This is a genomic window from Bradyrhizobium sp. 187 (assembly GCF_023101005.1).
GTDB lineage: Bacteria > Pseudomonadota > Alphaproteobacteria > Rhizobiales > Xanthobacteraceae > Bradyrhizobium > Bradyrhizobium canariense_D.
Genome location: NZ_CP064693.1, coordinates 7664521 through 7719176 on the forward strand (window position 1 = coordinate 7664521; position 54656 = coordinate 7719176).

The window sequence follows — 54656 nt, forward strand, 5'->3', positions numbered from 1 at the left end:
CATCGCACCCATCACGAACGGCGAGGCGTTCCAGCGCGTCACGCTGGCTTTCTGCACGGCTGCGGCGACCTCGCTGCCGAACAGCTTCGTGATCCATTCTCTGGCGAAGGCCGTCATCGCCTTCTCGCCTTGCTGGGTGAGATCACGGCCGAACGAGCCGCCGACATCGATCGAGCACAGCGAGGAGCCGCCGATATTGGCGAACATCAGCGCCGTGCGCGTCGAGTTGCTCTGCTCGATCAGGATGTCGTCGCGCGACAGGCCGAGCGGATTGCCCGGTAGCTGCAGCACGATGTGATCGTAGCTCCCGAGCGTGAGCTTTGATGCGGCATCGAGCGTGCGCTTCGGAATGTCAGGCCCGAACTTGATCGCGCCCGAGGTCAGGACATTAGTCGAGACCGTAATGATGGCCGCGCGGGCGGCGATCCTGCCGGCCTGTGTCTCCACGCTGACGTCGCGATTGCTCCAGACGATCCGGCTCGCCGGTGTCGACAGTGCGACCGGCGCCTGCTCACCCAGTTTGGTGATCAGGGTCCCCAGGCCCTGGCGGCAGGCGATCGCGGCGTTGCGATCCTGTGCACGCGCCTTGTCGATCACAGACAGCTCCTTCAGGTCCTTGCCGGCGAAGCTCGCACCCAACATGAACTCGGCCGCCCCGGCCCAGTCGCCGAGATCCTTCGGCAGCACCGAGGCGCAGGCGGTATCGAGCTTGCCGCGCGCGGCCTCGTCGATGGCGCGGTTGGCCCGGACCAACGCCGCCAGGAACTCCTCGGTCTCGCCGGCCCGTGCGTTGCGGCGGCCGATGCGCATCTTCTGGCCTGAGGGCGCCGGCAGAACGTCGAGCCCGGCACTGCGCGCCAGCCGGATCATCGGATTGGTGTCGGGATTGTGCATCCAGCGCGCGCCGCGATCGAACGGCGTGTCGAAGGTGGTCGTATCCGTGATGCAGCGGCCGCCGATCTGCGACGCAGCCTCCACCACCACGACCTTGCGATTGGCCGCCATGATACGCCGCGCCGCGGCAATTCCCGCCGCGCCCGCGCCGATCACGACAATGTCAGCCTCGCGCGGCAGGGTCGCGGCGGTTGCGCGCAGGACCGGCATCGCGGCAAGGCCCGCCGACGCCGATAGGAAGCTGCGGCGCGTGATTGTCATGTCATGGTTTCCGGAGACTTGCGGCAAACGGGAACAGCTAGCGAACCTTGCCGTATCTGATGTTGCGCGGCAACCATCATGGTGAATCAATCGTGCTTGATGTCACAAATCGATGAACCGAATTGCAACACGTTCCGACCATGGTAGAGAAGAGAAAAAGACGGCCGGAAAAGGCCGTGGGGGAGTTTTGAAATGGGGACGGTCCTGGACTCAGTCGGCAAGCTGATTGCCGCGTACCTCTCGAAGGAGGTGCCGGGCTATGAGCCGTTCACGCCGAGCGACCCGGAGCATCTGCGCGGCGTCATCGAGCCCGGCGACGTGCTGCTGGTCGAGGGCAACAACCGCATCTCTGGCATCATCAAATATCTGACGCAGTCGACCTGGTCCCACGGCGCACTCTATGTCGGCCCGATCGAGGGTGCGGAAGAGCCCGACGGCGAGCCGCACGTGCTGATCGAGGCCAATATCGGCGAAGGCGTCACCTCCGCGCCGCTGTCGAAATATTTTCCCTATCACACCCGCGTCTGCCGCCCGGTCGGGCTGTCCTATGAGGACCGCACCACGGTCTGCCGCTATGCAATCAACCGCATCGGCTTCGGCTACGACACCAAGAACATCGTCGACCTGATGCGCTTTCTGTTTCCGCTGCCGATCCCGCAGCGCTGGCGGCGGCGCATGATCTCGATCGGCTCGGGCGATCCCACCAAGATCATCTGCTCGGCCCTGATCGCGCAAGCGTTCGACGCCGTGCGTTACCCGATCCTGCCCAAGATCACCAAGGCCGGCAGCCGTGCTGCCCGCCGCGAGATCCTGCACATCCGCGATTCCTCGCTCTACATGCCCCGCGACTTCGACATCTCGCCCTATTTCGAAGTCGTCAAACCCACCATCGTGCACGGCTTCGACTACACCGCCTTGCACTGGGCCGACAAGCAGAAGCCGCTCGAGGAGGTAGCCGGCACCTTCGGTGTGTTTCCAGAAACGTTCCGTGCGCCGCCGCTCGTTCCTGAAACGATTGACGAAGAGGCGCCGATTCCGGCTGAAGAAGTGAGCGCGCACCCAGCGGAGACGGTCGATCGCGTCACCGTCTCGGAGCGCTTCCGGCGGCTGAAGAAGCTGGCCATGGACCGCCCAAGGCGGCGCGGTCGGGCGCGCGAACGGGCGGCGTAGCCGTCGCTCCACTATCGTCATTGCGAGCGCAGCGAAGCAATCCAGGTCTCTGCCTGAGCAGTCTGGATTGCTTCGTCGCTACGCTCCTCACAATGACGGCGATCTACCGCTCCGCCCGCCCAATCACCGCCATCAGCTCCGCGATCTTCTCGCGCTGGTCCGCCTTGTCGCCGCTCGCGATCGCATGCTCGACGCAATGGGCGACGTGATCTTTCAGAACCTCTTCCTCGACCCGGCGCAGCGCGGCGCGCACCGCCGAGATCTGCGTGACGATGTCGATGCAATAGCGGTCTTCCTCGACCATTTTCGAGAGGCCGCGAACCTGCCCCTCGATCCGGCCGAGACGTTTTCCGACGGATGCCTTGATGTCCTTGCGCATGCGGACTATATACCCCCCTGGGGTATCACTTGCAAGGCCGGAGCGTGGCAATGAACGACGCCGAACACGAGCACCATCGCAAGCCGGAAACACATTCCGGCTGCGGCTGTTCCAGTAAGGCTGTCCCGGTCGAGAAGCCCGCGGCTGCCTCATGCTGCGGCGCGCACGGCTATCACGCGCATGACCACCGCGCCGCGGCAAAAGTCCGCGATCCCGTCTGCGGCATGACGGTCGATCCCGCGACGTCCAAGCACCGCTTCGATCATCACGGCGCGACCTTCCATTTCTGCTCGGCCGGCTGCCGCAGCAAATTCGCCGCCGACCCCGCAAAATATCTCGCCAAGGACAAGACACCCGAGCCCGAGATGCCCGCAGGCACGATCTACACCTGCCCGATGCATCCGCAGATCCGCCAGGCCGGACCCGGCACCTGCCCGATCTGCGGCATGGCGCTGGAGCCGGAAGTGGCGAGCCTGGAGACCGGTCCCAATCCCGAGCTTGCCGACATGACGCGGCGGTTCTGGATCGGCGGCGCGCTGGCGCTGCCGGCCGTCGTGCTGGAGATGGGCGGCCATCTCGCGGGCCCGCACAATTGGATCGATGCGACGCTGTCGAATCGGATCCAGCTCGTCTTTGCAACGCCAGTGGTGCTGTGGGCCGGCTGGCCGTTCTTCGTCCGCGGCTGGCAGTCGCTGCTGACGCGCAACCTCAACATGTTCACGCTGATCGCGATGGGCACGGGCGTCGCCTATGTCTACAGCCTGATCGGCACCATCACGCCGCAGATTTTCCCGGCCACCTTCCGCGGCCATGAAGGCGCGGTCGCGGTTTATTTCGAGGCCGCGGCGGTCATCACCGTGCTGGTGCTGCTCGGGCAGGTGCTGGAGCTGCGCGCACGCGACGCGACCTCAGGTGCGATCAAGGCGCTGCTGCAGCTCGCTCCGAAGACCGCGCGCCGCGTCGATGCCGACGGTAGCGAGCATGAGGTCGAAATCGACGCCCTTCATGCCGGTGACAGCCTGCGCGTGCGGCCGGGCGAAAAAGTGCCGGTCGACGGCGTCATTCTGGAAGGCCGCTCCTCGCTCGACGAGTCGCTGGTAACAGGCGAATCCATGCCGGTCACCAAGGAGACGGGCGCGAAGGTGATCGCCGGCACGCTCAACCAGTCCGGCAGCTTCATCATGCGCGCCGAGAAGGTCGGGCGTGAGACGCTGCTGTCGCAGATCGTGCAGATGGTCGCGGACGCGCAGCGCTCGCGCGCGCCGATCCAGCGTCTCGCCGACCAGGTCGCGGGCTGGTTCGTGCCGGCGGTGATCGCCGTTGCCGTCATCGCGTTCGCAGCCTGGGCCTGGTTCGGACCGGAGCCGCGGCTGGCCTTCGGCCTCGTCGCCGCCGTCAGCGTGCTGATCATCGCCTGCCCCTGCGCGCTTGGCCTGGCGACTCCGATGTCGATCATGGTCGGCGTCGGCCGCGGCGCGCAGGCAGGCGTGCTGATCAAGAACGCCGAGGCGTTGGAACGGATGGAGAAGATCGACACGCTGGTGGTCGACAAGACCGGCACGCTGACCGAGGGCAAGCCGAAGGTGGTCGCGATCGTGCCGGCGGCCGGCTTTGCGGAAGATGACATCCTCCGCTTGGCCGCCAGCGTGGAGCGCGCCAGCGAGCATCCTCTGGCCGACGCGATCATGCGCGCGGCGAAGGAGAAGCAGCTCGCGCTGGGCCAGGTCGAGCAATTCGATTCGCCGACAGGCAAGGGCGCCACCGGCAAGGTCGACGCCAAAACCATCGTGCTCGGCAATGCCAAATATCTGATGTCGATCGGCATCGACACCAAAACGCTCGATGGCGAGGCCGAACGGCTGCGCGGCGATGGCGCGACCGTGATCAACATGGCCGTCGACGGCCGGCTCGCCGGCCTGTTCGCGATCGCCGATCCGGTCAAGGCTTCCACGCCGGAGGCGCTGAAGGCACTCGCGGCCGAAGGCATCAAGGTCATCATGCTGACCGGCGACAACCGCACGACGGCGGAGGCTGTCGCGCGCAGGCTCGGCATCGCCGATGTCGAGGCCGAGGTGCTGCCGGATCAGAAGAGCGCGGTGGTGACAAAGCTGCAGAAGGCCGGCCGCAGCGTCGCGATGGCTGGCGACGGCGTCAACGACGCGCCAGCGCTGGCCGCAGCCGAAGTCGGCATCGCCATGGGCACCGGCACGGACGTGGCGATGGAGAGCGCCGGCGTCACCTTGCTGAAGGGCGATCTGACCGGCATCGTGCGTGCGCGAAAATTGTCGCAGGCGACGATGAGCAACATCCGGCAAAACCTGTTCTTTGCCTTCATCTACAACGCCGCAGGCATTCCGATCGCGGCCGGAATCCTTTATCCAACGTTCGGCGTGCTGCTGTCGCCGATCATCGCCGCGGCCGCGATGGCGCTGTCCTCGGTCAGCGTCGTTGGAAACGCGCTGCGGCTACGGGCAACGCGGCTGTGAGCGAGCGCCTTCTCTCTCGCACCGTTCACGAAACGCGGTAAGATGCGCGTAGCCTGGACGAAGCGGAGCCGACGAAGGCACGCCAGCACGCGCACCGGCATGAGTAGATTTGCCGCGCAGGCGGTGCGTTCCCCTCTCCCCTTGTGAGAAAGGGTGGCTCGCCGCGAAGCGGCGAGACGGGTGAGGGGTATGTCTCCGCGACTACTTTCCTTCGAGCTTGCGGAGAGAGACCCCTCATCCGGCGCTTCGCGCCACCTTCTCCCGCAAGGGGGAGAAGGGAAGGGCGTTCCGCTTGCGGATTTAAGCCGCCTTCGCCGCGCTCCCACCCGGCAATCCCGCCCGAGCGAGGCCGCCGTAGAGCTGCTCGTTCGGCATCTCCTCGCGCAGGATCCTGCGCACCGTGATCAGCTTCTCCAAATCGATGCCGGTCGCAAAGCCCTTGCTCTCGCACAGGAACACGAGATCCTCGAACACGACATTGCCGGTCGCACCGGGGGCGAAGGGGCAGCCACCGAGGCCGCCGAGCGAGCCGTCGAGGATCCGCGCGCCTTCGTCGAGCGCCGCGGCCGCGTTCGCGATGCCCATGCCGCGGGTATCGTGTAGATGGATGCAGATCGGCTTCGACCCTGCGAGCTTCACCGCGGCGCGCGTCAGCTCCGCCACCTGCTTCGGCCCGGCATAGCCCACGGTGTCGGCGATGCCGACGAAATCGACACCGGCTTCGAGGCATTTGTCGACCAGCCGCAGCACTTCTGCAGGGTCGACCGCCCCGGTGATCGAGCAGCCCAGCGCCATCGAGATCGCCGCGTTGACGAGCGGCTTGTGGCTGGTGGCATCGCGCATCTCGCACAGGCGTTTCAGATTGGCGATGGCGGACTCGCGCGAGCGGTGCGCATTGGCCTGGCTGTGCTCTTCCGTCGCAGAGACCACGGAGGCGATTTCGCCGACGCCGGATTCCAGCGCCTCGTTCACGCCGCGTTCGTTGAGCGCAAGCGCGATGCCATGCGCGCCGGACAATGAAGCGACGGTCGCGACGACATCACGAACATCGACGAATTGCGGAAAAGTCTTCGCCGGCAGGAACGAGCCGACCTCGAAATGCCGCACGCCAGCGGCATATTCCTCGCGCACCCAGCGTTGCTTGGCGTCGGTGGACGGAATTTTCTTCACGAGCTGGAGCCCGTCGCGCAGGCCGACTTCGCGCAGGCTGACGCGTTCTGCGGGGTAAATCTCCTGAATCCGGCTCATCCGCGCCTCCCTGTTGTTTTTGACGTGACATCTTCATTTTCATTGTCGATCTCGGCGCGAACGGCCGCAGTGTCGGCGCCGAGCGGCGCGACCCTCAGGCCTTCGCCGATATGGCTGCCGTTCCATTCGATCGGCAGCGCCGGCACCCGGAACGGCTTGCCGTCGGCGGTGACATTGTTGACGAGCCCGCCCGGCCGCAGCACATGCGGATCGGTGAAGAGATCCTCGGGCCGGTTGATCGGCGAAAAGCAGATGTTGAGCGCATCGAGCCTCTCGGACAGTCTTGCCACGTCCCACTGCCTGATGATCCCGGCCGCGCGCGGAATGATCCGGCCACGCGCCAGGATGCGATCGGTCGTGGTGCGCAAGGCGGGATCATCGAGGAATTCAGTCAGGCCGAACTCGCGGCAAAAGCTCTGCCAATGGCCTTCGGTGACGACGCCGATGAAGATGCGCTCGCCGCCGGCGGTCTCGAAGATGTCATAGATTGGCCAGGCATGCTCGCGCTCCGGCATCGAGCGCGGCTTGTTCCCGGTCATCTCGTATTCGACCATGTGCTGGGCAACCAGAAACAGGCAGTTCTCGAACAGGCCGATGCGGATGTCGGCGCCGTCGCGTTTTCCTCCGCGCTTCTGATAGAGCGCCGCGAGGATCGCGATCACACCGAACATGCCGCCCATGATGTCGTTGGCGGACGAGCCGACGCGCTGGGGCTTTTCGCTGGTGCCGGTCATGGCGGCAAGGCCCGCCATCATCTGCACCACCTCGTCGAGCGCGGGGCGGTGCTCGTAGGGACCGGAGAGGAATCCCTTGTGGCCGGCAATGATCAGACCCGGATGCCGGCGGCGCAATTCGTCCGCGCCAAGCCCCTGCTTACCGAGCTGGCCGTCGCGAAAATTCTCAAGGAACACGTCGGCGGTCGCCAGCAGCCGGTGCATGGTGTCGCGATCCTCAGTCTTCTCGAAATCCAGCACCACGCTGCGCTTGCCGCGGTTGAACAATGGGAAAAAGGCGGTCCCCATGCCCCCCAAGCTCCGGGTCTTGTCGCCCGCAGGCGGCTCGACCTTGATCACGTCGGCTCCGAGCTGCGCCAGGATCATGCCGCAGGTCGGGCCCATGACCATGTGGGTCATCTCGACCACGCGCACGCCTGCAAGCGGCAATCCGTCCGCCGATTCTTCCATCGCCATATGCGCCTGTTCCTTTGCCGCGCTGGTTCCGCTTGTTGTCAAGCGGGTTGGTGGAGCAACGGTCTTGCCGAATTCATCGTGGCTTCGTTGATGCCAGCGGTCAATCCGGCCATAAGCGGTGCCGCCGATCTCCCTTGCCGAAGTGGCCCGGGGTGTCTACCTCTCGCGGGTGATTTCGTGAGAGGAACTCCCATGCTGGATGCCGCCGTCAAGGCGCTGTCACAAATGATCTCGCCGCCGATGCGCTCGATCCTGTGGCGGTCGATCGGCGTCGCACTGGTGCTGATCATCGTGCTGGCGATCGGCTTGCAGCGGCTGCTGAGCTGGTTTGCGACCTATGGCGAGGCGTGGCTGGAAGGCCTGCTCGGTCCGGGTTGGCACTCATCGCTCGAGGTGTTGTCCTGGATCATTTCGATCGCCGCGGGCCTCGGCGTCGTGTTCGGGGCTGTGTTCCTGATGCCCGCGATCACCTCCCTGGTTGCGAGCGTGTTCGTCGACGACGTCGCCGACATCGTCGAGCGCGAGCACTATCCGGCGGAGCGGCCGGGGATCGCGCTGCCGTTCAGCCAGGCGATCTACGAGGGCGTCAAGACCGCGCTGCTGACGATCCTGGTCTATCTGGTCGCATTACCGCTGGTGCTTTTCGCCGGCGCCGGTTTCCTGGTCTTCTTCCTCGCCACGGCCTGGCTGCTCGGCCGCGAATATTTCGAGCTCGCGGCGATGCGGTTTCGCTCGCCGGAGGAAGCCAAGGCGATGCGGCGCGACAACGCCGCCACCATCTTCACCGCGGGCCTGTTCATCGCAGCCTTCGTCTCGATCCCGATCGTCAATCTGGCGACGCCGATCTTCGCCATGGCCTTCATGGTTCACATGCACAAGCGGCTGTCAGGTCCGCGGCCCGAGCTGATCGAGCCGGCGCGGCAGATGCGGTAGGTCAAGCGGACTTGGCGGCGCGCTCGTACGACGCCCCCTCGTAGAGGCGCTCTGCGTCCCGCTTGTCTTGATTTTGCTCTCCGCCGCCGTAAGGTACGCAGCATGATTTTCATGTCCACATTCTTCCCGCTGATCTGAGCGACCAAGTCGTTCCGGCGTATCGCGCCAATCAGATCAAGACGGCTGCGCTGACGCGGTGGCCGAACGGAGAAATGTGCAATGCCCAAAACCGAGCGCATCGGCGTGACCTCTCATCGGGTCCTAAACTTCATCGACGACGGTTTCATCAAGATCGAGAACGCCTTCAGCACGCACCTTGCGGAACAATGCAGGGACGAATTGTGGGCGGATATTGGTCTATCGCCACACGAGCCCGAAAGCTGGACCCAGCCGGTCATTCGGGTGGGATCCAAGACCTCGCCACCATTCATTGAAGCCGACAACACGCCGATCCTGCACGAAGCCTATGACCAACTCGCGGGTGACCGCCGCTGGATCGCGCCCAATGCGCTCGGAACTTTTCCGGTCCGCTTTCCCTCACCGGAATCCCCTGGTGATGATGGCTGGCATGTGGACATGAGTTTCGGCTTCGATAATCCGGATTTCATGCAGTGGCGCGTCAATGTGAAGAGCAGCGGACGCGCATTGCTAATGCTCTTCCTGTTCTCGGGCGTAGGCCCTGAGGATGCGCCAACGAAGATACGGAAAGGTTCGCACGCCACCATCGCCCGGGAGCTGCTGCCCTATGGCGATGCAGGCGCAACGCTGGAGCAGATCTCTGCCAACGGTTACGCTTCTACGGAAGATTGCGACGTTGAACTGGCAATCGGTGCGGCAGGGACCGTTTATCTCTGCCATCCATTCCTGGTTCACGCCGCGCAACCTCACCGGGGGAAGCGCCCGCGTTTCATGGCACAGCCGCCGCTGCTGCCAACAGGCGAGTTCGACCCGGCGTTGCCACCCTCGCCGGTTCAGATCGCCATCCGTCGGGCTTGTGGTCTGACGTTATAGTCAGAGCCAACCCGGACCGTCGCTCGGCGCGTGGGTCGTCTGGATCCTGAACCTACGTCAGGGGCACTCCGCATCTGCGCAACAGCATCCTGGCGAAGCCGAACGGCGCCGGCGTGAACGGGCCGGGCGGGGCACGGGTGACTAGGGCGACGACGCCGAGCGCCGCCATCGCGACCCAGAAGCACAGCCAGAAGCCGTCGATATAGGCGAGCACATTGGCCTCGCGCTGGACGAGGCCGGCGAGCGTACCGACCGCGCGTGCCTGTGCCGAGCCGGCACCATGGGCCGCAAAATGGTCGGCGAGCTGTTTCAGCATGCGGACCACGTCGACGTCGCCGACACCGAGATTCTGGCCGAGATAGAAGGAATGGATCTGCTCGCGGACGCGCAGCCACGTCCCCATCAACGCGACGCCGATCTCGGCGCCACCGAGCCGCATGATCTGGATATAGGCGGCAAACGAGGTCGCACGGCTCGGATCGGAGTTGGACAGCAGCGTGATGATCAGCGGCAGCAAGGTCAGCGACTGCCCGATCGCCTGGAGCAGCACGATGCCCGCGAAATCCTCGCGCGCCCAATCATGGCTGAGCTGCGTGCCCCAGAGATTGGCGGCGGCGAAACAGGCAAATCCCACGACCACCACCGTGCGCGTATCGAAATGCCGCAGCAGCCAGATCGAGAGCGGCACCAGCACGAACATTGGCAAGGCGCCATAGGTGAGCAGCAGCAAGCCACTCTGCTCCGGCCTGAGCAGGGCGATGGTGGCGAGGAAATTCGGCACCAGCGACGCGTTGGAGAGGCTGGTCAGCGTGTAGAGCAGGATCAGGACCAGCCCCAGGCCGATATTGCGCGAGAACAAGACGTTCACATGCGCCCAGGGCTGCCGCACCAGGGACTCGTTGACGAGGAAGCCCGCGACCAGCACCGCGCCGGCAATGATCAACGCCATCACAGTCCCCGACCCCAGCCAGTCCAGACGGTTGCCCTGGTCGAGCCCGGCATAGATCATCGAGACGCCGGCGCCGAGCAGCAGCATGCCGCCCCAATCGGCGTCGCGCAGCAAAGCGCGATTCACCGGCTCGTTCGGCGTGCCCCAATAGACCATCAGGCCCATCAGCGGCGCGATCAGGACGCTCTGCCAGTACAGCCATTGCCAGCCGAGATGGTCGACATAGAAGCCGACCAGCGAGCTCGATGTATCGAGCGCGAAGCCGACGCGGATCGAATAGATCGAGATCGCCGGAAGCCACCAGCGGATCGGTAAATTGCGGAACACGATCATCAGCGTCGCCGGCACGAAGGTGCCGAGCAGGAGGCCATGCACGACGCTGAGCGCGAGCAATGTCGGATAGTCGTGCACGAACGGGATGATCAGCGAGACCGCGGCATAGACGAGGCTGGGGATACCCAGCACGCGACGCAGGCCGAATACGGTGGCAAGCCAGGCCACCGCGGGCGCGATGAAGATCTGCGAGCCGATGCCCGCCGTGGAGAGCCATGCGCCTTCGTCGAACGAGAGCGAGAACGCGCCGCGCAGGTCCGGCAGGCCAATCGTGGTCAGCCGGCTGTCAAAATTGGCGAGGAACGAGCCGAGCAGCACCGCCGCCACCGCAAACAGCGGCTGCGGGGCGACGCCGCCGCGCGAGAGCGGTCCGCGACTGGAATCGTCATTTTCCGCCATTGCCGGCCTTGGTGTCGATGCTGGTGACGACCGACATGCCCGGCACCAGCCGCGCCAGCAGCGGCTGGTTGTCGTCGAACTGGATGCGCACGGGAATGCGCTGCACGACTTTGGTGAAGTTGCCGGTTGCGTTGTCCGGTGGCAGCAGCGCGACCTGCGCGCCGGTCGCGGGCGCAATGCGCTCGACCCGGCCGCGCAGCTTCTCGCGCGGGAAACTGTCGACGGTGATCTCGACCGGCTGACCCGGTGCGACGTGGGTAAGCTGGGTCTCCTTGTAATTCGCGATCACATAGACCTTCGGCAACGGCACGACGTTGATGAGGTTGGTGCCGATGTTGACGTAGTCGCCGGGCTGGACCTGTCGCTCGCCGACGACGCCATCGAACGGCGCGGATATCTTGGTGTAGCCGAGCTTTAGCTTCGCGCTCGCCAGCGTCGCCTTGGTCGCTTCGAGATCGGCCGCGCGCTGCTTCCTGGTGCCTTGCAGGACTTCGAGCTGATGCTGCTGGGCCGCGATCACGGCGCGGCTCGCGCGCACGTCGGCCTGCGCCTTGGCATAGCCTGCGACCGCCTGTTCGAAGCGCTGCCGCGTACCGGATTCGGTCTGCGACAGCGACTGCTGACGCTCCTGCTCCTGCCGCGCCTCGACCTCCACGGCTTCGGCCGAGAGCCGCGCGGCTTGCGCCTGCGCAATCGTCGCATATTGCAGCTCGATCTGGTTCGCCAGATTGTCGAGCACGGCCTGCGCAGCGGCGACCGCCGCTTCGGCCTGCGCGACTTGCGTCTCATAGTCGGCAGGATCGATCTGGATCAGGAGATCGCCGGCCTTGACGCGCTGGAAGTCGGTGACCCCGACGGTCAGCACTTCGCCGGAGACGCGACTGGCGAGCCGCGTCAGCTCGGCGCGCACATAGGCGTCGTTGGTGGTCTGGACCACCGAATTGCCGACCCATTCGTCGAAGCGCTGCGTTGCAAGCGCGACGAAGCCGAGCGCGACGATCACCGCGAACAGCGGAATCGCGAGCCGGCTCCAGAGCGAACTCGCCGGTGGCTGCGTTGGCTTCGGTGGCGGCGGCGGTGTAGCAGGAGGTGGCGATGGCGAGATTTGTTCCTGCTGACTCACGCTAGACTCCAAACCACTTTCCCGAACGCTATTTTCAGACCGTCTTTTCCGGCCACCGGCAGAGATCGTTGATCAGGCAAACCTCGCAGCGCGGCTTGCGCGCGAGGCAAGTATAGCGGCCATGCAGGATCAGCCAATGATGGGCATGCAGCATGAACTCGGCCGGGATCACCTTTTCGAGACCGAGCTCGACCTCCAGCGGCGTCTTGCCGGGCGCAAGTCCGGTCCGGTTGCCGACGCGGAAGACATGCGTATCGACCGCCATGGTGTGCTCGCCGAAGGCCATGTTGAGCACGACATTGGCGGTCTTGCGCCCGGCGCCGGGCAACGACTCGATCCCGACGCGCGTGCGCGGCACCTCGCCGCCGAACTCGCTGAGCAGCTTCGCCGACAGCGCGATGACGTTTCTGGCCTTGGTGCGATAGAGCCCGATGGTCTTGATGTACTCGCGCAGGCGTTCCTCGCCGAGGTCAAGCATCTTCTGGGGCGTGTCGGCGACCGCAAACAGCGCGCGCGTCGCCTTGTTGACGCCGGCGTCAGTCGCCTGTGCCGACAGCACCACGGCAACCAGCAGCGTGAACGGATTGACGTGCTCGAGCTCCCCCTTTGGCTCCGGGTTAGCCTTGCGGAAACGGCTGAAGGCCTCGCGGACTTCGGGCGGCGTCCAGGGTTTCATGGCTTTGAGAGATTTCTTGCCGGGGGCCTTGGGCTTCGCGGCGGCCACCTTCGCCTTTTTCTTCGGCACGGACGTTTTGCGGGGGGCCGGCGTGCGGGTGATTTTCGCCATGATCGGGATATACTGAGGGACGATGAGCACAGGCAATGAAATTGAGCGCGAACGATCTGCAAGCGAGGCTGAGCCTCAGATCTTTTCCGCGCGCCTGACGCCGCACCGCTCGCTGAACCGCACCGGCTTCCTCGCCGTGATGCTGTTCCTGAGCGCCGTCAGCTTCGTCACCGGCCTCGTCTTCCTGATGATGGGCGCCTGGCCGGTGTTCGGCTTTTTCGGCCTCGACGTGCTGGTGATCTGGTGGGCTTTCAAGGCCAATTTCCGTGCGGCGCGGGCCAGCGAGGAGATCGTGGTCACGCCATCTGAATTGCGCGTGCGGCGCGTCAGCCAGCATGGCCAGGTCGTCGAATGGACCTTCAATCCGCTCTGGGTTCGACTCGACATGGAAATCGACGAGGATTTTGGCATCGAGCACCTCTATCTGATCTCGCGAGGTCACCAGATCCAGATCGCCCGCTTCCTGGGGCCGGACGAAAAGGCAAGTTTCTACAAGGGTTTGGTTGAGGCCTTAAATGCCGCCAGGCGCGGTCCGACCTACAATCCGGTGACCTGATTTGCGGATCGGAAATCGGGTGGTTTCGTACCCCGCCCCCTCCTACATTTCCAGGCATGATGACACTCGCGATACATGACCAGCGCCTGGCCGGGCCGGGCTCCCAGAACGCCGCGATGCGCGACTATGATTCCGTGCGCCGGGCGATCGCCTTCATCTCCGAAAAATGGCGCACGCAGCCGACCATCGAGGCGATGGCGGATGCGGCCGGCGTCACCCCGGACGAGCTGCACCATCTGTTCCGCCGCTGGGCCTCGATCACGCCGAAGGCTTTTATGCAGGCGCTCACGCTCGATCACGCCAAGGGCTTGCTCAGGGATTCGGCGAGTATCCTCGACGCCGCGCTTGACTCCGGTTTGTCGGGTCCGGGCCGGCTGCACGATCTCTTCGTCACCCATGAGGCGATGTCGCCGGGCGAATGGAAGAACGGCGGCGCCGGCCTCACCTTGCGCTACGGCTTCCATCACTCACCGTTCGGCACCGCGATCGTGATCGCGACCGATCGCGGATTGTCGGGACTCGCTTTCGCCGATCCCGGTGAGGAACAGGTGGCGCTTGCCGATATGACGCGGCGATGGCGGAACGCAACTTACGTCGAGGATCACGAAGGTACCGCACCATTGGCGCAGCGCATCTTCGACACAAAACTCTGGCGGCCGGACCAGCCGCTGCGCGTGGTGATGATCGGTACCGATTTCGAGGTGCGGGTGTGGGAGACCTTGCTGAAGATCCCGATGGGCCGCGCGGTGTCCTATTCGGACATCGCCTGCAACATCAACAGCCCGAAAGCGTCACGCGCCGTCGGCGCCGCCGTCGGCAAGAACCCGGTGTCCTTCGTCGTGCCCTGCCACCGCGCGCTCGGCAAGAGCGGCACGCTCACCGGCTACCACTGGGGCATCACTCGCAAGCAGGCGATGCTGGGCTGGGAAGCCGGGCAGCTGGGGCTGCAGTAAGAGTTGCCACGCGTAAACTGCCCCACTTAGTCGTCCTGGCGAAAGCCAGGACGACACCGAGTGCTTGGCGGGACTCAGTCGCGCGCGAACGTCTTTATCCCGCCAGATCCAGCTTCGATGCCACCGTCGAATCCGCATTGAGCCGGTAGATGATCGGCACGCCGGTGGCGAGCTCGCGCTTCAAAATGCCTTCGGGCGAGAGCTTTTCCAGCACCATGATCAGCGCGCGCAGCGAATTGCCGTGAGCCGCGACCAATGTGCGCTTGCCGTTGAGCACGCCGGGCAGGATCTCCTGCACGTAATACGGCAGCGCGCGCGCCAGCGTGTCCTTCAGGCTTTCGCCACCGGGCGGCGGCACGTCGTAGGAGCGGCGCCAGATCAGCACCTGGTCCTCGCCCCATTTCTTGCGGGCGTCATCCTTGTTGAGACCGGAGAGATCGCCATAGTCGCGCTCGTTCAGCGCGAGGTTCTTCGTCGTCGACAGGCCCTTCTGGTCGAGCTCGCCGAGAATGAGATCGAGCGTGTGCTGTGCGCGCGTCAAGACCGAGGTGTATGCAACGTCGAACACGAGACCCTGCGCCTTCAGCTTGCGGCCGGCTTCCGAGGCTTCCTTGACGCCGAGCTCGGTGAGATCAGGATCCTTCCAGCCCGTGAAGAGGTTCTTCAGATTCCATTCGCTCTGGCCGTGCCGCACCAGCACGAGAAGACGTTCGCTCATCGACTGCTTTTCCGTTTCGTTCGTTGTTTAAGCATGATCTTGTCGGAAAACCGCTTCACACTTTTCCGGATCATGCTTCGTTCAGATGTCGGACAGGCCGAGTACGTCGGCCATGGAGTAGTGCCCCGGCTTCTTGCCATGCGCCCAGAGCGCGGCTTTCAGCGCGCCGTGGGCGAACAGCATGCGATCCTCCGCGTGATGCGACAGCGTCAGGCGCTCGAACGCGCCGAGGAAGCTCACGCTGTGATCGCCGGCCGCGGTGCCGCCGCGCAACGACGCAAAGCCGATGTCGCCGGGCTTGCGTGCGCCGGTGATGCCGTCGCGGCCGCGGTCTGCATGCTCGTCGAGCGCGATGCCGCGGCCGCTAGCTGCGGCCTGGCCCAGCATCAGTGCCGTGCCCGAGGGCGCGTCGATCTTCATGCGGTGATGGGTCTCGACGATCTCGATGTCGAAGCTCTCGTCGAGCGCCTTGGCGACTCGCTTGACCACAGCGGCAAGCAGATTGACACCCAGGCTCATATTGCCGGACTGCACCACGACGGCGCGGTTGGTGACGCTCTTGATCACGGCGTTGTCGGAGCCCGACAGGCCGGTCGTTCCGACCACGTGCACGAGGCCGCGCTCGGCGGCGATCGCGACATTGGCGAGGGTCGCCGCGGGCACGGTGAAATCCAGAATGCCGTCGGCGTCCTTCGACATCGCCCAGAGATCGCCGGAGAGTTTGATGCCATTGGCCGGCAGACCTGCCAGCACGCCGGCATCCTTGCCGAGCAGCTCCGAGCCCGGCGCCTCCAGCGCGCCGGCCAGCACCGCGCCTTTGGTCTCGGCAATCGCCCGCGTCAGCGCCCGGCCCATCCGGCCGCCGGCTCCAGCAACGATCAAGCGCATATCGGACATGGTGCGATCCTCTCACGGCCGTTGTAGCGGGGGGATGCAGTTCCGGCAACCGAGGGGGATTAGGGGCAGGTCGCCTGCGGCCATCCTTCGAGACGCCCGCCTGTGGCGGCCCTCAGGATGAGGTCGCGTCTTGCGGCAAGATATCAGACCCTCATGGTGAGGAGCCCGCAAGGCGGGCGTTCCGGACGATGCTCTGCATCGCCGGGCGAACCATGCAGGCCGAGCATTTCGGCAAGAGTAATAAGAGGAGTTCGCGCCTCAGCCGTCTGACGGTTGCGGGCCGTCATAGCCCTCGATGACGATGAGGTCGGCGACGGAGTGCGGCTGGCGCACCTTGATGTTGGCCTGGTATTCCGGCGAGTTGTAGCAGGCGATCGCGGTCTCGTAGTCCGGGAATTCGATCACGACATTGCGGGTGCGGCTGGCGCCTTCGACGGTGGTGAACTTGCCGGCGCGGACGACGAAGCGGCCACCCCATTTCTTGAAGATCGGACCATTGGCGACGGCATAGGGCTTGTAGCCCTCGTCACTGCTCACGTCGACGCGTCCGATCCAGTAGCCTTTTGCCATTGTTCTTCTCCCTGTGTTGGTAGTTAGCCGAGCGCTTGCGCGATCTCGGCCTGGATGGCCTCGGCGATCGCCCTGGAGTCCGTGGCTTCCACCACCGGCCGCCCGACCACGAGATAATCCGCGCCGGCCGCAATCGCGCGGCCCGGCGTCATGATGCGTTTCTGGTCGCCGCTCGCGGCGCCCGCCGGCCGGATGCCGGGGGTGACGAGGCTCATCTGGTGGCCGACGATCTTGCGCAAGGCTCCGACTTCCTCGGGCGACGATACCAGCCCGTCGATGCCGAGCACCTGCGCCTGCTGCGCGCGCGCTTCGACGAGCTCGGAGACGCCGAGCCGGAAGCCTGCCGCGTGCAGATCGTCCTCGTTGTAGGACGTCAGAACAGTGACGGCGAGGATCTTCAGGTTCGAGCTGCCGCGACCCTCGACGGCACCCTTCATGGTCTGCGGATAAGCGTGCACGGTGAGGAAGGTCGCGCCGAGCCTTGTGATGCTGTCGACGCCCTGCGCCACGGTGTTGCCGATGTCGTGCAGCTTGAGATCGAGAAAGACCTTCTTGCCCTGGTCGGCGAGCTTGCCGACCAGCGGCAAGCCGCCGGCATAAGCGAGCCGATAGCCGATCTTGTAGAAGGTGACGCTGTCGCCGAGCCGGTTGACCATAGCTTCCGCGGCATCAACGCTGGGCAGATCGAGCGCGACGATCAGGCGGTCTTTCGGGGCAATCTCGGCTGGCGTCATGTCACCTCACATCATGCGTTGGGAAACGTCGATCAACTGCCGCACCAGTTCCTTCAACGCGGCGATATCGCCCTCGTGCTTCAGCCTGTCCATATCGTCATAGGCCTGGTCGGCAAAGGCGAGCGTCAGCTGGCTGGCAATCACATTGGCGTGGCAGGAGGTCAGGATCAGCCGCAACGCCTGCAGCGCGCGAGCCGCGCCAAGCCGGCTCTGCGAGGCGCCGGCGAGCGCGAAGACGCGGTTGCGGAACACCTCGCCGCGCGGCTCGTGCAGCTCATGCACGCGGCTGACCCAGTCGATCGCGTTCTTCAGCAGCGGCGGCACCGAGGCGTTGTATTCGGGCGAGACGATCAACACGCCATGATGCGCGCCGATCATGCGCTTGAGATTGATCGCGTGCTTCGGCACACCGGATTTGGCCTGCAGGTCGCCGTCATAAATCGGCAGCGGAAAATCGGCGAGCGAGATCCGGGTGACGTCGACACCGGCCTGATCGAATGCATAGGCAGCGACCGCTGCCAGCTTCGCATTTTGCGAGCCGGTGCGCAGGGAGCCGGGAATGATCAGAATTTTCGGTGCGGACATCCGCTTCCATGCGTTCGGCGAAACGAGACCGCCACGCAAACAGGAATGCCGGCGGAATTAGTCCTTGCGATACACCCAGACGCGGGCCGGCGGAAGGTTCATCCAGATCCGTTCGGAGGCCTCTGTGGACACGCCGGGCAGCGATTTCGGAATCGGCGGCACCACCGCATAGGTGAACTGGACGAAGGGCGCACCGGGCGCCAGGGCCGTGAAGGCGTCGCGGATGAGCCGCAGCCGCGTCAGCATCGGTTTTGTGACCAGCGGCAGGCCGGAGACGACCGCGGAGGCCGGCGCGCTCAGCACGTTCCACAGGGTGTCGCGCAGACGATAGGCATCGCCCTGCACCACCTTGGCCTGCGGATAGCGGTCGCGCAGCAGGGCGCAGAAGCCCGGATTGTATTCGACGAGGACGAGACGTTTCTGATCGACGCCGCGCTCGACCAGGGCCGAGGTGATGGCGCCGGTGCCGGGCCCAAGCTCGACCACCGGTGCGTCCGAATTGACGTCGACGTAATGGGCCATGGTCCGGGCCAGCAGCTTGCCCGACGGCATCACCGCACCCATGTGCAGGGGCTTTTCGATCCATGACCGGAGAAAACGCACCTCGTCATCGAGACGGGGCTTCTTCAACGCACGCGCGGACGATGGCAATGGCATGTCGGGACCGGCCGGGACCGCGGGACCGCGGCGTGTCAGAAAATGGTCATAAAGACGTATAGGCCGAAAGCGGCACGGTCAAGACGCGTCAACTCGCCCGATTACCGAAGAAATCCTTGACCTTGGTGAAGAAACCCTCGGATTCCGGCTGGGTGTTGCCGGAGGAGAGTTTGTCGAACTCGGCCAGCAATTCCTGCTGCTTTTTGGTGAGATTTTGCGGGGTCTCGACCACGACCTGAACGTACATGTCGCCCATCTGGCGCGAGCGCAGCACCGGCATGCCTTTTGATGCGATGCGGAATCGACGGCTGGACTGGGTCCCCGCAGGGACCTTCACCTTGGTCTTGCCCTTCTCGATGGTCGGCACCTCGAACTCGCCGCCAAGCGCCGCCGTCACCATCGAGATCGGCACGCGGCAATGCAGATCGGCGCCGTCGCGCTGGAAGAACTGGTGCTGGGCCAGCGACAGGAAGATGTAGAGGTCGCCGGGCGGGCCGCCGCGGACCCCGGCCTCGCCCTCGCCGGCAAGCCTGATCCTGGTGCCGTCCTCGACTCCAGGGGGAATGTTGACCGACAGCGTCCGCTCGCGGGTGACGCGCCCCTGACCCGAGCAGGACGGGCAGGCGTCCTCGATCATCTGGCCGCGGCCCTGGCAGCCCGGACAGGTTCGCTCCAGCGTGAAGAAGCCCTGCGACTGCCGTACGCGTCCGGCGCCGCCGCAGGTCGAGCAGGTCTTCGGCTTGGTACCGGCCTTGGCTCCGATGCCCGAGCAGGCTTCGCAAGTGACCGAGACCGGGATCTCGATCTGCGCGGTCTTGCCGCCAAAAGCTTCCTCGAGCGTGATTTCCATGTTGTAGCGCAGGTCGGCGCCGCGCTCGCGGCCGCCACGGCCCCCGCGCTGTCCGGCCATGCCGAACAAATCTTCGAAAATGTCGGAAAAGGAGGAGGCGAAGCCCGCGCCGAAACCGGCGCCGCCACCGCCGCCCTGCTCGAAGGCGGCATGGCCGTAACGGTCATAGGCGGCGCGCTTGTCCTTGTCTTTCAGGACCTCGTAGGCCTCGTTGATTTCCTTGAACTTGACTTCGCTGGTGTTGTCCCCGGGATTACGGTCGGGGTGAAACTTCATCGCCAGCTTGCGGAACGACGATTTCAGCGCGGAATCGTCGGCATCGCGTTCGACTTCGAGGGTTTCGTAGTAGCAGCGCTTGGTGGACGTGGACATGATGAGCTCGGTCTATCCGATCGCGATTCAAGTCGGAGCGAAGCAACGTCGCCATGCAGCGATATAAGCACCCTTCCGCCTCGCGGCAGAGGATTGCACGGCAGTGTTCAGAATAACGGCTGGGAATTGATCGATCGTAACGGCCCCGATTTTATCAGTGCCGATTTTATCAGTGCCTTGGCTTGTCGAGCCCGACACGATGGCCTCCCCCGCGAGGGAGGAGGCCGTTGGCGTGTGGAGGGTCCAAGCCGTCCGCATCATCACCCTCGCGGGGTTCAGGCGGACTTCTTGTTGGTCTTGTCGTCGTCGACTTCGGTGAATTCCGCGTCGACGACGTCGTCCTTGGCCGCATCCTTCTTGGCGTCGGCCTCGGCCTGCTGCTTGTACATGGCCTCGCCGAGCTTCATCGAAGCCTGGGCCAGCGTTTGGGTCTTGGCCTTGATCGCTTCGGCATCGTCGCCCTTCAGCGCTTCCTTGAGGTCGCTGACGGCATCCTCGATGGCGCGGCGCTCGGTCTCGGCGACCTTCGAACCGTGCTCGGCCAGTGCCTTCTCAGTCGAATGCACCAGTCCATCCGCGTCGTTTTTGGCAGTCACGGCCTCGCGGCGCTTCTTGTCCGCCTCGGCATTGGCCTCGGCGTCCTTGACCATCTTCTCGATGTCGGCTTCCGACAGACCGCCGGAGGCCTGGATGCGGATCTGCTGCTCCTTGGACGTGGCCTTGTCCTTGGCCGAGACGTTGACGATACCGTTGGCGTCGATGTCGAAGGTCACCTCGATCTGCGGCATGCCGCGCGGGGCCGGCGGAATGCCCATCAGGTCGAACTGGCCGAGCATCTTGTTGTCGGCCGCCATTTCACGCTCGCCCTGGAAGACGCGGATGGTGACCGCGTTCTGGCTGTCCTCGGCGGTCGAGAACACCTGGCTCTTCTTGGTCGGGATCGTGGTGTTGCGGTCGATGATGCGGGTGAACACGCCGCCCAGAGTCTCGATGCCCAGCGACAGCGGGGTCACGTCGAGCAGCAGCACGTCCTTGACGTCGCCCTGAAGCACGCCGGCCTGGATCGCGGCGCCGATCGCCACGACTTCGTCTGGGTTGACGCCCTTGTGCGGCTCCTTGCCGAACAGCTGCTTCACGACTTCCTGGACCTTCGGCATGCGCGACATGCCGCCGACCAGCACCACTTCGCCGATCTCGGCGGCGGTGAGGCCGGCATCCTTCAGCGCCTTGCGGCAGGGCTCGACGGTCTTCTGAACGAGGTCATCGACCAGCGCCTCGAACTTGGCGCGGGTGAGCTTCATCGTCAGATGCTTCGGGCCGGTCTGGTCCGCGGTGATGAAGGGCAGGTTGATCTCGGTCTGCGTCGTCGACGACAGCTCGATCTTGGCCTTTTCGGCGGCTTCCTTTAGGCGCTGCAACGCGAGCTTGTCGTTGCGCAGGTTGATGCCCTGCTCCTTCTGGAATTCGTCGGCGAGATAGCCGACCAGGCGCATGTCGAAGTCTTCGCCGCCGAGGAAGGTGTCGCCGTTGGTCGACTTCACCTCGAACACGCCGTCGCCGATTTCGAGAATCGAGATATCGAACGTGCCGCCGCCGAGATCGTACACGGCGATCGTGCCGGCCTTGGTCTTGTCGAGGCCGTAGGCGAGCGCGGCCGCGGTCGGCTCGTTGATGATGCGCAGCACTTCAAGGCCCGCGATCTTGCCGGCGTCCTTGGTCGCCTGGCGCTGGGCGTCGTTGAAGTAGGCGGGCACGGTGATGACGGCCTGGTCGACCTTCTGGCCGAGATGGGCTTCCGCGGTCTCCTTCATCTTCTGCAGGATGAACGCCGAGACCTGCGAGGGCGAGTAGGTCTGGCCGTCGGCCTCGACCCAGGCGTCGCCGTTGGAAGCCTTCACGATCTTGTACGGAACGAGCTTCTTGTCCTTCTCGACCATCGGGTCGTCGTAGCGGCGGCCGATCAGGCGCTTCACTGCGAAGAACGTGCGCTCGGGATTGGTGACGGCCTGGCGCTTGGCCGGCTGGCCGACGAGGCGCTCACCGTCGTCCGTCACGGCGACGATCGAAGGCGTCGTGCGCATGCCTTCGGAATTCTCGATGACTTTGGCGTTCTTGCCATCCATTACGGCGACGCACGAATTCGTGGTGCCGAGGTCGATCCCGATGACCTTTCCCATGGTCCTGTATCCTTGTTTTTGCGGCAGGCTGGCTGGGCCCAGAAGGCACCCGAACCGAAACCCCCTAAGATCAAACATTCGCGATATTGCGATGGTTGGGGGTCATATAGGAGGGGGGGAGGTGCCTGCAAGGACCGAACGCAAGTTTCGGCCGTGAAAACATTGGGTTTTGGAAGAACATATCCGGGCTGCACCGCCCTTGCGGGTGAGGAATTATTAACAGGTCCGCGATTGGCCGGCATCCGCTACCGCATCCCGCCCCGCCCTGTTGCGGCCAGACCAAAACCGTTAAAAGGCGGGCAGCCGGCCGGGCTCGTCCTCGGGCTGCCTCGCGCGACAAAGCGGCCGGCTGGCCACCATCGAACGGCCTCAATGTGAACCAATCAGAGTGCCCATGAAGCTGATCCGCCCCCTCGCCGCGCTCGCCCTCCTCGTCGCCTCTACGCTTCCGGCTCTGGCCGCCGACGCCGTTTTCCCACCCGGCTTGCGCCTCGGCATGGTGCCATTGGTCGGCCTCAGCACGGCCAAGACCTTTCCCGGCTTCGAGAGCGAGGACGGCAACGTCAAGGTGCTGATCACGGAGCTGCCGCCGGCCGCCTATGGCGAGGTCGTGAGCGCCTTCAACTCCAACCCGGCCGGCACCAACGGCGTCAAGCAGGACAAGATCGAGACGCCCGCGGGCGTGGCCTATTTCACCACGGAGAGCGGCAAGGCGGGCGAGACGCCAGTGCGGCGCTATTCGATGATCGTGCCGGGCGCCGGCTTCTCCGGCTACGTCGCGGTGCAGATTCCGGAGAATGCGATCAAGATCTACACCGACGAGGCGGTGCGGCAGATGTTCGCGAGCGTCGTCACCCGGAAGCAGGTCTCGGCCGAAGAGCAAATCGCACTGATGCCGTTCAAGATCACCGATCTCGCCGACTTCAAGGACGTCCGCACGCTGGCGCCGGGCTCGAGTATCATCCTGGCCGACGGCGACGAGAGCTCCGGCTATGAATCGAAGCCGTTTATCATCCTCGGCGTGATTGGCGCCGCACCGCAAGCCGCCGACGACCGCGCCCGCTTCGCCCAAGAGGCGGCGCTCCAGATTCCCGGCGTGCGCGAGTCGCGCGTCACCATGTCCGAGCCGATCCGCATCAGCGGCCAGCAGGGTTTCGAGACCCGGATCGACGGCGTCAGCGGCAAGGACAAGACGCCGGTGACCGTGGTGCAGTGGATCCGCTTCAGCAGCGGCGGCGCCTCGCTGCGCATCATCGCCAGCGCCCCGCGCGAGCAATGGCCGGCCGCCTTCACCCGCTTCCGCGCGGTCCGCGACGGCATCCAGCCGAAGGGCTAGCAGCATCCGCAAGCGGGAGAGGTGCACCGAACCCGCGGCTCAAGCCCAACCACTCACCAAAGCCGGCTGCATTTTCGGGCTTCTGTTCGTATACGAACGGAACTAGGCTCCCCCTCCGTTGAGTTCATCCTGGAGGGAGGCGAATGATGCTGGATCGGCGACAAGTCTTGGCGGCGCTCGGGACGAGCGCGCTCGTGGCGCTCGCGCCAACCGCAATTCTGGCAGCGGCATCGATCAAGCCGGACGATGCATCCGCGCTGCTCGTGATCGACGTGCAGAATTGCTTCCTGCCCGGCGGCAGCCTCGCCGTGAAGGAAGGCGAGCAGGTGGTGCCCGTCATCAACAAGATCTCGAAAGCATTTTCGAACGTGGTGATGACGCAGGACTGGCACACGCAAGGCCATATTTCCTTCGCGTCAGTCCACGCCGGCAAGAAGCCGTTCGAGACCGTCGATCTTCCCTACGGCAAGCAGGTGCTGTGGCCCGACCATTGCGTGCAGGGCACCGACGGCGCCGCGCTGTCGAAAGACCTTGCGATCCCGCACGCCGAGCTCATCATCCGCAAGGGTTTTCACAAGGACGTCGACAGCTATTCGGCCTTCCTCGAAGCCGACGGCAAGACCTCGACCGGTCTCGCCGGCTATCTGAAGGCGCGCAAGATCAAGCGCGTCTTCGTCGCGGGGCTGGCGACGGATTTCTGCGTCGCCTGGACCGCGCTCGACGCGCGCAAGGCGGGCTTCGAGGTCTATGTGGTGGAAGACGCCTGCCGCGGCATCGACAATCAGGGTTCGCTGGCAAAAGCCTGGGCCGACATGGCAAAGGCCGGCGTGAAGCGGATTCAGTCCGCGGATATCGCGGCGAGCGCGTAGGCCCGGTCAAAAAACTGCAAGACCCTCAGCCTGAGGAGCGCGCTTCTTCGCGCGCGTCTCGAAGGATGAAGGCCGCGCTGCAGCAGCGCGGCCTGCATGGTTCGAGACGGCGCTGACGCGCCTCCTCGCCATGAGGATCGACTTAGTTGGCCGCGCCGTTCGGCTCGTTGCTGTTGGCAGCGGGCGCAGCCTTGGCGCCGCCCTTGGCGACACCGACCAAGGCGGGACGCAGCACGCGCTCGCCGATGGTGTAGCCGGCCTGCATGACCTGCACGACCGTGCCTGCGGGCACCGACGCATCGGGCACCTCGAACATCGCCTGCTGGAAGTTCGGGTCGAACTTCTGGCCCGAGGGGTCGAACTTCTTCACGCCGTGTTTTTCCAGCGCGCTGAGCAGCGAGCGCTCAGTCAGCTCGACGCCCTCGATCAGCGAGGCGAGGCCTGCATCGGCCGCCGCACGGGCTTCGGCCGGAACGGCATTGAGCGCGCGCTGCAGGTTGTCGGCGATGTCGAGCACGTCGCGGGCAAAGCCGGTGATGCCGTAGAGGCGGGCATCCGCGACCTCCTTGGTGGTCCGCTTGCGCAAATTCTCCATTTCGGCCAGCGTCCGCAGCATGCGGTCGCGCGCCTCGGCGACTTCCTTCTGCAGAAGCTCGACGGAGCCGGGCTCGGGATCGTCGGGCATGATGTAGGGTTTTGACACCACGGGCTCGCCGGCCGCAGCACTCGTGTCTTCGGGTTGCCGGTCTCGATCGGTCATCGGCTCTCTTTTCGCATTCGTCTCAGGGGGTTTCTGGCCCGGATATCGTGCTTCGGGCGGCGAAAATCAAGCGCCCGTGATCGGCCCGGCCGCCGGTCAGCCCCCCAAGAGCCGGCTGACGATGCGGGCAGCGTAGTCCACGGTGGGGATCACGCGGGCATAATTCAGCCGCGTCGGCCCGATCACGCCCAAAACGCCGACGATATGGCCGGCGGCGTCCCGATAGGGCGAGATGATGGTGGACGAACCCGACAGCGAGAACAGCTTGTTCTCACTGCCGATGAAGATCCGCACGCCTTCCGCGGTTTCGGCCCGGCCGAGCAGGTCGATCACGCCGCGCTTGGTCTCGAGATCGTCGAACAGCAGGCGAACGCGCTCGAGATCCTCCAGCGCATGCAAATCCTCGAGCAGATTGGCGTGGCCGCGGACGATGAGCTGACGATCCTCGTTCTCGCCGCCGGACCAGCTGGCGATGCCGGCCGAGATCACCTTGTGCGTCAGCTGATCGAGCTCGGTGCGCGCCTCTCCGAGCGCGGTCTCGAGCTCCAGCCGCGCCTCGGCCAGGGTCCGGCCCCGAATGCGGGCATTGAGGAAGTTGCCGGCTTCGGTCAACGCCGAGGATGGAACTCCCGGCGGCAGCGTCAACACGCGATTTTCGACCTGCCCGTCCTCGCCGACCAGGATCACCAATGCCTTTTCCGGTTCCAAGCGGACGAATTCGATATGTTTCAGCCGCGCATTGGATTTCGGCGTCAGCACGACGGCGGCGGCGCGGGTCAGGCCGGAGAGCCGCGTCAATGCCTCCTCGAGCGCAGCCTCCACCGATTGCGCGTGGCCGACGGAGGTCAACTGGCTCTGGATCGCCTGCCGTTCACTGTCATTGAGGTCGCCGACCTGCATCAGGGCATCGACGAAGAACCGCAGGCCAAGTTCCGTCGGCAATCGGCCGGCGGAGGTGTGCGGGGCGTAGATTAGGCCAAGCTGTTCCAGATCGGCCATGACGTTGCGGACCGAGGCCGGCGAAAGCGGCATGGCAATCAGGCGCGAAATATTGCGCGAGCCCACCGGCTCCCCGGTCGCGAGATAGCTTTCGACGATTTGACGAAAGATGTCGCGGGAACGCTCGTTGAGCTGGGCGAGGCCCGCGCGCGGCGCGATCAGATGGATCGGATCGTGATGGGCCACAGACGGTAACTCCTCTAAGACACAGGTAATTTGTCTATCCCGGATGCTTCTGACAAGCGTGGCGTTGGCGGATTGGAAATCGGGGGTGAAGAAGGCCTCGATCTTCCCCCTTGCCGCCCACCCTCACCCCCCCTACAAGCACCGCCAACAGCACTTTTTTGAGAGTTTTGGAGGATTTCCCATGCGGCCAAGCCGCCGTGCGCCCGACGAATTGCGCCCCGTGACGCTGGAGCGCGGCGTGGTCAAATATGCGGAAGGCTCGTGCCTGGTGAAATTCGGCGACACCCACGTGCTGGTCACCGCCACGCTGGAAGACCGCCTGCCGCCATGGCTGAAGGGCCAGGGCCGCGGCTGGGTCACCGCCGAATACGGCATGCTGCCGCGCGCGACCTCGGAACGCACCCGCCGCGAGGCCTCCGCCGGAAAGCAGAGCGGCCGCACCGTCGAAATCCAGCGCCTGATCGGCCGCTCGCTTCGCACCATCATCAATCTCGAAGCGCTCGGTGAGCGCCAGATCACGGTCGATTGCGACGTGCTCCAGGCCGACGGCGGCACCCGCACCGCCTCGATCACCGGTGCCTGGGTCGCGCTCGCCGATTGCGTCAGCTGGATGAAGGCGCGCAACATGGTCAAGGCCAATGTGTTGCGCGACAACGTCGCCGCGATCTCCTGCGGCATCTACAAGGGCACGCCCGTGCTCGACCTCGACTATGCCGAGGACTCCGAAGCCGACACCGACGCCAATTTCGTCATGACCGGCGATGGCCGCATCATCGAGGTCCAGGGCACCGCGGAACGCGAGCCATTCACGGAAGCCGAGTTCCTGGCGTTGATGGCGCTGGCGCGCAAGGGCGTCGCGCGTCTCGTGGACTTGCAGAAACTGGCGGTAGCGTAGTCAATAGCCCGATGCACCGCCGAATCACCGGAAAGCTGGTTATCGCGACCCATAATCCCGGCAAGCTCGCCGAGATGAAGGAGCTACTCGCGCCTTACGGCATCGAAGCAGTGTCGGCCGGCGAGCTCGGCCTTCCCGAGCCGGAAGAAACCGGAAACGATTTCCGCAGCAATGCCGCGATCAAGGCGATCGCGGCGGCGCAGGCAACGAAGCTGCCGTCTTTCGCCGATGATTCCGGCATCGTGGTCGACGCGCTCGACGGCGCGCCCGGCATCTACTCGGCGCGCTGGGCCGGCCCGAACAAGGATTTTGCCGCAGCGATGGCGCAGATCGAGCGTCTGTTGCAGGAGCGCGGCGCGACCACGCCGGCCAAACGCAAGGCGCACTTCGTTTCCGCGCTCTGCGTTGCATGGCCCGACGATCATCTCGAAGAGGTCGAGGGGCGCGTCGACGGCACGCTGGTGTGGCCGCCGCGCGGCACCGCCGGCTTCGGCTACGACCCGATGTTTTTGCCCGACGGCCATAGCCGCACCTTCGGCGAGATGGAGAGCATCGAGAAGCACGGCCTGCCGCCGCTCGGTCTCGGCCTGTCGCATCGTGCCCGCGCCTTCGTGAAACTGGCGGAGATCTGCCTTGAGCCGCGCTAAGGAAGCCTTCGGCGTCTACGTGCACTGGCCGTTCTGCCTGTCGAAGTGCCCCTATTGCGACTTCAACAGCCACGTTCGCCACGCCCCGATCGACGAGCCGCGGTTTGCGTCAGCATTCGCGCGCGAAATCGCTGCGACCGCCGAGCGCGCGCCCGGACGCGAAGTCACCTCGATCTTTCTCGGCGGCGGTACGCCCTCGCTCATGCAGCCTGCAACCGTCGGCGCTGTGCTCGACGCCATCGGCAAGCACTGGACCGTGGCGAAAGACGTCGAAGTCACGCTGGAGGCAAACCCGACCAGCGTCGAGGCTACGCGCTTCGCCGGCTATCGCGCCGCCGGCGTCAACCGCGTCTCGCTCGGCGTGCAGGCGCTCGACGATGCCTCGCTGAAAGCGCTCGGCCGCATGCACAGCGCGCGCGAGGCCCTCGATGCCGTCGCTATCGCGCGCCGCTCGTTCGATCGCTATTCGTTCGACCTGATCTACGCCCGTCCCGACCAGACGCCGGCGATGTGGGCCGATGAATTGCGTCTCGCGATCGGCGAGGCGGCCGAGCATCTGTCGCTCTATCAATTGACGATCGAAGAAGGCACGCCGTTCTTCGGCCTACATCAAGCCGGCAAGCTGAAGACGCCGGATGAAGCGGTCGCACGCGCGCTCTACGACGTCACGCAGGAGACCTGCGACAGGCTCGGCCTGCCCGCCTACGAGATTTCAAATCACGCGCGGCGCGGCGCCGAGTGCCGGCACAATCTGGTCTACTGGCGCGGCGAAGAATATGCCGGCATCGGCCCCGGCGCCCATGGCCGCCTCGACATCGACGGTATCAGGCACGCGACCGCCACCGAGAAGCGCCCCGAAGCCTGGCTGATGCGGGTCGAGACCAACGGCCACGGCGTCGTCACCGACGATCTCCTCAACAGCGAAGAGCGCGCCGACGAATTCCTGCTTATGGGATTGCGCCTCGCCGAGGGCATCGACCCCGAGCGTTACAAAGCGCTCTCCGGCCGCTCACTCGATCCCAAGCGCATCACGCTGCTGAGCGAAGAAGGTGCAATCACGGTGGATGCAACGGGACGGCTGCGCGTGACGAGCAGCGGTTTTCCGGTGCTGGACGCGGTGGTCGCGGATCTCGCGGCGTAAAGTCTCTCCATCGTCGTCCTGGCGAAAGCCAGGACGACGTCGAGGAAACAGCTACGCCCCAAAGCTCTTCGGCGAGCCCGCGACCGCAACGCCGCCGCCGGTCGTGACCTTCATCACCGCCAAGCCCCGCTCATTGGTGCCGTCGGCGCGAAAGCGGAACAGGCCGTCGATGCCGGCAAAGCCGGAGGGATTGGTGAGCACGTCCGACGAAAAGCGCGTCGTGCCCTGCGTACGCGCCAGCGCGGCCACCAGGGCGACCGCATCATAGGCAAGCGTGGCGGTGCGCACGGGCTCGGCGCCATATTTGGTGCGATAGCGGCCGGAGAAGGCGCGGAAGCCGGCCGGGTCCGGCGCGGCGTAGAGGCCGCCTTGCAAGTTGGAGCTGGCATAGACGCGCGGACTGTCCCACAGGCCGGTGCCGAGCAGCTGGATATTGCGCAGATTCGCACCCGCCGCGCTCATCGCATCGGCGACCGAGACGACGGCGTCGCCATCATCGGCGATGAACAGCGCATCGGCGCTGCCGAGCTGCTGCGCCACGGTCCGGGCCGGCGTGGCGCGATCGGCGCCGTATTTCTCGAACGCGACGATGCGCCCTCCGCGGCGCGGCACCGCCGCCTTCACCGCGGCCTCGACCACATTGCCATAGGCATTGTCGGGCACGAGCACGGCGACGGAGCGCTTCCCGATGCTGGCGGAATATTCGACGATGCGGTTGACGTCGGACTCCGGCAGGAAGCTCAGCAGATAGACACCGCGGCCGGCGATGCTGGAATCGGTCGAGAACGCCATCACCGGGATGCCGCGCGTGCGCGCGATCTGCGCCACCGCAGGCACCGACTGCGCGAATAGCGGCCCCAGGATGATCTCGGCGCCCTCATCGACCGCCTGCTGCGCACTGGCCTGCGCGCCCTGCGGGCTACCATTGTCGTCCTTGATCAGGAGCTGGATGTTGGGATTCTGGAACTCGGCCAGCGCCATCTCGGCGGCGTTGCGCATCGACTGCGCGGCAAGGCCGGCATTGCCAGATGCCGACAGCGGCAGGATCACGGCAACCTTCACCCCGCCGGTGCCGGCGGTCGTCGCCTGTTGCGGCGGGCCGGCCGGCTGGGCCGGAGGCGGGGAGGAACTGCTGAACGGATTGGAGAACTGGCTCAGGCTCTGCTGCACGCCGGCGCAGGCCGACAGCAGCGGCGCGCCGAGCAACAGACCGAGCGCGCTTCGCCGCGTCGCCCCTGACATCAGGGGCCCCTGAACGGGAGACTCCTCCGAAAAGGAGGATCTGGGATCACGTGGGCCCGTCATGACAGTTTCTCTTCCGACCGACCGTCGCCAGCCGGTCACGACATTCTTTCCACGACACCGGCCATGGATTCAGGCATATTGTCGGCAAATAGTTAACTCAAACAAAAGGATAATGCCCGCTTAACGCGGCTTCCTTTCAAGTTCTGGCTAGCTGTCCGCCGTCCGTCACCCAGCATCAAGGCGGCGTTTCCGCCGCGAATATGGCGCTGACGCTTCATTCCCTGGGGAATGTGATGCCGAATGGATCACATTCCAGTCCTGCCTCGCCCCTTGCCTCGCCCAGGCACGATCTTTTTCCGGGGACCGGTTCCCAGCCCCGGGGATCATACCTAAGTTCGTCTGATTATGCGCGCAAAGCCGTCCCCGACAAACACACCTGAGACGACGGAGGCCGCCTCGCGCGGTTTCTCCGTCGACGCCCATCGGCTTGTCGCGCCGAAGGCCGCGCCTGGCCTGCACCTGGTGGCGACCCCCATCGGCAATCTCGGTGACATCACGCTGCGGGCGCTGCAGACCCTCGCCGGGGTCGACGTCATCGCCTGCGAGGACACCCGCATCACGCGGCGTCTGACCGAGCGCTACGACATCTCTGCGCAGCTCAAGCAGTATCACGAGCACAACGCTGAAGCGGCCCGTCCGAAGATCCTGGAGCGGCTTTCGCAGGGCGGCTCGATCGCGCTGGTGTCGGATGCCGGCACGCCGTTGATCTCGGACCCCGGCTACAAGCTGGTGCGCGAGGTCTGCGCCGCCGGCCACGCGGTCTACGCGCTGCCCGGCCCGTCCTCGGTGCTGGCGGCGCTATCGGTCGCAGCGCTGCCGACCGACCGCTTCTTCTTCGAAGGCTTTCTGCCTTCGAAATCCGCCGCGCGAAAGTCGCGCGTGGCCGAGCTTGCGCGCATCGATGCGACGCTGGTGATGTTCGATTCCGGCAACCGCGTGCAGGACACGCTCGCCGAGCTCGCCGAGATCATGGGGACCCGGGAAGCCGCGATTTGCCGCGAGCTGACCAAACTGCACGAGCAGATTTCGCGCGCGACGCTGCGTGAGCTGGCGCGCGATGCCGACACGCTGGAGACGCGCGGCGAATTCGTGCTGGTGATCGCTCCGCCTGCGGCGGATGCCGAGATGCTGACATCGGATGCGCTCGACGACGTCCTGCGTGAGCAGCTTGCCGCGAACAGCGTCAAGGATGCGGTGGCGCATGCGGTCGCCCTCTCGGGCCGGCCGCGCCGCGAGGTCTATGCCCGCGCGCTTGAGCTTGCCAAAGATCTGCGGGGCGGCGATGGCGAAGACTGACGTCCCGTCGGAACCGAAAATCGCCTCGCCCGAGCGCGTCGCCGCGTTCCACACCGGCATCTCTGCGGAAAGCCGCGCTGCGGCTTATCTCATGGCCAAGGGCTACCGCATCCTCGCCAAACGTTACCGCACGCCGCATGGCGAGATCGACATCGTGGCGCGCCGCCGCAATTTGATCGCCTTCGTCGAGGTCAAGGCGCGCGCGACGCTGGACGACGCCGCCTTCGCCGTGACGCCGCGCCAGCAGCAGCGCATCATCGATGCCGCGCAAGGCTGGCTCGTCGCGCATCCCGAGCATGCGGAATTTGAAATGCGATTCGATGCCATGCTGATTGCGCCGAAACGACTTCCACGCCATGTGTTGGCGGCATTCGACGCCTCGACCTGAAAGGCAGACCATGAAACTGAACGTCGCCGTCCAGATGGACCCCATCGCCCGCATCAACATCAAGGGCGATTCCACCTTTGCGCTGCTCCTGGAGGCGCAGAAGCGCGGCCACGGCCTGTCCTATTACACGCCCGACAAGCTCTCGATGGTCGGCGAGGAAATCGTCGCTCCGGTTCAGCTGCTCACCGTGCGCGACGAGCCCGGCAATCATTTCACCCTGGGCGAACCCAGGCGCGAGGCGCTCAACAGCTTCGACGTGGTGTTGCTGCGCCAGGATCCGCCGTTCGACCTCGCCTACATCACCTCGACGCACCTTCTCGAACGCATCCATCCGAAGACACTCGTCGTCAATGACCCCGCATCGGTGCGCAACGCGCCGGAAAAGCTGTTCGTGATGAACTTCCCGCAGCTGATGCCGCCGACGCTGATCTCGCGCGATCTCGACGAGATCAACGCCTTTCGCGACAGGCATGGCGCCGTCGTCATGAAGCCGCTGCACGGCCATGGCGGCGCTGCGGTGTTCCGCGTGATGCCGCAGGACATGAATTTCGGCTCGCTGTTCGACATGTTCTCGGTGACATTCAAGGAAGCCTGGGTGATCCAGCAGTTCATCCCCGAGGTGAAGCACGGCGACAAGCGCATCATCCTGATCAACGGCGAGTTCGCGGGCGCGGTGAATCGTGTCCCGGCCGCCGACGACCTCCGCTCCAACATGGTGCGCGGCGGCGCTGCGCAGGAGACCGAGCTCACGCCGCGCGAGCGCGAGATCTGCGCTACCGTCGGCCCGGCGCTGCGCGAGCGCGGGCTGTTGTTCGTCGGCATCGACGTCATCAACGGCAACCTCACCGAGATCAACGTGACCTCGCCGACCGGCATCCGCGCCATCGCGCGGCTCGGCGGACCGGACGTTGCCGCAAAGCTCTGGGACGTGATCGAGCAAAAGCGCGCGAAGTAGCCGCCGGCCCGTAGCCCGGATGGAGCGCAGCGAAATCCGGGATGCCACATCATGTTCAGCGGCCCCGGATTGCGCTTCGCTCCATCCAGGCTACGTAATGCATGCGCGGCATCACCCCACACACCACTAACCACCCATTCACCATGACGCCGCGCGCATCATTCGAACGCAGTGGCCGCACTGCGTGAAACTACGGGGCCGGTGGCCGACCGGCTAACGCGACGTTCACCATCTGCCGAAAGACCACAGCGCGGCCGTCGATCACATTCGGCCTCGCAACACCGCTTATACTTTTGCTGCCTACTCATCGATGTCGGGGAGCCCGCCAGGTGCGGTTCGAGTGCCCTGCGTAAGAGTAGAAGCGTATGAACACCGCACGCATTATCGTTCTCGTCATCGCACTGGGCGCCGGCGGCGTCGCTGCGTATCTGGCGAGCGGCTATGACAACAAGCCCGCGCCCGTTCTCCCCGTCGCCGAGAAGCTGCCGACGGTCGAGGTCCTGGTCGCCAAGAACGACATCCAGCTCGGTCAAGCCGTGAAGCCCGAGGACCTGCAATGGCAGCTCTGGCCGGCGGCGACCGCGAGCAGCGCCTTCATCCGCCGCGACAACAGGCCCGAGGCGCAGATCCAGATTGCAGGCTCGATCGCACGCGTGCCGTTGATGCAGGGCGAGCCAATCCGCGAGCAGAAGCTGGTCAGGGCCGACGGCTCCGGCTTCATGGCCGCGATCCTGCCGTCGGGCATGCGCGCCGTCTCCACCGAGATTTCAGCCGAGACTGCCGCCGGCGGCTTCATCCTGCCGAATGACCGCGTCGACATCATGCTGACCCGCCGCCTGAAGAATCCTGACGGGGCCGCCGGTAACGACCTCATCCTATCCGAAGCGATCCTGACCAATATCCGCGTGCTCGCGATCGACCAGGCGCCGAAGGAAAAGGACGGCCAGAACGCCGTCGTCGGCAGGACCGTCACGCTCGAGCTTAAACCCGACCAGGTCGCCGCGCTATCGGCAGCGCGCCAGGGCGGCACGCTGACACTCGCGCTGCGCAGCATCGTCGATGCCAACTCGGTCGACAGCACGCCCGAGGACCAGGCGAGCAAGCGGTCCGGCGGGGTCAACGTGATCCGCTACGGCGTACAGGCGCGGCAACTGACGTCACAGAAGTGATGGGGACATGATGAACTACGGGGATGATCGGACGGGCATGCGCATTCGGGGGAATCGCGCGCGCTCGTTCTGGACGGGGACGATGCTGACCCTGGGGCTCCTCGCAGCCCCCGATGTCGTCAGCGCCGCAGATGCGCCGGTCGGCGACCAGGCGCCGATGCAGGCAGCCGATCTCGATGTTTCGCCGGTCGGGACGATCGCGCCGGCGAAGACGCGCTTCCTGTCGCTCGGCGTCGGCAAGTCCGCCGTCATCGACCTGCCGCGCGACGTCAAGGACGTGCTGGTCGCCGATCCCAAGATCGCCAATGCCGTGATCCGCTCGGCCCAACGCGCCTATATCATCGGCGGACAGGTCGGCCAGACCAACGTCGTGTTCTTCGCCGCAGACGGCCAGCAGGTCGCCGCCTACGATATCGCGGTGAAGCGCGATCTCAACGGCATGCGCACGGCGCTGCGCCAGTCGCTGCCGGGCGTGCAGATCGAAGGCGTCGGCGACAGCGTGATGCTGACAGGCTCGGTATCGAGCCCGGTCGAGGCCCAGCAGGCCGGCGACGTCGCCGCGAAACTGGTCGGCGGCTCCGACAAGGTGGTCAATAACATCATCGTGCGCGGCCGCGACCAGGTGATGCTCAAGGTCGTCGTCGGCGAAGTGCGCCGCGATATCGTCAAGCAGTTGGGCGTCGATCTCAGCGCCAGTCTGAACGCCGGCACCGCGGTGGTGAACTTCAACAATTCCAACCCGTTCTCGGTCAGCGGCGGACCGATCGTCAGCAACAACGGATTAGGTGTCGCCGGTCTCACCAAAGGCTTCGCGACCGTCAGCGCCACGATGCGCGCGATGGAAAGTGCCGGTGTCATGCGCACGCTCGCCGAGCCGAGCCTGACCGCGATCTCCGGCGAATCCGCCACCTTCATCGCCGGCGGCGAATTCCCCATTCCCTCGGGCTATGCCTGCGATCCCGTCACCCACGTTTGCACCACCCAGATCACCTACAAGAAGTTCGGCATCTCCCTGAACTTCACCCCGGTCGTGCTGAGCGAGGGACGGATCAGCCTGCGGGTGATGACCGAGGTGTCCGAGCTGTCGAACCAAAGCGCCATCACGGTGACCCAGGCGCTGTCGTCGAGCTCGACCAACTCGATCACCATCCCCTCGATCCAGACCCGCCGCGCCGAAACGACGCTGGAAATTCCCTCGGGCGGCTCGATGGCCATGGCCGGCCTGATCCAGCAGCAGACCAAACAGGCGATCAACGGCCTGCCCGGCGTCGACCAGGTGCCGATCATCGGCGCGCTGTTCCGCAGCCAGGACTTCGTCAACAACGAAACCGAGCTGATGGTGATCGTGACGCCCTATGTGGTGCGCGCGGTGGCTCAGAAGGAGCTGTCCCGCCCCGACGACGGCTTCGCCCCGGCGTCTGACGCCCAGACGGCGCTGCTCGGTCGCATGAACCGCCTCTATGGCGTCGCGCGCCGCGTCGATCCGATCGCGGGCACGCCCGGCGATTTCGGCTTCATCATCGACTGACGACGAACGGACAGGTTGGGGAACGGGGCAAGAGACGGGGCACGAGGGGATGAAGCGATGACGAAGACCATGGCCGATCGACGTCGCGGGTTGAGCGTCGCGCTGGCACTGACGGGGCTCTCCGTCATGCTGGGCGCCTGCAACACCACCGGCGAGATCGTCACCCAGACGGTGCCGACCGACTATCGCCAGCGTCACCCGATCGCGGTCGAGGAAGCCAAGAAGTCGATCGTGATCTTCGTCGGCAAGGCTCGCGGCGGCCTCTCGGCCGCGCAGCACGCGGACGTCGCCGGCATTGCCCGGGACTGGGTGCGCGAAGGCACCGGCTCGGTCGTGGTCGACGTCCCGGTCAACGCGGCGAATTCGCGCGCGGCGGCGGCGACCTATCACGAGATCCGTTCCGTGCTCGCATCCGTCGGCGTGCCATCGCGTGCCATCGTCCAGCATCCCTATCGGCCCGAGGATCCAGGGCTGCTGCCCACCATCCGCCTGAGCTATTCCCGGATCGCCGCGGTCGCCGGCCCCTGCGGGCTGTGGCCGGAAGATATCGGCCCCTCCATCCTCGACCCCGGCTACAACGAGAACCGGCCCTATTTCAATCTGGGCTGCGCCAGCCAGCGCAACCTCGCGGCCATGATCGACAATCCGGCCGACCTGGAGCAGCCGCGGTCCGAGACGCCGGTCTATAACGCACGGCGTGACATGGCCTTCGAGCGCTATCGCAAGGGCACGCCGATCGCGAGCAGCAATCCAGACGCCGACAAGGCCAAACTCAGCGATACAGGCAGATGACACGCGTCCACGACGAAGAAGCGGACGATCCGCAGCACCCCGAGGAACACATTGCGCCGGTTCCTCGCATCTCCGTGCAAGCCTTTTGCGAGACCGCGCAGACGCTCGCCGCGGTGACCGCGGCCGGGCAGGATCGCCGTCTCGCCAAGGCGCATCTCACGGCCAAGGACGGTGGCCTCGCGGCGGCAATCGAAGTCTATGAAACGATGCCGACGCCGAACGTCATCGTGATCGAATCCGACGGCACCCGCGACATCCTCGAGGGCCTCGACGACCTCGCCGGCGTCTGCGATCCCGGCACCCGTGTGGTCGTGATCGGCAATCCCAACGACACCGCGCCCTATCGCGAGTTGGTCCGCCGCGGCGTCAACGACTATGTGGTGGGACCGGTCGAAACGCTCGACGTCGTCCGCTCGATCTGCAGCCTGTTCTCGGCGTCCGAAACCATCATCACCGGCCGCGTCATCGCGGTGGTCGGGGCCAAGGGCGGTGTCGGTGCCTCCACCGTCGCGCACAATGTGGCCTGGACCATCGCCCGCGACCTCGCGCTCGATTCCGTCGTGATCGATCTCGACCTCGCCTTCGGCACCGCGGGTCTCGACTACAACCAGGACCCGGTGCAAGGCATCGCCAATGCGGTGCTGTCGCAGGATCGGCCGGACACGGCCCTGATAGAGCGTCTGCTCTCCAAATGCACCGAGCGTCTCAGCCTGCTTGCTGCGCCCGCCACCCTTGACCGCGTCTACGATTTCGGCGCGGAGGCCTTTGACGCGGTGTTCGACACGCTGCGCATGACCACGCCCTGCATCGTGCTCGATGTTCCCCATCAATGGTCGGGCTGGACCCGTCGCGCGCTGGTCAACGCGGACGACATCGTCATCGTGGCCGAGCCCGATCTTGCGAACCTGCGCAACACCAAGAACATGCTGAACGTCTTGAAGGCGGCGCGGCCGAACGACCGGCCGCCGCTCTACTGCATCAACCAGGTCGGCATGCCCAAGCGGGCGGAGATCGAGGTCAAGGCCTTCGCCAAGACCATGGAGAGCCAGCCGATCGCGGTGATCCCGTTCGATTCGAAGCTGTTCTCGACCGCGGCCAACAACGGCCAGATGATCGCGGAGGTCTCCAAGAGCCACCGCACCACCGAGCTGTTCCAGAACATGGCGAACCGCCTCGCCGGGCGGGGCGAAGTGAAGAAGCCGAAGCGCTCGCTGCTCGGGCCGCTGCTGAAGAAGCTGAAGGGCAGGTCGGGTCGCGGGTCAGCCCCGCATCGCAAGGCATCCTGAGCAAGGCGTTCTGAGCAAGGCGTTCGGACCAAGGCTTCCTGACACGGCATCCTGACGCGCGCGAGCGAGTTACTTCTCCGCCCGCTGCTGCTTCTTCACCAGCAACTGCCGCAGCGCCGTGACCTTGGCCGCCGCCTGATCCGGCGGCAGGTCCGCCTTCACGATGGCTTCGGCCTCGGCCTGCTTTCCTTCGAGTCCCAGCACGAGCGCGAGATTGGCGCGCACGCGGAAATCGGCGGGATTGCGCTCGTGCGCCCGGCGCATCGTTTCCTCAGCCCGCGGCAGATTGTTCTGCAGCATGTAGGACAGTCCGAGATTGGACAGCACCGACGGCTCGTCCGGCACGATCTTCAGCGCGGCGGCGTAATATTGCTGCGCCTCCTCGTTGCGACCGAGCTGATCGAGCGCGGCGCCTTGCGCCGACAGGATATGCCAGTCGGGATCCTCGGGCGAATGCGCGCGGCCGAGGACGTCGAACGCCTGCTGGAAACTGCCGCTGTCGGCGAGCGCACGGCCGTAGCCGGCGAGCAGCGCCTTGTTGCTGGAATGGGCGAGCACGGCCTGCTCCAGCACCGCGAGCGCCTGCGCGCGCTGGCCGGTCTGGCGCAACGCCTTGCCGTATTCGAGCGCGACGTTGGGATCGCCAGGCTTGGCGCGATAGCGCTCGCGCAGCGCATCCATGTCCGGCTTCACGTCCGGCTTGGCCTCGGCCCTGCCAGCCGTGTCCGACTTTCCGCCGAGCGCGCCGGTGATGTCCTCGATGCCGGTTGTCTGACAGCCGCCGAGGGCCAGGATCAGAAGCGCGGAAAACAGATATCTCGCCGGAAGAGAGGCGACGGACAAACGCTTGGACATACTCTGATCACTCGGCGACTGATCAGAGATGCTTACCGATTAACGCTAAAGTCCCGTTAAGGCGGGGCGCTTCCGAAAGCTCAGTCGGTGAATTCAGCGCCGAACTCGCAGCCGATGCGCCAGCGCAGGCGGCACTGCCGGGAATAGTCGGGCGCGAAGATGATGGTGAATTGCGGCGGCACTTCCAGAAATTCCGCCACGACTTTCACGCCGCCATCCGAAATATCCGTGATCGTGCAGTCCCGCGGCAGCGAACCCGCGCCAAAATGAATCTTGGCGAGCCGCGTGCACATCCGTCGTTCGCTTCTCCGGCGATTTGCAAGCATTTGAATTGTTCACCCGTTAGACCACGGCCCATCCCGCACCCCTAGGAGTAGCGGACATTCGTTGGAATGTGCTGAGCAGAGCAGCTTGCATTCGAGGCGTAGTGTCTTCGTCGTGTTTACGATTGGTTAGGACCTTCCGGCGCCCCTCGACCCGTTCCTGTATTGTTCTTGCAAGAATTGGCCCGCTCTGCTACCCCTAATTGTGCAAAAGGGCAGGCTGGTTCGGGCATGGTTCAGCGGGTTTCTACCGTCGCCTTTGAGGGGATCGAGGCCCGCGCGGTCGACGTGCAGGTGCAGGTCGCGCCCGGTCTGCCGGCCTTCGCCATTGCAGGGTGTGAATGCCAAGGCTATAGGGCCTCGGTGGACGGCATCACACGGAGAATGCAATGGAATTGGGGAACTTGGCTACCATCGTAGCACTGCGGACCACCGTCAAACTCGCATGGACCATAGCTCGGGCAGCACAGGCCCTAGGAGCCCTTGGGGAGCGTCTGGAGAGCGCGGTGGAGCGTCAGGCGCATCGGAGGCAAGTGGACATTGCCGACGTGCTGGAGCCCTTGATTGCCGACGCCAAGGCCTGAGACAGACACATGGACGCCCCTGTGCGCACGGAGGCCCTAACCAAGGCCTACTCTTACGTCCGGTTCTCGACACCATCGCAAGCTGCTGGGGCCAGCCTTCAGCGCCAGACCGACAAGGCGAAGAAGTATGCGCTTGATCACGGGTTGGTGCTGGACACCGAGCTGAACATGACAGACCTCGGTGTGTCGGCTTACCGGGGAAAGAACGCGCACACAGGGGCACTCGGAGGTTTTCTCAAAGCTGTTGAGGCGGGATACGTAGCACGCGGCAGCTACCTGCTGATTGAGAACATGGACCGGCTCTCACGCGCTGACATCGTCACAGCGCAGGGACTGTTCCTCCAGCTGGTTGGAAGCGGCATCAACCTTGTGACACTCACGAACGAAGAAACGTACTCAGCCGAGCGCTTCCAGAGGGAGCCCGAGGCCATCTTCTTGGTCGTACTGGAGCTGATCCGGGCGAACAAGGAAAGCGTGCGAAAGGGACAGTTGGTCGGTGACGCTAAGGCGCGGAAAAAGCAGCGGCTTGCCGAGAACGGACTGGAGGGCAAACCATACACGCGACAGACACCCGCGTGGCTCACGTGGTCCGACAAGGAAGGACGCTACAAACTGATCCCTGAGCGAGCGGACATCGTGCGAGAGATGTTTGAGCGGATGGACAAGGGTGATGGGCTTACGCGGATTGCCAGAGACCTCAATCAACGTGGTGTCGCGACATGGGCGCGCAGCGGGAACCAAAGGACCGCTGATCACTGGCGCACTAGCTACATCAGGAAGGTGCTCAGCAGCTCGGCACCCATAGGCACCTTCACACCGCACACCACGACCCACGATGAAGCTACGAGGGCACGCCGCGACGAGCCTATGGCCCCGGTGGAGAACCTGTTCCCTGCTGCGGTTGATGCAGACACTTACTGGCGTGTGAACCGCAAGCTGAGCACCAAGGCGGCCCGAGGACGCAACGCCAAACAGCCACCGAAGTCCATCGTGTCAGGCATCATCTTCTGCGCCACGTGCGGTCATTCCGTCACTCGGGTGGCCAAGGGTGACTACGTCTACCTCGTGTGCTCGCGAGCCAACATGAAGGCTGCGGGCTGTGACTACAAGGCTGTGCGGTATGACACGGTAGAAATGGCACTCCGGGAGAACGCACGCCATCTCATCAAAGAGGCGCCACGCGGAAAGAGCACTACCGCTCTTGAGAAGCAAATCGAGGAACTACAGGCCAATGCTGACCGCGTACAGCAATGGGTCTTTGATTTGATTGATCTGGCTGCACGCGACAGAAGCCCCAGCGCGAGCCAACGACGAGCGAATGCAGAGCGGGAACTTAAGGCCATACAGAAGCAGCTGCGGGACCTCAGAGCACAGAGGGACACCATGACCACCGCAAGCGTTAAGGACAGGCTCAAGGCTGTTGAGCACGTGCTGACCCAGAGCAGCGATGTGACGGAGACCAATGCAACCCTGCGGGATGCCATGCGGCGCGTGGTGCTTGATCCTGTGCAGGGACACCTTTGGATCAGGTGGCATCACTCGGAGGAGATACAGGACGTCCCGTGCGGCACGCGGCACATGGACTGGGCGGAGATGCGAGAGACGACACCACCGATGCATGCGCTGTTCCCCGAGAAGGCCGCAGCTGACACCAACGGACAATAAGAAACCGAGACTATGAAGCACCAACTCAGCAAGATTAAGCCACTGGACACCGTGAAGGCCTTGCAGGCGGCCGAGGCCGAACTGGAGAGACCTGAGAACACCGTAGGACCTGTGTACGTCCGCGCGGCACCGCAGGACATCGTGGAGCGCTTGGAGCTGTTTCAGCCACGCAGACCCGGTTGGGGAACACGAACGCTGGAGACGAGCCACGTCAACAATCTTAAGGCCCGCATCATCCGCAAGGGTGAGCTGGACCCGCCGCTAGTCGTGAAGCTGGCCGGAAGATGGACGGTTGTTGATGGCCACCACCGCCTTGCAGCCTATGCCAAGGCCAAGCACACCGCTCCGATCAAGTGCGAGTGGTTTGCGGGCACGGTGAGAGAGGCGATGGACGCCAGCCTCAGCCGGAATGAGAAGACGCATCTCAGGGTGGACCAAGGGGACAAGTGGGAAGCTGCGTGGCTACGAACGCAACTGGATTGGGACGGTGATGGCTGGACTAGCAGCAAGCAACAGGTCGTCACGCTCACGGGCTGTGGTGAGGGCACTGTCGCCAAGATGCGCCAAGCGTTCAAACGACACTACAACTACAGCCGACATGGTGAGCACCACGCCATCGGCGAGAAGCTCCACAACACGCTCGGGCCTGATCTACGCGTTCATACCTGGTGGAAGGTCAACAGGGTCCTGCTGGACCTAAGCCCCAAGGAGTTTGACGCTAACGAAGCGGCGGCCAAGCTCTCAGGGCAACTGACCCGCAAAATGACCACCAAGCTCTCTGAGGACCCCGAGGTGACCGCGCAGGCCCTGTGGCTCTATGACCGCGATACGTATCCCAAGCTCCTTGAGGCCATGCAGCAGCATCTGAGGAGCCAGCTGGACGCCGAAAGGGCCGAGGTGGACCAAGGGGGCTATGGCGGTCTTGAAGATGATGATTGATGGTTATCGGACCTGAGTGGCTCCAGAGCCATCACAGGGAGCCCGCGCCGAGCCTCGGGTGTGCATTTAGGACCCCGTAGGTATGCAGCTGCACAGGGCCTAAATGGGCTGAAATGAACCAATCAGCGAGCTAGTTCAACGAGTTAAGGGATTTTCCCCAGACAGGCAGTACTTTTCCGAGCCTATCAGTTTATGACAGAAGAGGAAGCGGCCCGGTGACGTTTGAACGCTGGCACATGAGACCCCTTACGAAGCCGTCACTGCTGACAGGGGAAGGTCTCTTGGAGCGCAGCCAAGGCCATCACGCCGGCAGAACGATGCAGGTTTTCAGGATGGCGCTGAAGGTATGTGACAACAACGCGGACGAGTTGCACACCTGTGCTCTCTGGAGGAGTGCACACGCCTAACAAGCGGCCACGGTGCTGTTCGTCCGCAACGACCGTGAGCTGCTGGAGACCAGTGATGAAGCCCCAGCACTCCCATACACCGGGAGAGGACGCCTGAAGCGAAAACCCCTGATTGCCAGACGGACGGTAGGCCCGCAGGAACTGCTCACAGGAACCTTGCAACTCGTTAGCGGCGTCCATGCAGTAAGCCGAGGGCGTCCAGCAGAGGACAGCAAGCAACACCAGCAATACGAAACGCATCTCTATCCCCAGCCCTTGGCGACTGCAAACTACACAGGGACCACCCGAGGCTCAAGAACAGCAAAGCCATGAAGGTGCCACGCCAGAGCCGTGAGCTTGGTGGCGGTTGGAGGCTTTAAGTTCGATGTTTGAAGCTGGGGAGCAAGGTCGATTTAAAATGGGACCCCGGTAGCCAGATGGGACCCAAAATGGATACGAGCCACCGCGCCTAGCCCCTCTCAGGCGGCGGCAAGTCGTTCGATCACCTCGCCAACACGCGAGAAGGGCACGGGCACCGCGCCGACTTGAAGCAGGTTCAGATCCTCGGGTGACCAGTCATCTTCGTCATCGAAAACGATGCGTTGAATGATCCGGGGGTCTCCCATCGCTTGGACATCGAGATTTGCGACGACCCGAGCGTTTACGGAAGATGCATCGTTGGAAACAGGGTCGATGATAAGGCGCCGTTCATGATCCAAGTCGATGACGTTGGCGAACCTATGCTGCTTGTTACTATTGCCTACCACGGAAGCATTGTGGTGCACCCGGTCGTCAAAGCGCTTCTCAAGGAAGTCAGACAATAACGCCTTGAAGTCCCGAGTTCGTTTGATTTTCACGTGATCATACAGCCAGCGAGCGACCTCCTGAGAAGCGTTGGCCACAAGCACAATCGCCAGAGGGGCAGCAGCGATGGGCACAGGCTTCGTGTGGATTATACCGGCCTTCAGGATCAAGCCATGGTCCTTGACCAGCCGTGCGAGCGAACGATCATAGTCCTTGACTGCTATACCGGCACTCAGAGCTTCACCAAAAGCGCCGCCCTCGTCAGAGGCAACAATGGTCTCTTCACCGCCTCGAACTGTGACTTGGACCAACCCGTTCGACGGATACATGCAATGCGTGGTCGCTACGATCCCATCGTGAACGCACTTGACCGACGCGAGCTGGGACAGCCCGTGCTGTGCGACCTCAAGGATTTTGCCATTGGCAGTCATAGCAACTCGCTCGGCTCCGGGAGGCTGATTTGATGCCCTCCTGGTAAAGAAACTATATTGGTATCAGCACAGAACCAACGCAAAATCGCGTCGAATGTTCTACCGGGCTCGCTGTAAGGCACCGCGTCGTGAAGCTCTGGAGGCTTGGTTACGCCACGGAAGAAGCGCTGGTTGACCGACCATGAGTGATAGTGAGGCCCTGTGACCAAGAGAGGCACTAAGCCCGCCGTATAGCCGTCCAGAGAGTTAGGGTGGGTCTCATCGGTGTAATCGAGGCGGCAAAGCGGGCCGGGCATAAGGATGCTGAGGCGGAACTTCAAGTCACGCTGCCGAGGGAAGCCAACCACCATCAGCTGCCCGCGTAGCTCCCCGCCGACCTCCAAGGGATACTTCATGAAGACTTCGTGGACACTGAAGCCCGGCGCCCACGTCGGGGCCTTGTCATACCCGATGATGCGCTTTGGGGCCGCCATATAGGCGGTAATAGCAGCAACAGTTTCGTCGTTGGTCGCCATACCCACATGGTTGTGGCATCAGCCAGCTTCACGCAACGGGCAAGTCGCAGGCTGCGGAACTACATAACAGAAAAAGATACGATCAGCCGCCCTTCACTGCTGCCGTCACCTCGGCAGAGGCTGGCCGTTTAAGCCCGCATTTTGAAGCGGATAGGCCGGGAGCGGCTAGAATAGGGTCCGGTGTCCGATATGGGACCCAAACATTTCGACGAAAGTCGAATACGCGGACATCGGATTTGGCATTGACGACCCACGTTGGCGATCGTCGGTCTCCCGGACAAGGCGGTGTCGGAGGCGCGCGAGCGGGTCCGCTCGGCGCTGATCGCCTCGGGGCTGGCGCTGCCGGCGCGGCGGATCACCGTCAATCTCGCGCCCGCCGATTTGCCCAAGGAGGGCAGCCATTATGACCTGCCGATCGCGCTCGGCCTGATGGGGGCGATCGGCGCGATCCCTCCGGATGCGCTGTCCGGCTTCACCGTTCTGGGCGAGCTTGGCCTCGACGGATCGATCGCGCCGGTGGCCGGTGTTCTTCCCGCCGCGATCGGCGCCAATGTGCGCGAGGAGGGGCTGATTTGTCCGGCGGCTTGCGGCTCGGAAGCGGCATGGGCGAGCCCGGACATCCAGATCATCGCCGCAAGTTCGCTGATCCAGATAGCCAACCATTTCAAGGGAACGCAGGTGCTGTCGCGGCCTGTGCCGAAGGTGCATGAAGCAGCAAGCTCGCCGCTCGACCTGCGCGACATCAAGGGCCAGGAGAGCGCCAAGCGGGCGCTGGAGATCGCGGCCGCCGGCGGCCATCACCTGCTGATGATCGGCGCGCCCGGCGCCGGCAAATCGATGCTGGCGGCACGCCTGCCCTCGATCCTGCCGCCGCTGTCACCGGGCGAGTTGCTCGAGGTCTCGATGATCGCCTCTGTTGCCGGCGAGATCGAGGGCGGCGCACTGACGGCGCGGCGGCCGTTTCGCTCGCCGCATCATTCCGCCAGCATGGCTGCGCTCACCGGCGGCGGCATGCGCGCCCGGCCCGGCGAGATCTCGCTCGCGCATCAGGGCGTGCTGTTCCTCGACGAGCTCCCCGAATTCGATCCGCGCGTGCTGGATTCGCTGCGCCAGCCGCTGGAGAACGGCGAGGTCTCGGTGTCCCGCGCCAATCACCGCGTCACCTATCCCGCACGCTTCATGCTGGTCGCGGCGATGAATCCCTGCCGCTGCGGCAATGCGTTCGAGCCCGGCTATGCCTGCAAGCGCGGCCGCATCGATCGCTGCACGGGCGACTACCAGGCCCGCATCTCGGGGCCGCTGATGGACCGCATCGATTTGCGCATCGAGGTTCCCGCGGTGACCGCGGCCGATTTGATCCTGCCGCCGCCCGCAGAGGGCTCGGCCGAAGTCGCCGCGCGCGTGGCGGCGGCGCGGGATATCCAGCTCGCCCGCTACGCGGACGCCGGCCTGCCGAAGGTTCGCACCAATGCCGAAGCGCCGGCCTCGGTGCTGGAGGAGATTGCCAAACCGGATGCGCAAGGCCAGAAGCTGCTGCGCGACGCCGCCGAGACCATGCGGCTGTCGGCGCGCGGCTATCACCGCGTGTTGCGGGTGGCGCGCACGCTGGCCGATCTCGATCATGCGGACAGGATCGGCCGGCTGCATCTCGCCGAGGCCTTGTCCTACCGCGCACTCGCGGAGGATGTGCGCCAGATCGCCTGACCGATACGCCCGCGGCATCTTCCTGACGAACAGCACGTTCCCCGAGAGTGAAGCTATGACCGACGCCAATGCCTGCACCATCAGATTTGTTCGTGCGTCCCAATACGCTGATTGGCTGAGGTCATACGAGCTGTGGGTCAACGGGACCAGCGTTGGGAAGCTTGCGCGCAACGGCGTGTTGGAGATCACGCTGCCGGCCGGCGCCTGCACGATCGAGGCGACCATTGATTGGGGCAGGAGCCAGCCGCTCGTCGTTCGCACCACTCCCGGCCAAACCGTCGAGATCGAGGTCAGGAACAGGTGGGGTGCCTGGGCGGCGCTGTGGGCGATCAGCTTCGGCAAAAACAGCTATTTGGTTCTCACTGAAGTCGAGCGAAAAACGAACAGAAGCGCCTGACCGACTGAGATCCTCATCCCCGGATACCGGCATCAACCCGGCGGTAACGAGTTTCCTTTACGCTCTGCAAACCATAAGGCCCATCAGTTCCCCGTACCGGGCCCGGCGAGTAGCGCGTCATGTTGCGTTTCAAGATCCTGGCGTCGGTTGTTCCCCTGTTGGCGGCCGCGGTGTTTGCCCGAAGCGAGATCGGATCGGTCTCGCATCCCTGCATCGCCCTCGGCGACACCTCGGTCGAGCTGACGTCGCTGTTCTGGACCGCCGGCGTGCATGTCGCCTTCACCGATGATCCCGCGCGCGCCACGGTGCGGGTTCAGATCACCGAGGATGCGGACGCGGCCGACTTCGCCGTCGTCGACGACGGCCTCGGCTCGGAATCGGAGTCCTGCCAGGCCAACCCCTCGACTCGCCTGATCTCGATTGCCGCGCAGCCCGTCGACGGCGGTCAGGTGATCTATCTCTCCACCGAGGGGCCGGCGGATTACCGTGTCTATGTGCGCTCGAAAACCTTCTCGCAGCGCGAGGCGGCGGCGCTGATCGTCGGCGCCCGCGGCGGCCACCGCCGTCTCCAGGCCGCCTCGCTTTGAGCCGCGTCGCTTTGCGCCGTTAACGCCTCGTCAACCCTGTTTGGAGGCGGTCGCAGGGCCTCAAACTGTTCGCAAGGTCGGCGGCACATCGTCGTTTACAGCGAGCGTAGCGTTTTAAGAAAACAGTCGGGTCGGTGGCCATGGGTCGGACGTTCCGGATCAAGGTGCGCATGCGCCGCTTCAGGCGACAGCACCCCCGAATCGCCTTTGCGATCCGCTCCTTCATGATCTTCTCGGCGACCTTCGGCGGCGCCTATGGGTTTGTCTCCGGCAGCCGGTCCGAGACGTCCGGCTACGATCCCAATGCATTTGCGATCGGCGTCAGCTTCCTGTTCGCGCTCGCCTGCCTCGGCCTCGCCACGCTCAGCATGCGCCTGCGCTTCGTCAACAAGCGGATGCGGGCGCTGGCTGCCCACAACGAAACGCTGATCGACCGCAATTGGGAGCTGAAGGAAGCGGAAGAACGCGCCCGCAGCCTGTTCGAACAGCAGGGCGATCTGATCGTGCTGCGCGACACAAATGGCTGCATCACCTTCGCCAACGACGCCTATTGCGCGCTTGCCGGACAGGCGCGCGGCGCGCTGGTCGGCACGCGCTTTGATTTCGCCGTGCTGGAGCAGGGCGACAGCGCCCGCGAGAGCAACGGCACGCGCATTCACGACCAGAAGATCACAACCCCGCTCGGCGCGCGCTGGATCGCCTGGCGCGAAGGCTATGTTCGCCTCGACGCCGGCCAGCCCGCCGAATTGCAGAGCGTCGGACGCGACGTCACCGACCGCACCGAGACCGAGCGCGCGCTGTCCGACGCCCGCGATCAGGCCGACGCCGCCAACCGGGCCAAATCGCGCTTCCTGGCGATGGCGTCGCACGAGATCCGCACGCCGCTGAACGGCATCATCGGTATGGGCGGGCTGCTGCTCGACACCACGCTGACGCCTGAGCAGTCGACCTACGCCAAGGCCGTGAAGACCTCCGGCGAAGCGCTGATGGCGCTGATCGAGGAGTTGCTCGACTATTCCAAGATCGAAGCCGGCAAGCTCGATCTCGAGCAGCGTCCCTTTTCGCTCTCGGCCCTGATCGAGGACATCACCGAGCTGCTCGCGCCGCGCGCGCAGGCGAAGCAGCTCGAGATCGCCGCCTATGTCGACGAGCGGCTGCCGCTCGAAGTGGTCGGCGACGCCGCGCGGCTGCGCCAGGTGCTGCTCAACCTCGCCGGCAACGCCATCAAGTTCACTGCGAGCGGCGGCGTCGCGCTGATCGTCGAGCTCGGCATCTGGCCGAACGAGATCAGTTTTCTGGTGCGCGACACCGGCATCGGCATCGCAGCCGACGCGCAACAGCGCATCTTCCGCGAATTCGAGCAGGCCGACGAACGCGTCGCCCGCACCTATGGCGGCACCGGCCTCGGTCTCGCCATCAGCGAGCGCATCGTCAAGCGCATGGGCGGCCGCATCACGCTCACGAGCGAGCCGGGCAAGGGTTCGACCTTCGAGGTCGCGATTCCGCTCGCGCCAGCGCACGCTGGCGCAGAACAGACGGCGTTCCCCGTCCCCGATCTCACCGGCAAGTCGATCCTGCTGATCGCCGACGGCATCGAGGCCTCCTTGATCGCGCGCCGGCTGGAGCGCTGGGGCGGCCAGACCTGCATGGTGACGGACGTCGCGGTGGCGGAAGCGCTGCTGCCGGAACGCTCATGGCATTCGGTCCTGATCGATCGCGCGCTCGGCGCTGCCACCGCCGACCGCCTCGGCGAAGCCGCACGCAGTCATGCGACGCAACGCCTCGTGCTGCTGACGTCCGGCTCGCGCCACGAGAAACTTTCGCCGGCCTTCACGGGCTTCCTGGTGAAGCCGCTGCGCGCGGCCTCGCTCGCCGCACGCCTCACGCTACCCCCGGAGGTCGCCTCGCCCGATCTCGCGCCGGAGCCCTCGGCCCCATCCACCGCCGCGGTACCGGCGAAAGGCCTGTCGGTTCTCGTCGCCGAGGACAACGAGATCAACGCGCTGTTGATGCGCTCGCTGCTGACGAAACTCGGCCACCGCGTCGTCATCGCGATCAATGGCGAGGCCGCGCTGGAATCCTGGCTCGGCGCGGCATCGGCCGGCACGCCCTATGATCTCGTGCTGATGGACATCCAGATGCCGCAGCTTGACGGCATCGAAACGACAAAGCGAATCCGTGCGCATGAGGCAGCTAGAGGCGGCCATCACACGCCGATCCTCGCGCTCACCGCCAATACGCTGGTGGAAGATCGCTACGCCTGCTTTGAAGCGGGCATGAACGGGTTTCTGATCAAGCCGCTCGATCGCGAGAAGCTGGAAGAGGCGCTGGCCGGACTGGCGGCGGCGCGGCAGCTCGCGGTTTGATTCGGATTTCATAGGAACCTGATCTCGGCCGGTAATCGACAATTGAAATCGACCGCGTCGCACGTCACCATCCTCTGGGGCATTTAAACAGAGGATTTCGCATGAACGTGCTTTGCCGCCTCGCTTTCGTGATCCTTCTCTGTGGTTCCACTCAAGCCGCCGCGGCCGATAGCTCGCAACTGATCGCCTCGCTCAAGCAAGGCGGCTACGTGCTGGTGTTTCGCCACACCGCTACCGACGACAGCCAAAAGGATGTCTACCCTTTCAAATTCGACGACATGAGCGCCCAGCATCAGCTCAGTGAAAAGGGCCGGGACATGGCGCGCCAGATCGGGACGGCCATCAAGGAACTCGCGATCCCGATCGGCGACGTCTACACCAGCCGGCTGAACCGCGCGATCGAGGCCGGCAGACTGATCTCCGGCCGCGAGATCAAGCCGGTCGACGCATTGACGGACAGCAGTAACGCGAGTGCGTCGGGCATGGCAAATCCGACCGGTGCAAATGCAAAGGCGGGCCAGGCCGTGCGGCAGTTCGTCGATGCGCCGCCCAAGGCCGGCACAAACACCTTCCTGGTCACCCACAAGACCAACATCGCCGATGCCTTCGGCAAGGAGGCCGGGGACGTGCAGGAAGGTGAAGCCTTCGTCTACAAGGCCGGCGGCTCGGGTCCCGCAAGCTTTGCAGGACGCATCAAGCCTGCGGATTGGATCGCGAAGGCAGGCAAGTGAGCCACCTGCCGGCGACGCACGTCAGCTTGGGTGCGGAGCAGGCCGGGAGCCCGGCATCACTGCGCGCTCCGACGGGATGAACCGTTATGCGGCATAAGCCATAAACCGCGGCGCAGACAGCTTGTCATGCGGCGCCTGGCCTCCCCTGAACATGGTGTCTACCTGGGCGGCGCGCTTGCAATGCGGACACACGAAGAGATGCGCGATGATCGGGGTCGGCTCGTCCGCGAGCAGTTCGGAGCGGAACCACTTCATCTCGATATGGCAGTCCGGGCAGGTCGGTGCTTCGAGATGCTCGGCGGCGCTTCTGAGACGATCAACCATGGGGCCCGTTTGCGTTTCCGAAAGCCATAACCAAATACCCCTCGCCGGTCTGCAACAAAAGATACTCAGCCCGAAATTTGACAAAGGGCGCCGTCCATCAAGGCTGCTACAGCCGCCTGAGCGCCACGCTCGCCACCGTGTGATCGGCGCCCTTCTTCAGGATCAGGGTCGCGCGGGGACGAGTCGGCAGGATGTTGTCCTCGAGATTTGCGAGGTTGGTGCGTTCCCAGATCGCGATCGCGGTGGCGGTGGCTTCCTCGTCCGACAACAGCGCGTAGCGATTGAAGTAGGATTTTGGATTGGTGAACGCGGTGTCGCGCAGCGACAGGAAGCGCCTGATGTACCACTGCCGCAGCGCCGCCTCGTCCGCGTCGATATAGACCGAGAAATCGAAGAAGTCGGACACCACGGGCACGGCCTTGCCGTCACGCGGCAGCTTGCCGGTCTGCAGCACGTTGACGCCCTCGACGATCAGGATGTCGGGCTGGTCGATCTCGGCCCACTGGTTCGGCACGATGTCGTAGGTCAAATGCGAATAGACCGGCGCGCGCACATGGCGGCGGCCGGCCTTGATGTCGGAGAGGAAGCTGAGCAGCAGCGGCAGGTCGTAGCTCTCCGGAAAGCCCTTCTTCTGCATGATGCCCTGCCGCTCCAGCACGGCGTTGGGATACAGAAATCCGTCGGTGGTGATCAGCTCGACCTTGGGACGCGGCGACCAGCGCGCCAGCAGCGCCTGAAGCACGCGGGCCGTGGTGGATTTTCCAACCGCGACCGAACCGGCGACGCCGATGATGTAGGGCATCTTGCGGTCGCGGATGTTGAGGAACTGGCGCTCCGCGTAATAAAGCCGCTGCATCGCATCGACATAAATCGACAGCAGGCGCGACAGCGGCAGGTAGATGTCCTCGACCTCCTGCAAATCGAGGCGGTCGTGCAGCGAGCGTAGCCGGTCGAACTCGCCCGGCTCCAGCGTCATCGGCGTGTCGTCGCGCAGTCGCGACCACTCCTCGCGCGTATAGACGCGGTACGGATTATACTGCTGCTCGGGTGCGCGGATATCCATGACGCGACTCTCCACCTCGGCTAGCTGCCGCCCTTACGCGACGCCTTTTCTTCCAACCCTGACATATTGGTCCGCTTGTCCAATGCGGCCTCGACCTCTTCCAGCTTTACGCCGCGGGCCTTGAGCAGCACAAGGAAATGATAGAGCAGGTCGGCGCCTTCGGCGATCAGATGCGCGCGATCGTTTTCGACTGCTGCGATTACGGTTTCGACTGCCTCCTCACCGAACTTTTTGGCGCAATGTTCGGCGCCCTTGTCGAGGAGCTTGCGGGTATAGGACGCCTCGCCACCCGCTGCCGCGCGGGCGTCGATGGTCTCGGCCAGATCGTGGATGGTGAAACGCGGCATACAAATACTCGGAAAACGCGCCTTGGCCGATGATTGGCCGGTTTCTGACGGGATAAGCCGGTTCCCGCCGATGATTTAGCATTTTTAGGAACGGGAGTCGTCAGGCATCGAGGCGCATGGGCAGCCCGCGCCGGGACATGTGCTCCTTGGCTTCGCGGATGGTGAATTCCCCGAAATGGAAGATCGAGGCGGCCAGCACGGCGGTGGCGTGGCCGTCGCGAATACCGTCGACGAGGTGATCGAGATTGCCGACGCCGCCCGAGGCGATCACAGGAACGGGAATGCTGTCGGCGATCGCCCGGGTCAGCGGGATGTCAAAACCCTGCCGCGTGCCGTCGCGGTCCATCGAGGTGAGCAGGATTTCACCGGCACCGAGCGAGACCACTTCCTGGGCATATTCGATGGCATCGATGCCGGTCGAGTTGCGGCCGCCATGCGTGAATATCTCCCAGCGCTCTCCGCCACCGGCGCGCTTGACCCGCTTGGCGTCGATCGCGACCACCACGCACTGCCCGCCGAATTTCTCGGCGGCTTCCTTGACGAACTCGCGCCGCGACACCGCGGCGCTGTTGATCGAGACCTTGTCCGCACCGGCGCGCAGCAGGGTCTTGATGTCGTTCACCTCACGCACGCCGCCGCCGACGGTGAGGGGCATGAAGCAGGCTTCCGCGGTGCGCTGGACCACGTCCAGCATGATGCCGCGATTCTCATGGGTCGCGGTGATGTCGAGAAACGTAAGTTCGTCCGCGCCGGCGGCGTCATAGGCGATCGCCGCTTCGACGGGGTCACCGGCATCGCGCAAATCGACGAAGTTGACGCCCTTGACGACCCGGCCGTCCTTGACGTCGAGGCAGGGGATCACGCGCACCTTGAACATCGGAGGTCTCCTAGGCAGCGCCTGCGTTACGGATCAGGGCGAGGGCGGACGCAGGATCGAGCCGGCCGTCATAGAGCGCGCGGCCGGCGATCGCGCCGGCGAGTTTTTTCGCGCGCGGCGTCAGCATCGCCTTGACGTCCTCGATCGAGGCGAGGCCGCCGGAGGCGATCACGGGAATCGAGATCGCATCCGCCAGCGCAATGGTCGCATCGAGATTCAAGCCTTTGAGCAGGCCGTCGCGCGCGATGTCGGTGAAGATGATGGCGGCAACGCCGGCATCCTCGAAACGCCGTGCGATCTCCAGCACCGTCACCTGCGAGGTCTCGGCCCAGCCTTCGACCGCGACCTTGCCGCCACGTGCATCGAGCCCGACCGCGACGCGGCCGGGGAATTTCCTGGCGGCAGCCTTCACCAATTCGGGGTCGCGCACCGCGGCGGTGCCGATGATGACGCGGGTGATGCCCTTTTCGAGCCAGGCTTCGACAGTCGCGAGATCGCGAATGCCGCCACCGAGCTGCACCGGAATCGTGATCGTCTTCAGCATCGCCTCGACGGCCTGCGCGTTCACAGGCTTCCCGGCAAACGCGCCGTCGAGGTCGACGACGTGGAGATACTCAAAGCCTTGCGCGACGAAGCTCGCCGCCTGCGCAGCGGGATTGAGGTTGAACACGGTCGCGCGCGCCATGTCGCCCTGTTCGAGGCGCACGCATTGGCCGTTCTTGAGGTCGATCGCGGGAAAGAGAATCACGGTTTCCATCGCAAAAAATTCGAGATCAGGGCGAGGCCGAAGCGCTGGCTCTTCTCGGGGTGAAACTGCGTCCCGATCGCGGTGTCCTTGCCGACGATCGCGGTGACGGGCCCGCCGTAATCGGCGCGCGCGAGCACGTCCGCCTCGTTGGTGGCGTTGAGGTGGTAGGAGTGCACGAAATAAGCGTGCTGGCCCTTGGGGCCGAGCGGCAGCCTGTCCAGCACCGGATGCTCGCGCAGCACATCGAGCGTATTCCATCCCATGTGCGGGATCTTCAGCCTCTCGTCGTTCGGCGTGATCTTCTCGACGTCGCCGCCGATCCAGTTCAGCCCTTGCGTGATCACATGCTCCTTGCCGCGGGTGGCGAACAGCTGCATGCCGACGCAGATGCCGAACATCGGCCGCGCCTTGACGCGCACCGCTTCGGTGATCGCCTCGACCATGCCGTTGACGGCATCGAGCCCGCGCCGGCAATCAGCGAAGGCACCGACGCCCGGCAGTACCAGACGGTCGGCGCTGTAGGCCTGGTCTGGATCGCTGGTGACGAACACCTTTTGCGGGTTGTCCATGCCGCGCGCGGCGCGCTCGAACGCCTTGGCGGCCGAATGCAGATTGCCGGAACCGTAATCGATGATGGCGACGCTCATCTTGACCCTCCCGGTTCTGGAAACAAACCAATGATGCCACCTGCCGGCATTGGCGGCGGGTTGGAGAATTGCTGACCCGGCACGTTGCGGGTCGGCGGCGGGCCACCGCGATCGACGGCCCATTGATCGTTGACGATGCCGCGCTGCTTCTGGCTCCAGCGCTCGAAGAAGCGGCGCTCGGCGGTGTCCTCGTCGTCGGAAATCACCACGTCGAGCTGTCGCCATTTACCGCGCGAGAGCGTCCAGCGGCGCAGGCTGGAGGCCTCGAATCCCATCAGCAGCGCGACGATGATGTCGGCGAAAAAGATCGACGAACGGCCGACACCGAGGCTGGACAGCCCGACGTTGAAGGCGGCAACGAAGATCACCCAGCCGATCAGCGCCAGCCACAGCCGATTCCACAGCAGCCAGAGCGGTCCGAAGATCATCGCCCAGAAATGGAAGCCGTCGCGCACGAAGACGAACTTGTCGGTCGCGCGCAGATCGGATCCTGCGGGGGAGGGAGCATGAACTGTGTAGACGGACATGGCGATGCCCCGTTCCCTAGGAATTCAGTGATACCGCAAACGGCGCGGGCCG

The 54656-nt window shown here is 64.6% G+C and carries 55 protein-coding genes and 2 pseudogenes (1 of these 57 running past the window's edge); 27 read left to right on the top strand and 30 right to left on the bottom strand.

The features are described from left to right. Positions 1-1155, bottom strand: the 5' portion of a protein-coding gene (locus IVB19_RS36790) for a flavin monoamine oxidase family protein (protein WP_247295839.1). 234 nt of this gene lie to the left of the window's left edge; only the first 1155 of its 1389 coding nucleotides appear in the window; it begins with the start codon at positions 1153-1155; its stop codon lies off the left edge, out of view. A 192-nt stretch (positions 1156-1347) separates the two neighbouring features. Between IVB19_RS36790 and IVB19_RS36795 the strand changes: the two genes are divergently transcribed. After that, entirely contained in the window at positions 1348-2325 is a 978-nt protein-coding gene (locus IVB19_RS36795) for a YiiX/YebB-like N1pC/P60 family cysteine hydrolase (RefSeq protein ID WP_018459587.1), read from the top strand. 103 nt (positions 2326-2428) lie between these two features. Here the strand turns inward: IVB19_RS36795 and IVB19_RS36800 are convergent, their stop codons facing one another. Continuing rightward, positions 2429-2704 (bottom strand): metal-sensitive transcriptional regulator, encoded by a 276-nt coding sequence (locus IVB19_RS36800; protein ID WP_007598521.1) that lies wholly within the window; start codon positions 2702-2704, stop codon positions 2429-2431. A gap of 50 nt (positions 2705-2754) precedes the next feature. Here IVB19_RS36800 and IVB19_RS36805 point away from each other — a divergent pair, with 50 nt between their 5' ends. After that, entirely contained in the window at positions 2755-5190 is a 2436-nt protein-coding gene (locus IVB19_RS36805) for a heavy metal translocating P-type ATPase (protein ID WP_247295837.1), read from the top strand. Positions 5191-5490: 300 nt separating this feature from the next. On the opposite strand, the gene IVB19_RS36810 is transcribed toward IVB19_RS36805, so the two are convergent. Continuing rightward, positions 5491-6438, bottom strand: a complete 948-nt coding sequence (locus IVB19_RS36810) for a hydroxymethylglutaryl-CoA lyase (protein WP_018459589.1) — start codon at positions 6436-6438, stop codon at positions 5491-5493. Continuing rightward, on the bottom strand, positions 6435-7628 hold the full coding sequence (locus tag IVB19_RS36815; RefSeq protein WP_018459590.1) for a CaiB/BaiF CoA transferase family protein: 1194 nt from the start codon (positions 7626-7628) through the stop codon (positions 6435-6437). Before IVB19_RS36815 ends, IVB19_RS36810 begins: the two co-directional genes overlap by 4 nt. A 192-nt stretch (positions 7629-7820) precedes the next feature. On the opposite strand from IVB19_RS36815, the gene IVB19_RS36820 reads away from it, so the two are divergent. Together IVB19_RS36820 and IVB19_RS36825 are read left to right on the top strand one after the other, a co-directional pair. Continuing rightward, entirely contained in the window at positions 7821-8561 is a 741-nt protein-coding gene (locus IVB19_RS36820) for a sulfate transporter family protein (protein WP_018459591.1), read from the top strand. Positions 8562-8780: 219 nt separating this feature from the next. After that, positions 8781-9572 carry a phytanoyl-CoA dioxygenase family protein gene (locus IVB19_RS36825; RefSeq protein ID WP_247820849.1) on the top strand — a complete coding sequence of 264 codons (792 nt, stop codon included), beginning with the start codon at positions 8781-8783 and terminating at the stop codon, positions 9570-9572. Positions 9573-9624: 52 nt separating this feature from the next. On the opposite strand, the gene IVB19_RS36830 is transcribed toward IVB19_RS36825, so the two are convergent. The 3 genes from IVB19_RS36830 to nth are packed head-to-tail and all read right to left on the bottom strand — an operon-like array spanning position 9625 to position 13163. Next, positions 9625-11253, bottom strand: a complete 1629-nt coding sequence (locus IVB19_RS36830; RefSeq protein WP_018459593.1) for an MFS transporter — start codon at positions 11251-11253, stop codon at positions 9625-9627. Next, on the bottom strand, positions 11240-12376 hold the full coding sequence (locus IVB19_RS36835; protein WP_026233848.1) for an HlyD family secretion protein: 1137 nt from the start codon (positions 12374-12376) through the stop codon (positions 11240-11242). The genes IVB19_RS36830 and IVB19_RS36835 overlap by 14 nt, the downstream gene beginning before the upstream one ends. Before the next feature lie 34 nt (positions 12377-12410). Further along, a complete protein-coding gene (gene nth / locus IVB19_RS36840; protein WP_026233849.1) occupies positions 12411-13163 on the bottom strand; it encodes an endonuclease III in 753 nt (250 codons plus the stop codon). 22 nt (positions 13164-13185) lie between these two features. Between nth and IVB19_RS36845 the strand changes: the two genes are divergently transcribed. Together IVB19_RS36845 and IVB19_RS36850 are read left to right on the top strand one after the other, a co-directional pair. Then, the gene (locus IVB19_RS36845; protein ID WP_018459597.1) at positions 13186-13719 is read left to right on the top strand and encodes a DUF2244 domain-containing protein; all 534 of its coding nucleotides are present in this window, start codon (positions 13186-13188) and stop codon (positions 13717-13719) included. 56 nt (positions 13720-13775) lie between these two features. After that, positions 13776-14672, top strand: a complete 897-nt coding sequence (locus IVB19_RS36850) for a methylated-DNA--[protein]-cysteine S-methyltransferase (protein WP_018459598.1) — start codon at positions 13776-13778, stop codon at positions 14670-14672. A gap of 94 nt (positions 14673-14766) precedes the next feature. On the opposite strand, the gene IVB19_RS36855 is transcribed toward IVB19_RS36850, so the two are convergent. From IVB19_RS36855 to dnaK, 8 genes are all read right to left on the bottom strand, one after another. Beyond that, positions 14767-15390, bottom strand: a complete 624-nt coding sequence (locus tag IVB19_RS36855) for a 2,3-bisphosphoglycerate-dependent phosphoglycerate mutase (RefSeq protein ID WP_018459599.1) — start codon at positions 15388-15390, stop codon at positions 14767-14769. Between the two features lie 81 nt (positions 15391-15471). Continuing rightward, positions 15472-16287 carry a 4-hydroxy-tetrahydrodipicolinate reductase gene (dapB, locus tag IVB19_RS36860; protein ID WP_018459600.1) on the bottom strand — a complete coding sequence of 272 codons (816 nt, stop codon included), beginning with the start codon at positions 16285-16287 and terminating at the stop codon, positions 15472-15474. A gap of 258 nt (positions 16288-16545) precedes the next feature. Beyond that, a complete protein-coding gene (locus IVB19_RS36865) occupies positions 16546-16857 on the bottom strand; it encodes a DUF1330 domain-containing protein (protein ID WP_018459601.1) in 312 nt (103 codons plus the stop codon). Positions 16858-16880: 23 nt separating this feature from the next. Then, positions 16881-17591 carry an orotidine-5'-phosphate decarboxylase gene (pyrF, locus tag IVB19_RS36870; RefSeq protein WP_018459602.1) on the bottom strand — a complete coding sequence of 237 codons (711 nt, stop codon included), beginning with the start codon at positions 17589-17591 and terminating at the stop codon, positions 16881-16883. Positions 17592-17597: 6 nt separating this feature from the next. Then, the gene (locus tag IVB19_RS36875) at positions 17598-18176 is read right to left on the bottom strand and encodes an NADPH-dependent FMN reductase (RefSeq protein ID WP_026233850.1); all 579 of its coding nucleotides are present in this window, start codon (positions 18174-18176) and stop codon (positions 17598-17600) included. 57 nt (positions 18177-18233) lie between these two features. Further along, the gene (locus tag IVB19_RS36880; RefSeq protein WP_007598495.1) at positions 18234-18833 is read right to left on the bottom strand and encodes a class I SAM-dependent methyltransferase; all 600 of its coding nucleotides are present in this window, start codon (positions 18831-18833) and stop codon (positions 18234-18236) included. Between the two features lie 88 nt (positions 18834-18921). Then, positions 18922-20055, bottom strand: a complete 1134-nt coding sequence (gene dnaJ / locus IVB19_RS36885) for a molecular chaperone DnaJ (protein WP_018459605.1) — start codon at positions 20053-20055, stop codon at positions 18922-18924. Between the two features lie 275 nt (positions 20056-20330). Continuing rightward, positions 20331-22232 carry a molecular chaperone DnaK gene (gene dnaK / locus IVB19_RS36890; protein ID WP_007598490.1) on the bottom strand — a complete coding sequence of 634 codons (1902 nt, stop codon included), beginning with the start codon at positions 22230-22232 and terminating at the stop codon, positions 20331-20333. A gap of 394 nt (positions 22233-22626) precedes the next feature. Here dnaK and IVB19_RS36895 point away from each other — a divergent pair, with 394 nt between their 5' ends. Both IVB19_RS36895 and pncA read left to right on the top strand, forming a co-directional pair. Continuing rightward, positions 22627-23568 carry a hypothetical protein gene (locus IVB19_RS36895; RefSeq protein WP_247820850.1) on the top strand — a complete coding sequence of 314 codons (942 nt, stop codon included), beginning with the start codon at positions 22627-22629 and terminating at the stop codon, positions 23566-23568. Positions 23569-23714: 146 nt separating this feature from the next. Next, complete coding sequence (gene pncA / locus IVB19_RS36900) at positions 23715-24437, top strand: bifunctional nicotinamidase/pyrazinamidase (RefSeq protein WP_026233851.1); 723 nt, start codon at positions 23715-23717, stop codon at positions 24435-24437. A 142-nt stretch (positions 24438-24579) separates the two neighbouring features. Here the strand turns inward: pncA and grpE are convergent, their stop codons facing one another. Then, complete coding sequence (gene grpE, locus IVB19_RS36905) at positions 24580-25197, bottom strand: nucleotide exchange factor GrpE (RefSeq protein WP_247820851.1); 618 nt, start codon at positions 25195-25197, stop codon at positions 24580-24582. A gap of 96 nt (positions 25198-25293) precedes the next feature. Continuing rightward, positions 25294-26382 (bottom strand): heat-inducible transcriptional repressor HrcA, encoded by a 1089-nt coding sequence (hrcA, locus tag IVB19_RS36910; protein WP_007598483.1) that lies wholly within the window; start codon positions 26380-26382, stop codon positions 25294-25296. A 181-nt stretch (positions 26383-26563) separates the two neighbouring features. Here hrcA and rph point away from each other — a divergent pair, with 181 nt between their 5' ends. Genes rph through hemW form a run of 3 tightly spaced genes read left to right on the top strand, consistent with a single transcriptional unit; the run spans position 26564 to position 29065 of the window. Beyond that, complete coding sequence (gene rph / locus IVB19_RS36915; RefSeq protein WP_007598482.1) at positions 26564-27277, top strand: ribonuclease PH; 714 nt, start codon at positions 26564-26566, stop codon at positions 27275-27277. Between the two features lie 11 nt (positions 27278-27288). Beyond that, the gene (gene rdgB, locus IVB19_RS36920) at positions 27289-27924 is read left to right on the top strand and encodes an RdgB/HAM1 family non-canonical purine NTP pyrophosphatase (RefSeq protein ID WP_018459609.1); all 636 of its coding nucleotides are present in this window, start codon (positions 27289-27291) and stop codon (positions 27922-27924) included. Continuing rightward, complete coding sequence (hemW, locus tag IVB19_RS36925; RefSeq protein ID WP_018459610.1) at positions 27911-29065, top strand: radical SAM family heme chaperone HemW; 1155 nt, start codon at positions 27911-27913, stop codon at positions 29063-29065. The genes rdgB and hemW overlap by 14 nt, the downstream gene beginning before the upstream one ends. A 51-nt stretch (positions 29066-29116) precedes the next feature. Here hemW and IVB19_RS36930 read toward each other — a convergent pair whose 3' ends face one another. Further along, positions 29117-30370: a penicillin-binding protein activator gene (locus IVB19_RS36930; RefSeq protein WP_026233852.1), complete on the bottom strand. Its 1254-nt coding sequence runs from the start codon at positions 30368-30370 to the stop codon at positions 29117-29119. Positions 30371-30715: 345 nt separating this feature from the next. On the opposite strand from IVB19_RS36930, the gene rsmI reads away from it, so the two are divergent. From rsmI to IVB19_RS36965, 7 genes are all read left to right on the top strand, one after another. Then, positions 30716-31666, top strand: a complete 951-nt coding sequence (gene rsmI, locus IVB19_RS36935; RefSeq protein WP_018459612.1) for a 16S rRNA (cytidine(1402)-2'-O)-methyltransferase — start codon at positions 30716-30718, stop codon at positions 31664-31666. Further along, positions 31653-32054: a YraN family protein gene (locus IVB19_RS36940; RefSeq protein WP_018459613.1), complete on the top strand. Its 402-nt coding sequence runs from the start codon at positions 31653-31655 to the stop codon at positions 32052-32054. Before rsmI ends, IVB19_RS36940 begins: the two co-directional genes overlap by 14 nt. Positions 32055-32064: 10 nt before the next feature. Continuing rightward, on the top strand, positions 32065-33009 hold the full coding sequence (gene gshB, locus IVB19_RS36945; protein ID WP_018459614.1) for a glutathione synthase: 945 nt from the start codon (positions 32065-32067) through the stop codon (positions 33007-33009). 365 nt (positions 33010-33374) lie between these two features. Continuing rightward, entirely contained in the window at positions 33375-34178 is an 804-nt protein-coding gene (gene cpaB / locus IVB19_RS36950; RefSeq protein WP_085349267.1) for a Flp pilus assembly protein CpaB, read from the top strand. A 10-nt stretch (positions 34179-34188) separates the two neighbouring features. Next, positions 34189-35706, top strand: coding sequence for a type II and III secretion system protein family protein (locus IVB19_RS36955; RefSeq protein WP_026233853.1), 1518 nt, complete (start codon positions 34189-34191; stop codon positions 35704-35706). A gap of 57 nt (positions 35707-35763) precedes the next feature. Continuing rightward, the gene (locus tag IVB19_RS36960; RefSeq protein ID WP_018459617.1) at positions 35764-36498 is read left to right on the top strand and encodes a CpaD family pilus assembly protein; all 735 of its coding nucleotides are present in this window, start codon (positions 35764-35766) and stop codon (positions 36496-36498) included. Next, entirely contained in the window at positions 36495-37784 is a 1290-nt protein-coding gene (locus IVB19_RS36965) for a CpaE/TadZ family protein (protein WP_018459618.1), read from the top strand. The genes IVB19_RS36960 and IVB19_RS36965 overlap by 4 nt, the downstream gene beginning before the upstream one ends. Before the next feature lie 69 nt (positions 37785-37853). Here IVB19_RS36965 and IVB19_RS36970 read toward each other — a convergent pair whose 3' ends face one another. Together IVB19_RS36970 and IVB19_RS36975 are read right to left on the bottom strand one after the other, a co-directional pair. Further along, positions 37854-38639 carry a tetratricopeptide repeat protein gene (locus IVB19_RS36970; RefSeq protein ID WP_018459619.1) on the bottom strand — a complete coding sequence of 262 codons (786 nt, stop codon included), beginning with the start codon at positions 38637-38639 and terminating at the stop codon, positions 37854-37856. 80 nt (positions 38640-38719) lie between these two features. After that, complete coding sequence (locus IVB19_RS36975) at positions 38720-38965, bottom strand: PilZ domain-containing protein (protein WP_007598461.1); 246 nt, start codon at positions 38963-38965, stop codon at positions 38720-38722. 228 nt (positions 38966-39193) lie between these two features. On the opposite strand from IVB19_RS36975, the pseudogene IVB19_RS40855 reads away from it, so the two are divergent. The 4 genes and pseudogenes from IVB19_RS40855 to IVB19_RS36990 all read left to right on the top strand — a co-directional run. Continuing rightward, positions 39194-39298, top strand: a pseudogene (locus tag IVB19_RS40855) (ATP-binding protein); the annotation flags it as partial. 53 nt (positions 39299-39351) lie between these two features. Beyond that, positions 39352-39546 (top strand): hypothetical protein, encoded by a 195-nt coding sequence (locus IVB19_RS36980; RefSeq protein WP_247820852.1) that lies wholly within the window; start codon positions 39352-39354, stop codon positions 39544-39546. Between the two features lie 9 nt (positions 39547-39555). Continuing rightward, complete coding sequence (locus IVB19_RS36985) at positions 39556-41211, top strand: recombinase family protein (RefSeq protein WP_247523076.1); 1656 nt, start codon at positions 39556-39558, stop codon at positions 41209-41211. Between the two features lie 12 nt (positions 41212-41223). Continuing rightward, complete coding sequence (locus IVB19_RS36990) at positions 41224-42150, top strand: ParB/RepB/Spo0J family partition protein (RefSeq protein WP_247820853.1); 927 nt, start codon at positions 41224-41226, stop codon at positions 42148-42150. Between the two features lie 257 nt (positions 42151-42407). On the opposite strand, the gene IVB19_RS36995 is transcribed toward IVB19_RS36990, so the two are convergent. From IVB19_RS36995 to IVB19_RS37005, 3 genes are all read right to left on the bottom strand, one after another. After that, on the bottom strand, positions 42408-42797 hold the full coding sequence (locus tag IVB19_RS36995) for a Rap1a/Tai family immunity protein (RefSeq protein WP_247820854.1): 390 nt from the start codon (positions 42795-42797) through the stop codon (positions 42408-42410). Between the two features lie 218 nt (positions 42798-43015). Next, on the bottom strand, positions 43016-43771 hold the full coding sequence (locus IVB19_RS37000) for a hypothetical protein (protein WP_247820855.1): 756 nt from the start codon (positions 43769-43771) through the stop codon (positions 43016-43018). After that, positions 43768-44286 carry a hypothetical protein gene (locus IVB19_RS37005; RefSeq protein ID WP_247523072.1) on the bottom strand — a complete coding sequence of 173 codons (519 nt, stop codon included), beginning with the start codon at positions 44284-44286 and terminating at the stop codon, positions 43768-43770. The genes IVB19_RS37000 and IVB19_RS37005 overlap by 4 nt, the downstream gene beginning before the upstream one ends. Positions 44287-44535: 249 nt before the next feature. Here IVB19_RS37005 and IVB19_RS37010 point away from each other — a divergent pair. From IVB19_RS37010 to IVB19_RS37030, 5 genes and pseudogenes are all read left to right on the top strand, one after another. Further along, positions 44536-45990, top strand: a pseudogene (locus IVB19_RS37010) (YifB family Mg chelatase-like AAA ATPase); the annotation flags it as partial. Between the two features lie 55 nt (positions 45991-46045). Next, positions 46046-46387, top strand: a complete 342-nt coding sequence (locus IVB19_RS37015; RefSeq protein WP_018459621.1) for a hypothetical protein — start codon at positions 46046-46048, stop codon at positions 46385-46387. 119 nt (positions 46388-46506) lie between these two features. Next, positions 46507-46974, top strand: a complete 468-nt coding sequence (locus IVB19_RS37020) for a hypothetical protein (protein WP_085349256.1) — start codon at positions 46507-46509, stop codon at positions 46972-46974. A 140-nt stretch (positions 46975-47114) separates the two neighbouring features. After that, entirely contained in the window at positions 47115-49340 is a 2226-nt protein-coding gene (locus tag IVB19_RS37025) for an ATP-binding protein (protein WP_018459623.1), read from the top strand. A gap of 101 nt (positions 49341-49441) precedes the next feature. Continuing rightward, positions 49442-50071 (top strand): histidine phosphatase family protein, encoded by a 630-nt coding sequence (locus tag IVB19_RS37030; protein ID WP_247820856.1) that lies wholly within the window; start codon positions 49442-49444, stop codon positions 50069-50071. A gap of 84 nt (positions 50072-50155) precedes the next feature. Here the strand turns inward: IVB19_RS37030 and IVB19_RS37035 are convergent, their stop codons facing one another. The 7 genes from IVB19_RS37035 to IVB19_RS37065 all read right to left on the bottom strand — a co-directional run bounded on the left by IVB19_RS37035 (position 50156) and on the right by IVB19_RS37065 (position 54604). Next, complete coding sequence (locus tag IVB19_RS37035; RefSeq protein ID WP_018459625.1) at positions 50156-50395, bottom strand: hypothetical protein; 240 nt, start codon at positions 50393-50395, stop codon at positions 50156-50158. 106 nt (positions 50396-50501) lie between these two features. Further along, positions 50502-51458 carry a type I pantothenate kinase gene (gene coaA, locus IVB19_RS37040; RefSeq protein ID WP_007598451.1) on the bottom strand — a complete coding sequence of 319 codons (957 nt, stop codon included), beginning with the start codon at positions 51456-51458 and terminating at the stop codon, positions 50502-50504. 20 nt (positions 51459-51478) lie between these two features. After that, the gene (locus IVB19_RS37045; RefSeq protein ID WP_007598445.1) at positions 51479-51805 is read right to left on the bottom strand and encodes a phosphoribosyl-ATP diphosphatase; all 327 of its coding nucleotides are present in this window, start codon (positions 51803-51805) and stop codon (positions 51479-51481) included. Between the two features lie 100 nt (positions 51806-51905). Continuing rightward, positions 51906-52682 (bottom strand): imidazole glycerol phosphate synthase subunit HisF, encoded by a 777-nt coding sequence (hisF, locus tag IVB19_RS37050; RefSeq protein ID WP_018459626.1) that lies wholly within the window; start codon positions 52680-52682, stop codon positions 51906-51908. Between the two features lie 10 nt (positions 52683-52692). After that, entirely contained in the window at positions 52693-53439 is a 747-nt protein-coding gene (gene hisA / locus IVB19_RS37055) for a 1-(5-phosphoribosyl)-5-[(5-phosphoribosylamino)methylideneamino]imidazole-4-carboxamide isomerase (RefSeq protein WP_018459627.1), read from the bottom strand. Further along, positions 53427-54077: an imidazole glycerol phosphate synthase subunit HisH gene (hisH, locus tag IVB19_RS37060; RefSeq protein WP_018459628.1), complete on the bottom strand. Its 651-nt coding sequence runs from the start codon at positions 54075-54077 to the stop codon at positions 53427-53429. Before hisH ends, hisA begins: the two co-directional genes overlap by 13 nt. Beyond that, positions 54074-54604, bottom strand: coding sequence for a DUF2628 domain-containing protein (locus tag IVB19_RS37065; protein ID WP_018459629.1), 531 nt, complete (start codon positions 54602-54604; stop codon positions 54074-54076). Before IVB19_RS37065 ends, hisH begins: the two co-directional genes overlap by 4 nt. Positions 54605-54656: the final 52 nt, after the last annotated feature.

What these genes read in the sequence shown, in the direction of transcription:
- rsmI (WP_018459612.1), top strand. Translation starts at nt 30,716, where the DNA reads ATGCGCGCAAAGCCGTCCCCGACAAACACACCTGAGACGACGGAGGCC.
- IVB19_RS36960 (WP_018459617.1), top strand. Translation starts at nt 35,764, where the DNA reads ATGACGAAGACCATGGCCGATCGACGTCGCGGGTTGAGCGTCGCGCTG.
- IVB19_RS36810 (WP_018459589.1), bottom strand. Translation starts at nt 6,438, where the DNA reads ATGAGCCGGATTCAGGAGATTTACCCCGCAGAACGCGTCAGCCTGCGC.
- IVB19_RS37020 (WP_085349256.1), top strand. Translation starts at nt 46,507, where the DNA reads ATGTTGCGTTTCAAGATCCTGGCGTCGGTTGTTCCCCTGTTGGCGGCC.
- pyrF (WP_018459602.1), bottom strand. Translation starts at nt 17,591, where the DNA reads ATGACGCCAGCCGAGATTGCCCCGAAAGACCGCCTGATCGTCGCGCTC.
- IVB19_RS36795 (WP_018459587.1), top strand. Translation starts at nt 1,348, where the DNA reads ATGGGGACGGTCCTGGACTCAGTCGGCAAGCTGATTGCCGCGTACCTC.
- cpaB (WP_085349267.1), top strand. Translation starts at nt 33,375, where the DNA reads ATGAACACCGCACGCATTATCGTTCTCGTCATCGCACTGGGCGCCGGC.
- dapB (WP_018459600.1), bottom strand. Translation starts at nt 16,287, where the DNA reads ATGTCCGATATGCGCTTGATCGTTGCTGGAGCCGGCGGCCGGATGGGC.
- IVB19_RS36965 (WP_018459618.1), top strand. Translation starts at nt 36,495, where the DNA reads ATGACACGCGTCCACGACGAAGAAGCGGACGATCCGCAGCACCCCGAG.
- rph (WP_007598482.1), top strand. Translation starts at nt 26,564, where the DNA reads ATGCGGCCAAGCCGCCGTGCGCCCGACGAATTGCGCCCCGTGACGCTG.
- IVB19_RS36805 (WP_247295837.1), top strand. Translation starts at nt 2,755, where the DNA reads ATGAACGACGCCGAACACGAGCACCATCGCAAGCCGGAAACACATTCC.
- dnaJ (WP_018459605.1), bottom strand. Translation starts at nt 20,055, where the DNA reads ATGTCCACGTCCACCAAGCGCTGCTACTACGAAACCCTCGAAGTCGAA.
- rdgB (WP_018459609.1), top strand. Translation starts at nt 27,289, where the DNA reads ATGCACCGCCGAATCACCGGAAAGCTGGTTATCGCGACCCATAATCCC.
- IVB19_RS37035 (WP_018459625.1), bottom strand. Translation starts at nt 50,395, where the DNA reads ATGGTTGATCGTCTCAGAAGCGCCGCCGAGCATCTCGAAGCACCGACC.
- gshB (WP_018459614.1), top strand. Translation starts at nt 32,065, where the DNA reads ATGAAACTGAACGTCGCCGTCCAGATGGACCCCATCGCCCGCATCAAC.
- IVB19_RS36825 (WP_247820849.1), top strand. Translation starts at nt 8,781, where the DNA reads ATGCCCAAAACCGAGCGCATCGGCGTGACCTCTCATCGGGTCCTAAAC.
- IVB19_RS37005 (WP_247523072.1), bottom strand. Translation starts at nt 44,286, where the DNA reads ATGGCGACCAACGACGAAACTGTTGCTGCTATTACCGCCTATATGGCG.
- IVB19_RS36820 (WP_018459591.1), top strand. Translation starts at nt 7,821, where the DNA reads ATGCTGGATGCCGCCGTCAAGGCGCTGTCACAAATGATCTCGCCGCCG.
- IVB19_RS37000 (WP_247820855.1), bottom strand. Translation starts at nt 43,771, where the DNA reads ATGACTGCCAATGGCAAAATCCTTGAGGTCGCACAGCACGGGCTGTCC.
- nth (WP_026233849.1), bottom strand. Translation starts at nt 13,163, where the DNA reads ATGGCGAAAATCACCCGCACGCCGGCCCCCCGCAAAACGTCCGTGCCG.
- IVB19_RS36955 (WP_026233853.1), top strand. Translation starts at nt 34,189, where the DNA reads ATGAACTACGGGGATGATCGGACGGGCATGCGCATTCGGGGGAATCGC.
- IVB19_RS36850 (WP_018459598.1), top strand. Translation starts at nt 13,776, where the DNA reads ATGATGACACTCGCGATACATGACCAGCGCCTGGCCGGGCCGGGCTCC.
- IVB19_RS37065 (WP_018459629.1), bottom strand. Translation starts at nt 54,604, where the DNA reads ATGTCCGTCTACACAGTTCATGCTCCCTCCCCCGCAGGATCCGATCTG.
- hisH (WP_018459628.1), bottom strand. Translation starts at nt 54,077, where the DNA reads ATGAGCGTCGCCATCATCGATTACGGTTCCGGCAATCTGCATTCGGCC.
- IVB19_RS37015 (WP_018459621.1), top strand. Translation starts at nt 46,046, where the DNA reads ATGACCGACGCCAATGCCTGCACCATCAGATTTGTTCGTGCGTCCCAA.
- grpE (WP_247820851.1), bottom strand. Translation starts at nt 25,197, where the DNA reads ATGACCGATCGAGACCGGCAACCCGAAGACACGAGTGCTGCGGCCGGC.
- IVB19_RS36990 (WP_247820853.1), top strand. Translation starts at nt 41,224, where the DNA reads ATGAAGCACCAACTCAGCAAGATTAAGCCACTGGACACCGTGAAGGCC.
- pncA (WP_026233851.1), top strand. Translation starts at nt 23,715, where the DNA reads ATGCTGGATCGGCGACAAGTCTTGGCGGCGCTCGGGACGAGCGCGCTC.
- IVB19_RS36940 (WP_018459613.1), top strand. Translation starts at nt 31,653, where the DNA reads ATGGCGAAGACTGACGTCCCGTCGGAACCGAAAATCGCCTCGCCCGAG.
- IVB19_RS36970 (WP_018459619.1), bottom strand. Translation starts at nt 38,639, where the DNA reads ATGTCCAAGCGTTTGTCCGTCGCCTCTCTTCCGGCGAGATATCTGTTT.
- IVB19_RS37045 (WP_007598445.1), bottom strand. Translation starts at nt 51,805, where the DNA reads ATGCCGCGTTTCACCATCCACGATCTGGCCGAGACCATCGACGCCCGC.
- IVB19_RS36875 (WP_026233850.1), bottom strand. Translation starts at nt 18,176, where the DNA reads ATGTCCGCACCGAAAATTCTGATCATTCCCGGCTCCCTGCGCACCGGC.
- IVB19_RS36855 (WP_018459599.1), bottom strand. Translation starts at nt 15,390, where the DNA reads ATGAGCGAACGTCTTCTCGTGCTGGTGCGGCACGGCCAGAGCGAATGG.
- IVB19_RS36815 (WP_018459590.1), bottom strand. Translation starts at nt 7,628, where the DNA reads ATGGCGATGGAAGAATCGGCGGACGGATTGCCGCTTGCAGGCGTGCGC.
- hisF (WP_018459626.1), bottom strand. Translation starts at nt 52,682, where the DNA reads ATGTTCAAGGTGCGCGTGATCCCCTGCCTCGACGTCAAGGACGGCCGG.
- IVB19_RS36995 (WP_247820854.1), bottom strand. Translation starts at nt 42,797, where the DNA reads ATGCGTTTCGTATTGCTGGTGTTGCTTGCTGTCCTCTGCTGGACGCCC.
- IVB19_RS37025 (WP_018459623.1), top strand. Translation starts at nt 47,115, where the DNA reads ATGGGTCGGACGTTCCGGATCAAGGTGCGCATGCGCCGCTTCAGGCGA.
- IVB19_RS36980 (WP_247820852.1), top strand. Translation starts at nt 39,352, where the DNA reads ATGGAATTGGGGAACTTGGCTACCATCGTAGCACTGCGGACCACCGTC.
- dnaK (WP_007598490.1), bottom strand. Translation starts at nt 22,232, where the DNA reads ATGGGAAAGGTCATCGGGATCGACCTCGGCACCACGAATTCGTGCGTC.
- IVB19_RS36845 (WP_018459597.1), top strand. Translation starts at nt 13,186, where the DNA reads ATGAGCACAGGCAATGAAATTGAGCGCGAACGATCTGCAAGCGAGGCT.
- IVB19_RS37030 (WP_247820856.1), top strand. Translation starts at nt 49,442, where the DNA reads ATGAACGTGCTTTGCCGCCTCGCTTTCGTGATCCTTCTCTGTGGTTCC.
- IVB19_RS36975 (WP_007598461.1), bottom strand. Translation starts at nt 38,965, where the DNA reads ATGCTTGCAAATCGCCGGAGAAGCGAACGACGGATGTGCACGCGGCTC.
- IVB19_RS36930 (WP_026233852.1), bottom strand. Translation starts at nt 30,370, where the DNA reads ATGACGGGCCCACGTGATCCCAGATCCTCCTTTTCGGAGGAGTCTCCC.
- IVB19_RS36895 (WP_247820850.1), top strand. Translation starts at nt 22,627, where the DNA reads ATGAAGCTGATCCGCCCCCTCGCCGCGCTCGCCCTCCTCGTCGCCTCT.
- hisA (WP_018459627.1), bottom strand. Translation starts at nt 53,439, where the DNA reads ATGGAAACCGTGATTCTCTTTCCCGCGATCGACCTCAAGAACGGCCAA.
- IVB19_RS36880 (WP_007598495.1), bottom strand. Translation starts at nt 18,833, where the DNA reads ATGCCATTGCCATCGTCCGCGCGTGCGTTGAAGAAGCCCCGTCTCGAT.
- coaA (WP_007598451.1), bottom strand. Translation starts at nt 51,458, where the DNA reads ATGGATATCCGCGCACCCGAGCAGCAGTATAATCCGTACCGCGTCTAT.
- IVB19_RS36830 (WP_018459593.1), bottom strand. Translation starts at nt 11,253, where the DNA reads ATGGCGGAAAATGACGATTCCAGTCGCGGACCGCTCTCGCGCGGCGGC.
- IVB19_RS36985 (WP_247523076.1), top strand. Translation starts at nt 39,556, where the DNA reads ATGGACGCCCCTGTGCGCACGGAGGCCCTAACCAAGGCCTACTCTTAC.
- IVB19_RS36800 (WP_007598521.1), bottom strand. Translation starts at nt 2,704, where the DNA reads ATGCGCAAGGACATCAAGGCATCCGTCGGAAAACGTCTCGGCCGGATC.
- IVB19_RS36865 (WP_018459601.1), bottom strand. Translation starts at nt 16,857, where the DNA reads ATGGCAAAAGGCTACTGGATCGGACGCGTCGACGTGAGCAGTGACGAG.